The sequence below is a fragment of the Sphaerisporangium sp. NPDC088356 genome (assembly GCF_040685555.1).
GTDB lineage: Bacteria > Actinomycetota > Actinomycetes > Streptosporangiales > Streptosporangiaceae > Sphaerisporangium.
In genome coordinates, this window is sequence record NZ_JBFBIK010000037.1 from 1 (window position 1) to 55,533 (window position 55,533).

At 71.0% G+C, this 55,533-nt stretch carries 56 protein-coding genes (1 of these 56 only partly in view); 26 read left to right on the forward strand and 30 right to left on the reverse strand.

Features of this window, described 5'->3' with window-relative positions:
- Positions 1-230: 230 nt before the first annotated feature.
- Positions 231-1,157, reverse strand: a complete 927-nt coding sequence (locus tag AB0O34_RS16200) for a Ku protein (RefSeq protein ID WP_363916184.1) — start codon at positions 1,155-1,157, stop codon at positions 231-233.
- Between the two features lie 205 nt (positions 1,158-1,362).
- Between AB0O34_RS16200 and ligD the strand changes: the two genes are divergently transcribed.
- The 4 genes from ligD (at position 1,363) to AB0O34_RS16220 (ending at position 3,703) form a co-directional block, all read left to right on the forward strand.
- A complete protein-coding gene (ligD, locus tag AB0O34_RS16205; protein WP_363916185.1) occupies positions 1,363-2,271 on the forward strand; it encodes a non-homologous end-joining DNA ligase in 909 nt (302 codons plus the stop codon).
- A gap of 64 nt (positions 2,272-2,335) precedes the next feature.
- Positions 2,336-2,569, forward strand: coding sequence for a hypothetical protein (locus AB0O34_RS16210; RefSeq protein ID WP_363916186.1), 234 nt, complete (start codon positions 2,336-2,338; stop codon positions 2,567-2,569).
- Positions 2,570-2,729: 160 nt separating this feature from the next.
- On the forward strand, positions 2,730-3,350 hold the full coding sequence (locus tag AB0O34_RS16215) for a TetR/AcrR family transcriptional regulator (RefSeq protein ID WP_363916187.1): 621 nt from the start codon (positions 2,730-2,732) through the stop codon (positions 3,348-3,350).
- A gap of 122 nt (positions 3,351-3,472) precedes the next feature.
- Positions 3,473-3,703, forward strand: a complete 231-nt coding sequence (locus AB0O34_RS16220; protein WP_363916188.1) for a DUF3107 domain-containing protein — start codon at positions 3,473-3,475, stop codon at positions 3,701-3,703.
- 362 nt (positions 3,704-4,065) lie between these two features.
- On the opposite strand, the gene AB0O34_RS16225 is transcribed toward AB0O34_RS16220, so the two are convergent.
- Positions 4,066-4,767, reverse strand: coding sequence for a ferritin-like fold-containing protein (locus AB0O34_RS16225; protein WP_363916189.1), 702 nt, complete (start codon positions 4,765-4,767; stop codon positions 4,066-4,068).
- A 407-nt stretch (positions 4,768-5,174) separates the two neighbouring features.
- Here AB0O34_RS16225 and AB0O34_RS16230 point away from each other — a divergent pair, with 407 nt between their 5' ends.
- The 3 genes from AB0O34_RS16230 to AB0O34_RS16240 all read left to right on the forward strand — a co-directional run bounded on the left by AB0O34_RS16230 (position 5,175) and on the right by AB0O34_RS16240 (position 9,141).
- Positions 5,175-7,016: a DEAD/DEAH box helicase gene (locus AB0O34_RS16230; protein ID WP_363916190.1), complete on the forward strand. Its 1,842-nt coding sequence runs from the start codon at positions 5,175-5,177 to the stop codon at positions 7,014-7,016.
- A 205-nt stretch (positions 7,017-7,221) separates the two neighbouring features.
- Positions 7,222-8,100, forward strand: coding sequence for an alpha/beta hydrolase (locus tag AB0O34_RS16235; RefSeq protein WP_363916191.1), 879 nt, complete (start codon positions 7,222-7,224; stop codon positions 8,098-8,100).
- 117 nt (positions 8,101-8,217) lie between these two features.
- Positions 8,218-9,141: an oxygenase MpaB family protein gene (locus AB0O34_RS16240; RefSeq protein ID WP_363916192.1), complete on the forward strand. Its 924-nt coding sequence runs from the start codon at positions 8,218-8,220 to the stop codon at positions 9,139-9,141.
- 131 nt (positions 9,142-9,272) lie between these two features.
- On the opposite strand, the gene AB0O34_RS16245 is transcribed toward AB0O34_RS16240, so the two are convergent.
- The 3 genes from AB0O34_RS16245 to AB0O34_RS16255 form a co-directional block, all read right to left on the reverse strand.
- Positions 9,273-10,226, reverse strand: coding sequence for a PD-(D/E)XK nuclease family protein (locus tag AB0O34_RS16245; protein ID WP_363916194.1), 954 nt, complete (start codon positions 10,224-10,226; stop codon positions 9,273-9,275).
- 154 nt (positions 10,227-10,380) lie between these two features.
- On the reverse strand, positions 10,381-11,094 hold the full coding sequence (locus tag AB0O34_RS16250; RefSeq protein ID WP_363916195.1) for an MBL fold metallo-hydrolase: 714 nt from the start codon (positions 11,092-11,094) through the stop codon (positions 10,381-10,383).
- Between the two features lie 122 nt (positions 11,095-11,216).
- Positions 11,217-11,852, reverse strand: a complete 636-nt coding sequence (locus AB0O34_RS16255; RefSeq protein ID WP_363916196.1) for a DUF6758 family protein — start codon at positions 11,850-11,852, stop codon at positions 11,217-11,219.
- A 72-nt stretch (positions 11,853-11,924) separates the two neighbouring features.
- Between AB0O34_RS16255 and AB0O34_RS16260 the strand changes: the two genes are divergently transcribed.
- Positions 11,925-12,332, forward strand: a complete 408-nt coding sequence (locus AB0O34_RS16260; RefSeq protein WP_363916197.1) for an NUDIX domain-containing protein — start codon at positions 11,925-11,927, stop codon at positions 12,330-12,332.
- On the opposite strand, the gene AB0O34_RS16265 is transcribed toward AB0O34_RS16260, so the two are convergent.
- Together AB0O34_RS16265 and AB0O34_RS16270 are read right to left on the reverse strand one after the other, a co-directional pair.
- Positions 12,322-15,348 (reverse strand): hypothetical protein, encoded by a 3,027-nt coding sequence (locus tag AB0O34_RS16265; RefSeq protein WP_363916198.1) that lies wholly within the window; start codon positions 15,346-15,348, stop codon positions 12,322-12,324. The genes AB0O34_RS16260 and AB0O34_RS16265 overlap by 11 nt on opposite strands.
- 373 nt (positions 15,349-15,721) lie before the next feature.
- Positions 15,722-16,798: a CPBP family glutamic-type intramembrane protease gene (locus tag AB0O34_RS16270; RefSeq protein WP_363916199.1), complete on the reverse strand. Its 1,077-nt coding sequence runs from the start codon at positions 16,796-16,798 to the stop codon at positions 15,722-15,724.
- Positions 16,799-16,861: 63 nt separating this feature from the next.
- Here AB0O34_RS16270 and AB0O34_RS16275 point away from each other — a divergent pair, with 63 nt between their 5' ends.
- Entirely contained in the window at positions 16,862-16,993 is a 132-nt protein-coding gene (locus AB0O34_RS16275; RefSeq protein ID WP_363916200.1) for a DUF6529 family protein, read from the forward strand.
- Here AB0O34_RS16275 and AB0O34_RS16280 read toward each other — a convergent pair.
- Complete coding sequence (locus tag AB0O34_RS16280) at positions 16,990-17,928, reverse strand: CoA ester lyase (RefSeq protein ID WP_363916201.1); 939 nt, start codon at positions 17,926-17,928, stop codon at positions 16,990-16,992. The genes AB0O34_RS16275 and AB0O34_RS16280 overlap by 4 nt on opposite strands.
- Positions 17,929-18,087: 159 nt before the next feature.
- Here AB0O34_RS16280 and AB0O34_RS16285 point away from each other — a divergent pair, with 159 nt between their 5' ends.
- On the forward strand, positions 18,088-18,654 hold the full coding sequence (locus tag AB0O34_RS16285) for a biotin transporter BioY (protein ID WP_363916202.1): 567 nt from the start codon (positions 18,088-18,090) through the stop codon (positions 18,652-18,654).
- A gap of 353 nt (positions 18,655-19,007) precedes the next feature.
- On the opposite strand, the gene AB0O34_RS16290 is transcribed toward AB0O34_RS16285, so the two are convergent.
- Complete coding sequence (locus AB0O34_RS16290; RefSeq protein WP_363916203.1) at positions 19,008-20,027, reverse strand: EamA family transporter; 1,020 nt, start codon at positions 20,025-20,027, stop codon at positions 19,008-19,010.
- A gap of 122 nt (positions 20,028-20,149) precedes the next feature.
- On the opposite strand from AB0O34_RS16290, the gene AB0O34_RS16295 reads away from it, so the two are divergent.
- Both AB0O34_RS16295 and AB0O34_RS16300 read left to right on the forward strand, forming a co-directional pair.
- On the forward strand, positions 20,150-21,466 hold the full coding sequence (locus AB0O34_RS16295; protein ID WP_363916204.1) for a CBS domain-containing protein: 1,317 nt from the start codon (positions 20,150-20,152) through the stop codon (positions 21,464-21,466).
- Entirely contained in the window at positions 21,456-21,986 is a 531-nt protein-coding gene (locus tag AB0O34_RS16300) for a DUF1003 domain-containing protein (RefSeq protein ID WP_363916205.1), read from the forward strand. Before AB0O34_RS16295 ends, AB0O34_RS16300 begins: the two co-directional genes overlap by 11 nt.
- 2 nt (positions 21,987-21,988) lie before the next feature.
- Here AB0O34_RS16300 and AB0O34_RS16305 read toward each other — a convergent pair whose 3' ends face one another.
- Positions 21,989-22,438, reverse strand: coding sequence for a MarR family transcriptional regulator (locus AB0O34_RS16305; protein ID WP_363916246.1), 450 nt, complete (start codon positions 22,436-22,438; stop codon positions 21,989-21,991).
- Positions 22,439-22,560: 122 nt separating this feature from the next.
- On the opposite strand from AB0O34_RS16305, the gene AB0O34_RS16310 reads away from it, so the two are divergent.
- Positions 22,561-23,700 carry an Mrp/NBP35 family ATP-binding protein gene (locus AB0O34_RS16310; protein ID WP_363916206.1) on the forward strand — a complete coding sequence of 380 codons (1,140 nt, stop codon included), beginning with the start codon at positions 22,561-22,563 and terminating at the stop codon, positions 23,698-23,700.
- 72 nt (positions 23,701-23,772) lie between these two features.
- On the opposite strand, the gene AB0O34_RS16315 is transcribed toward AB0O34_RS16310, so the two are convergent.
- From AB0O34_RS16315 to sigE, 4 genes are all read right to left on the reverse strand, one after another.
- On the reverse strand, positions 23,773-24,147 hold the full coding sequence (locus AB0O34_RS16315) for a sec-independent translocase (protein WP_363916207.1): 375 nt from the start codon (positions 24,145-24,147) through the stop codon (positions 23,773-23,775).
- A gap of 120 nt (positions 24,148-24,267) precedes the next feature.
- A complete protein-coding gene (locus AB0O34_RS16320) occupies positions 24,268-25,878 on the reverse strand; it encodes a trypsin-like peptidase domain-containing protein (RefSeq protein WP_363916208.1) in 1,611 nt (536 codons plus the stop codon).
- Between the two features lie 161 nt (positions 25,879-26,039).
- Positions 26,040-26,564: an anti-sigma factor gene (locus tag AB0O34_RS16325; protein WP_363916209.1), complete on the reverse strand. Its 525-nt coding sequence runs from the start codon at positions 26,562-26,564 to the stop codon at positions 26,040-26,042.
- Positions 26,561-27,220: an RNA polymerase sigma factor SigE gene (sigE, locus tag AB0O34_RS16330; RefSeq protein WP_363916210.1), complete on the reverse strand. Its 660-nt coding sequence runs from the start codon at positions 27,218-27,220 to the stop codon at positions 26,561-26,563. The genes AB0O34_RS16325 and sigE overlap by 4 nt, the downstream gene beginning before the upstream one ends.
- A gap of 189 nt (positions 27,221-27,409) precedes the next feature.
- Here sigE and AB0O34_RS16335 point away from each other — a divergent pair, with 189 nt between their 5' ends.
- Positions 27,410-28,060, forward strand: a complete 651-nt coding sequence (locus tag AB0O34_RS16335) for an O-methyltransferase (protein ID WP_363916211.1) — start codon at positions 27,410-27,412, stop codon at positions 28,058-28,060.
- A gap of 3 nt (positions 28,061-28,063) precedes the next feature.
- Here AB0O34_RS16335 and AB0O34_RS16340 read toward each other — a convergent pair whose 3' ends face one another.
- Entirely contained in the window at positions 28,064-29,503 is a 1,440-nt protein-coding gene (locus AB0O34_RS16340) for a leucyl aminopeptidase (RefSeq protein ID WP_363916212.1), read from the reverse strand.
- A 107-nt stretch (positions 29,504-29,610) separates the two neighbouring features.
- Positions 29,611-29,778 carry a DUF3117 domain-containing protein gene (locus AB0O34_RS16345; protein ID WP_114033903.1) on the reverse strand — a complete coding sequence of 56 codons (168 nt, stop codon included), beginning with the start codon at positions 29,776-29,778 and terminating at the stop codon, positions 29,611-29,613.
- A 144-nt stretch (positions 29,779-29,922) separates the two neighbouring features.
- Here AB0O34_RS16345 and AB0O34_RS16350 point away from each other — a divergent pair, with 144 nt between their 5' ends.
- Complete coding sequence (locus tag AB0O34_RS16350) at positions 29,923-30,453, forward strand: hypothetical protein (protein ID WP_363916213.1); 531 nt, start codon at positions 29,923-29,925, stop codon at positions 30,451-30,453.
- A complete protein-coding gene (locus AB0O34_RS16355; protein ID WP_363916214.1) occupies positions 30,453-31,259 on the forward strand; it encodes an enoyl-CoA hydratase-related protein in 807 nt (268 codons plus the stop codon). The genes AB0O34_RS16350 and AB0O34_RS16355 overlap by 1 nt, the downstream gene beginning before the upstream one ends.
- Positions 31,260-31,275: 16 nt before the next feature.
- Here the strand turns inward: AB0O34_RS16355 and AB0O34_RS16360 are convergent, their stop codons facing one another.
- Positions 31,276-31,833, reverse strand: a complete 558-nt coding sequence (locus AB0O34_RS16360) for a DNA-3-methyladenine glycosylase I (RefSeq protein WP_363916215.1) — start codon at positions 31,831-31,833, stop codon at positions 31,276-31,278.
- Between the two features lie 57 nt (positions 31,834-31,890).
- Entirely contained in the window at positions 31,891-32,685 is a 795-nt protein-coding gene (locus tag AB0O34_RS16365) for a hypothetical protein (protein WP_363916216.1), read from the reverse strand.
- Between the two features lie 118 nt (positions 32,686-32,803).
- Between AB0O34_RS16365 and AB0O34_RS16370 the strand changes: the two genes are divergently transcribed.
- The gene (locus tag AB0O34_RS16370; RefSeq protein ID WP_363916217.1) at positions 32,804-33,088 is read left to right on the forward strand and encodes a hypothetical protein; all 285 of its coding nucleotides are present in this window, start codon (positions 32,804-32,806) and stop codon (positions 33,086-33,088) included.
- Here the strand turns inward: AB0O34_RS16370 and AB0O34_RS16375 are convergent.
- From AB0O34_RS16375 to AB0O34_RS16390, 4 genes are all read right to left on the reverse strand, one after another.
- The gene (locus tag AB0O34_RS16375; RefSeq protein WP_363916247.1) at positions 33,065-33,652 is read right to left on the reverse strand and encodes a TIGR00730 family Rossman fold protein; all 588 of its coding nucleotides are present in this window, start codon (positions 33,650-33,652) and stop codon (positions 33,065-33,067) included. The two genes, AB0O34_RS16370 and AB0O34_RS16375, sit on opposite strands and share 24 nt — an antisense overlap.
- A 54-nt stretch (positions 33,653-33,706) precedes the next feature.
- Positions 33,707-34,468: a TIGR00730 family Rossman fold protein gene (locus AB0O34_RS16380; protein WP_363916218.1), complete on the reverse strand. Its 762-nt coding sequence runs from the start codon at positions 34,466-34,468 to the stop codon at positions 33,707-33,709.
- A gap of 258 nt (positions 34,469-34,726) precedes the next feature.
- Complete coding sequence (dapE, locus tag AB0O34_RS16385; protein WP_363916219.1) at positions 34,727-35,806, reverse strand: succinyl-diaminopimelate desuccinylase; 1,080 nt, start codon at positions 35,804-35,806, stop codon at positions 34,727-34,729.
- Positions 35,799-36,635, reverse strand: coding sequence for a 2,3,4,5-tetrahydropyridine-2,6-dicarboxylate N-succinyltransferase (locus AB0O34_RS16390; protein WP_363916220.1), 837 nt, complete (start codon positions 36,633-36,635; stop codon positions 35,799-35,801). The genes dapE and AB0O34_RS16390 overlap by 8 nt, the downstream gene beginning before the upstream one ends.
- Before the next feature lie 143 nt (positions 36,636-36,778).
- Here AB0O34_RS16390 and AB0O34_RS16395 point away from each other — a divergent pair, with 143 nt between their 5' ends.
- On the forward strand, positions 36,779-37,522 hold the full coding sequence (locus AB0O34_RS16395) for a hypothetical protein (RefSeq protein WP_363916221.1): 744 nt from the start codon (positions 36,779-36,781) through the stop codon (positions 37,520-37,522).
- Between the two features lie 11 nt (positions 37,523-37,533).
- On the opposite strand, the gene AB0O34_RS16400 is transcribed toward AB0O34_RS16395, so the two are convergent.
- From AB0O34_RS16400 to fdxA, 3 genes are all read right to left on the reverse strand, one after another.
- Positions 37,534-38,193 carry a DUF4178 domain-containing protein gene (locus AB0O34_RS16400; RefSeq protein WP_363916223.1) on the reverse strand — a complete coding sequence of 220 codons (660 nt, stop codon included), beginning with the start codon at positions 38,191-38,193 and terminating at the stop codon, positions 37,534-37,536.
- Positions 38,194-38,204: 11 nt separating this feature from the next.
- Complete coding sequence (dapC, locus tag AB0O34_RS16405) at positions 38,205-39,284, reverse strand: succinyldiaminopimelate transaminase (protein ID WP_363916224.1); 1,080 nt, start codon at positions 39,282-39,284, stop codon at positions 38,205-38,207.
- A gap of 122 nt (positions 39,285-39,406) precedes the next feature.
- The gene (gene fdxA, locus AB0O34_RS16410) at positions 39,407-39,733 is read right to left on the reverse strand and encodes a ferredoxin (protein WP_363916225.1); all 327 of its coding nucleotides are present in this window, start codon (positions 39,731-39,733) and stop codon (positions 39,407-39,409) included.
- Positions 39,734-39,907: 174 nt separating this feature from the next.
- On the opposite strand from fdxA, the gene AB0O34_RS16415 reads away from it, so the two are divergent.
- The 7 genes from AB0O34_RS16415 (at position 39,908) to cysS (ending at position 50,205) form a co-directional block, all read left to right on the forward strand.
- The gene (locus AB0O34_RS16415; protein ID WP_363916226.1) at positions 39,908-40,060 is read left to right on the forward strand and encodes a hypothetical protein; all 153 of its coding nucleotides are present in this window, start codon (positions 39,908-39,910) and stop codon (positions 40,058-40,060) included.
- 84 nt (positions 40,061-40,144) lie between these two features.
- Complete coding sequence (locus tag AB0O34_RS16420; protein WP_363916227.1) at positions 40,145-41,248, forward strand: extracellular solute-binding protein; 1,104 nt, start codon at positions 40,145-40,147, stop codon at positions 41,246-41,248.
- A gap of 142 nt (positions 41,249-41,390) precedes the next feature.
- Entirely contained in the window at positions 41,391-42,173 is a 783-nt protein-coding gene (locus AB0O34_RS16425) for a class I SAM-dependent methyltransferase (RefSeq protein WP_363916228.1), read from the forward strand.
- 69 nt (positions 42,174-42,242) lie between these two features.
- Positions 42,243-44,735 (forward strand): hypothetical protein, encoded by a 2,493-nt coding sequence (locus AB0O34_RS16430; protein WP_363916229.1) that lies wholly within the window; start codon positions 42,243-42,245, stop codon positions 44,733-44,735.
- An 11-nt stretch (positions 44,736-44,746) separates the two neighbouring features.
- On the forward strand, positions 44,747-46,816 hold the full coding sequence (locus tag AB0O34_RS16435; protein WP_363916230.1) for a UvrD-helicase domain-containing protein: 2,070 nt from the start codon (positions 44,747-44,749) through the stop codon (positions 46,814-46,816).
- A 70-nt stretch (positions 46,817-46,886) separates the two neighbouring features.
- Entirely contained in the window at positions 46,887-48,746 is a 1,860-nt protein-coding gene (locus tag AB0O34_RS16440) for a sigma factor-like helix-turn-helix DNA-binding protein (RefSeq protein WP_363916231.1), read from the forward strand.
- A 70-nt stretch (positions 48,747-48,816) separates the two neighbouring features.
- Positions 48,817-50,205 (forward strand): cysteine--tRNA ligase, encoded by a 1,389-nt coding sequence (gene cysS / locus AB0O34_RS16445; protein ID WP_363916232.1) that lies wholly within the window; start codon positions 48,817-48,819, stop codon positions 50,203-50,205.
- Between the two features lie 66 nt (positions 50,206-50,271).
- On the opposite strand, the gene AB0O34_RS16450 is transcribed toward cysS, so the two are convergent.
- From AB0O34_RS16450 to mshB, 5 genes are all read right to left on the reverse strand, one after another.
- Positions 50,272-51,246, reverse strand: a complete 975-nt coding sequence (locus tag AB0O34_RS16450) for an MBL fold metallo-hydrolase (protein WP_363916233.1) — start codon at positions 51,244-51,246, stop codon at positions 50,272-50,274.
- A 97-nt stretch (positions 51,247-51,343) separates the two neighbouring features.
- Complete coding sequence (locus tag AB0O34_RS16455; protein ID WP_363916234.1) at positions 51,344-51,835, reverse strand: hypothetical protein; 492 nt, start codon at positions 51,833-51,835, stop codon at positions 51,344-51,346.
- Between the two features lie 52 nt (positions 51,836-51,887).
- Complete coding sequence (locus AB0O34_RS16460) at positions 51,888-52,403, reverse strand: flavin reductase family protein (RefSeq protein ID WP_363916235.1); 516 nt, start codon at positions 52,401-52,403, stop codon at positions 51,888-51,890.
- 10 nt (positions 52,404-52,413) lie between these two features.
- A complete protein-coding gene (locus AB0O34_RS16465) occupies positions 52,414-52,881 on the reverse strand; it encodes a DUF6113 family protein (protein WP_363916236.1) in 468 nt (155 codons plus the stop codon).
- Positions 52,882-52,891: 10 nt separating this feature from the next.
- Positions 52,892-53,800: an N-acetyl-1-D-myo-inositol-2-amino-2-deoxy-alpha-D-glucopyranoside deacetylase gene (gene mshB / locus AB0O34_RS16470; RefSeq protein WP_363916237.1), complete on the reverse strand. Its 909-nt coding sequence runs from the start codon at positions 53,798-53,800 to the stop codon at positions 52,892-52,894.
- Between the two features lie 70 nt (positions 53,801-53,870).
- Between mshB and AB0O34_RS16475 the strand changes: the two genes are divergently transcribed.
- Positions 53,871-55,533 carry the 5' portion of an LpqB family beta-propeller domain-containing protein gene (locus AB0O34_RS16475; RefSeq protein WP_363916238.1) on the forward strand. Its footprint extends 401 nt past the window's final position, so the window shows 1,663 of its 2,064 coding nt (coding positions 1-1,663); the start codon lies at positions 53,871-53,873; its stop codon lies beyond the right edge, outside the window.

The window sequence follows — 55,533 nt, forward strand, 5'->3', positions numbered from 1 at the left end:
CGGAAACCACGTGGATTTTAAAACAACATTACCTCGGGGTAATTTCCCGGCTAAAACCCGCCCGTAACACCGAGCCGCTTCCCCCACATTTTCGGGGCGCCCCGGCAGCGATTCCGCTCCGGGGCCTCCCTCTGCTCGGACGCTTTATTCTCACTCCGGAATTTCCGCCGCCGCCCGGCAATTCCGGCTTTTGCCATTATCCCGGATCAGTGGACCAGCGGCTGTTTCAGTCAGGCGGTCTTGCGGGGGCGGCGCTTGGTGGCCTGCTTCTTGGTGTCCTTCTCGTCCTTCTCGTCGGCCTGGGCCTCCGCGGCCTTGGCCGGCTTCGCGGCCGGCTTCTTCTTCGCGCCACCCGAGGCCGGAGCCTTCTCGCGGGTGCCCTCGCGCTCACGCTTGGCCGCGTCGACGCTCGCCCGCAGCGCCGCCATCAGGTCGACGGCGGGCCCCGCCTGCTCCGGCGCCTCGGGCCGCACGAGCTCCTTGCCCGCGACCTTGGCCTCGATGACCTGCTGGAGCGCCTCGCGGTAGGCGTCGTGGTACTCCGTGGGGTCGAACTCCCCTGCCATGGTCTCGATGAGCGACTCGGCCATCTGCAGCTCCTGCGGGCGAACCTCGACGTCCTCGTCCTGGAAGGCGAACCCCGGATCGCGGACCTCGTCGGGCCAGAGCATGGTCTCAAGCACGAACACCCCGTCGCGTATGCGCAGGGCGGCCAGCGACTCGCGCTGCCGCAGCGCGACCTTCACGATCGCCACCTGACCCGTGCGCTCCAGCGCGTCGCGGAGCAGGACGTACGGCTTCACGCCCGTGGACTCGGGCTCCAGGTAGTACGACTTGTTGAACAGGATCGGGTCGAGCTGGTCGGCCGGGGTGAACTGCAGCACGTCGATGCGGCGCGAGGTGCTCAGCGGCAGGTCGGCGAAGTCCTCGTCGGTGAGCACGACCACCTCGCCGCCGGGGAGCTCGTACCCCTTGGCGATCTCGGAGTACGGCACCTCCTCGCCGTCGACGGTGCAGACCCGCTTGTACTTGATGCGGCCGGCGTCCTCGCGGTGCACCTGGTGGAACGTCACGTCCTTCTGCTCGGTGGCCGAGTAGAGCTTCACAGGGATGGTGACAAGCCCGAACGAGATGGCACCCTTCCAGATGCTACGCATGACTTCTCCTCACCTCGCCCCTACTATCGAACAGATGTTCGTTAGCGGCAAGGGCGCAAAGCATTTCTAGATGGGCAGATACCCAGTGTTGAATGCCGTATCCGGTCAAGCCACCGCCTGGTTTGATCGGGGCCCGAGTGAGCACGGGAAGAGAAGACGGGCGGGGGCACAAGGGGAACAAGGGGAACAAAGGGAAGGGGTGCGCGTGGCGGAGAAGGTCCGGGTCAGGGTCGACGGCCGGGAGCTGACGCTGACCAACCTCGACAAGGTGCTGTATCCCGAGGCGGGGTTCACCAAGGCCGAGGTGATCGACTACTACAGCCGCGTCGCGCCCGTCATGCTTCCGCACCTCAGGGGCCGCCCGGTCACCGTCAAGCGCTATCCCAACGGGGTGGGCGAGCAGTTCTTCTTCGAGAAGAACCGGCCGGCGCACACGCCCGCGTGGGTGCGTACGGCCCGCCTGCCCGCTCCGGGCAGCACCAAAGATCGCGACACCATCGACTACACCATCGTCGACGACCTGCCCACGCTGGTCTATCTCGCGAACCTCGCCGCCCTTGAGTTCCACACCCCGATGTGGCGGGTCGACGACCAGGGCCGGCCCCTGCCGCCCGACACCATGGTGTTCGACCTGGACCCCGGCGCGCCGGCGACGATCGTCGAGTGCTGCCGCGTGGCGCTGAGGCTTGAGGAGGTCCTGCGCGAGGACGACCTGGTGGGCTGCCCGAAGACCAGCGGCAACAAGGGGATGCAGGTCTACGTCCCGTGGTCCCACAGGTCCGAGAGCCCCTCCGACTACGCCAAGGCGATCGCCCAGCGGCTGGAGAAGGAGCGGCCGGACGAGATCGTGAGCCAGATGGCCAGGAAGCTGCGCCCCGGCAAGGTCTTCATCGACTGGAGCCAGAACAACCCGGCCAAGACCACCGTCTCCCCGTACTCGCTGCGCGCCAACCGGCTGCCCACGGTGTCCACACCGATCACCTGGGAGGAGGTCGGGAGTTGCACCCGGCCGGAGGATCTCGTGTTCACCGCCGAGGATGTTCTCCGCCGTGTCGAGGAATTCGGTGATCTCATGGCGCCGCCGGAGCGGAGCGGCACCGGAGACGGGCCTTAGGCTGGACGCGACGGGGTATGGAGCGGGCAAGTCCGAGCTCGCCCGCCAACGGAGGGGACTGAACATGTCGGAGATGGATGTGGGCGGGAACGAGGCCTCGCTGGACTCGCTGGAGCCCCTTGACGACGTGGCCGACGCGCTGGAGACCGAGGTCCCCGAGGCGGATGCCATCGAGCAGCACCTGACCATCCGCGCCGGCCAGCGCGAATGGCCCCTGGAGATCCCCTATGACGTCGACCCTGCCGACGCCGCCGACCAGGAGCGCACGGTCGATCTCGGCGACGACGACTATCGCTGACGTGGTTACCCGCGCGTAGGATGTGAACCCGAACCGGATCCACGGGAGCGAGGGGCAGGCGGATGCCTGACCGGCTGAGATCCGAATTTAACTCGATCAGCAGGAAGCCGAGCGCGATCACCGATCGCGCGACGTGTGAACCGTCCCCAAGGAGAGTCCCGTGACCGCTACCCCGGACGCCAAGCCCCGGGGCACCCGGCTACCCCGGATGGCCCGTCGCCGACAGTTGCTCAACGCGGCGCAGGAGGTCTTCGTGGAGAACGGCTACCACGCGGCCGCGATGGACGAGATCGCCGAGCGGGCCGGGGTCAGCAAGCCGGTGCTCTACCAGCACTTTCCCGGGAAGCTGGAGCTCTACCTGGCGTTGCTGGACCTCCACGTCGACGACATGGCCAACCGCTGCCGCGAGGCCCTGGCCTCCACGACCGACAACAAGCAGCGCGTCCAGGCCGCCATCGGAGCCTTCTTCGACTTCGTGTCCAGCCAGGGCGAGGCCTTCCGCCTGGTCTTCGAGTCCGATCTTCGCAACGTCGCCCCGGTGCGCCAGCGCATGGAGCGCTCGCTCCGCGAGAGCGCCGAGATGATCAGCCAGGTGATCCAGGAGGACACCGGCTGCTCCAGTGACGAGGCCCATCTGCTCGGCGTCGGCCTGGTGGGCATGGCCGAGGTCAGCGCGCGTTACTGGCTCGCCAGCCACGGCACCATCCCCAAGGACGTGGCCACCCAGCTCATGGCCCGCCTCGCCTGGAGAGGCATCGGCGGCTTCCCCCGCACCACGTAGCGCGCCCCCCCGCACCACATGGTTGTTCGCTTGACGCGATCAACAGGGGTCACGGGACACTCGAAGAGTAACGATGAGGGTTACAGCCTCATCGGAGCTCATCGAAATCGAAAGGTTCGCCGATGGAAGTCAAGATCGCCGTACGTTCCGTGCACCGCGAGATCGTCATCGAGACCGACCTGTCCGCCGACGAGGTGGAGCAGGAGTTGCGCAACTCGCTCGCAGCCGACCGCGGGGTCTTCTCGCTCACCGACACCAAGGGCATGCGCGTGGTGGTCCCGGTCTCCTCGCTCGGTTTCGTCGAGATCGGCGAGGACGCCTCACGCGTCGTCGGCTTCGGCGGCACGATCTGAGCCTGGCGCTTTGGGGGGCCTGAGCTCCCCAAAGCGCCGGGGTGACCACGGGGGCCGGCTCCGGGCCCCTGAAGATCGGACTGGCGCGGGCTCAAAGGCCCGTGCATTCCTCGCGTGAGCCGAGCGAGCAGCCACATGGGCGATGGAAGCGCCTGATGACGTCTCGCTTGTGGCTGACGGCCGGGCAGCCCGCGCTCCCCCTTCGTAACACAGGCCGCGAGGTCCAGCGATTGGGTCCACATCTCATCAAGGAACTGCCGTAGCGGCGCGAGGCCCTCATGTCTCGAACGCTACAACCGCTCGGGGCTTTCGCGCCGCTCGATCACGGCACCTAATTGGCCAGGAGTCCGAAACCTTCTCGCCTAGGGCCCCGGCACCAGGCCCAGAGCCGCCATGCGCTTGCCGTGCTCCTCGGTGAGACGGGCGAACAGCCGGCCGATCTCGACCAGATCGGTGTCCAGCCCGGCATCCCTCGTCGATCGGCCCCCGGGCCCCTCCTCAGAGGCGGAGACGAGCAGCAGCGCCAGGTGCGGCCTGGAGACGGCGAGCCGGTGGCCCTGGCTCAGCGCCTCGCCCACCATGCGCCGCGCCCACAGGGCGAGACGGCCGGCGAGCCCGGGGTTCTCGGCCAGCGCCGCCCGCACCCGCTCGACCACGAACTCCGACCTGACCTCCTCGGCCAGCACCTCGTCGACGAGCTTCCGCGTCTCGGGGTCCACGTGCCGCGCGGCCTCGCGGTAGAAGTCCCCCGCGATGCCCGTGCCGACGTAGGCCTTGACCAGGGCCTCCAGCCAGTCTCCAGGCCGGGTCTGGGCGTGCCAGTCGTCGAGGGACGACACGAACGGCGCCATGGCCTCCTCGGGGTCCGCGCCGAGCCAGGACAGCCGGTCGCGCAGGAGCACGAAGTGGGCGTACTCGGCGGCGGCCAGGCCGCTGAGCGCGGCCCGGTCGGTCAGCGAGGGAGCGAGAGTGGCGGCATCCTCGGCGAGCCTGAGGAACGCGGTCAGCTCCGCGTAGGCGAGGACGCCGAGCAACTCGACGACGCCGGCAGGGGAATCACTCATGCATGCAGCGTACGAGCTTCGCCCACGGTCTCCGACCCGGCCGCGGAGGACTCAGCGCCCCCTAAGGACACGGCGACCCACCATGCGGAACACGAAGAAATCGGCTGGCTCTTGTGGTATCGAGTACACTGCCCTGTAAGAGTGCGACCGCAGTCATGTTTTCAGGGAGATCATCGCCTGATAGCCCCCACGCGAGCTACGCCGCGGCGGTCGCCGAGACGAGATGAGGGTTGGCTTTTCCGCGCGGACCCGGCACGAGACCAACTCGGCCAGCGGTCCCGGAAGCCCGCCTTCGCAGGAGACTTAGGCAGGCCGAGCTGACCACGTTCCGAGACCTTGGAGTCATACCCGAGATCGCTGATGCCCTGGAGACCGAGGGCATCATCTCACCGTTTCCCATCCAAGAGATGGCCCTTCCGCTCGCGATCAGCGGACAGGATGTCATCGGCCAGGCGCGCACAGGCACCGGCAAGACCTACGCCTTCGGCGTGGCGATGCTGCAGCGCGTCGGCAAGCCGCGCAAGAACCGCAAGAAGCCCCGCGGGCTCGTCGTCGTCCCGACGCGCGAGCTGGCCCTCCAGGTGACCGAGGACCTCGTCGTCGCCGGTGGCAAGCTGGGCTCGCGCATCCTGACCGTCTACGGCGGGCGCGCGTACGAGCCCCAGATCGAGGCGCTCAAGCAGGGCGTCGACGTCATCGTCGGCACGCCCGGCCGCCTCCTCGACCTGGTGAACCAGAAGCACCTCGACCTCAGCCAGGTGTCCATGCTGGTCCTGGACGAGGCCGACCGCATGCTCGACCTCGGGTTCCTTCCCGACATCGAGCGCATCATCAAGCTCATCCCGGCCGAGCGGCAGACCATGCTGTTCTCCGCCACGATGCCGGGCGAGATCGTCACCCTGTCCCGCCGTTACCTGTCCCGGCCGACGCACGTGCGCGCCGAGAACGCCGACGCCGGCGACACGGACCTGTCGAAGACGATCCAGTTCGTCTGGCGCACCCACCGCATGGACAAGATCGAGATCGTCGGCCGCATGCTGCAGAGCGAGGGCCACGGGCTCACGATGGTCTTCTGCGAGACCAAGCGCGCCTGCGACATGGTCTCCGAGCAGCTCAAGGAGCGCGGTTTCGCCGCGGCGGCCGTGCACGGCGACCTCGGGCAGGGCCAGCGCGAGCAGGCCCTCCGCGCGTTCCGGAGCGGCAAGATCGACGTTCTGGTCGCCACCGACGTGGCTGCGCGCGGCATCGACATCGACGACGTCACCCACGTCGTCAACTACGACTGCCCGCAGGACGAGAAGACCTACGTCCACCGCACGGGCCGCACCGGCCGGGCGGGACGCACGGGCGTCGCGGTGACCTTCGTCGAGTGGGAGGAGCTCACTCGCTGGAAGGTCATCAACAACGCTCTCGGCCTCGACTTCGCCGAGCCGGTCGAGACCTATTCGACCTCTCCGCACGTCTACACCGACCTCAAGATCCCCCCGGGCACCAAGGGCGTGCTCCCCCGCGCGCAGCGGTCCCGGGCGGGCCTGGAGGCCGAGCAGATCGAGGACATCGGCGAGACCGGGCGTCACCGCTCCCGCAAGGAGCGTGACGACCGCTCCGAGCGGTCCGAGCGCCAGGAGCACCGCGAGCGCCCGGCGCGCAACCGCCAGCGCCGCCGCACCCGTGGCGGCCAGGCGGCCGAGGACGTCGTGACGTCCGAGACCGCGGGCGTCGCCGAGCCGGCGGAGCTCGTGTCCGCCGACGCGGTCATCGAGGGCGACATCCTCGCTCCCGAGCGGCCCGCCGTCGTGTCACAGCCGGTCGTGCCACAGGCGGCTGTGAAGACCCCGGAGGCCGTCACCACGGCGTCGCCGGAGCCCGTCGCCGCCGAGGTTCCCGCCCCGCGGCGCGCCCGCAGGGGCGCGAGCAAGGCCGCACTGTCCGAGGCGCTCGCCGAGGTGACCCCCTCGGCGGCCGCAGATCGCGGCCCGACCACGCCAGTCGCCCAGGAGGCGCTCATCAGGACCGAAGAGTTCGAAGCGACCGCACGGCGTACGCCGGCGCCCGCCCTGCCCGACGGGTTCGGAGTCGCGCCCGTCGAGCGCACCGAGCCGGAGCGGATCATCCCGCCGACTCCGTTCTCGATCATCTTCCAGTCGCCTGACCTGGCGACGGATGACGATGTGGCACCCTCCGCGGCCTCCGAGCGCGTCCAGCAGCGCCGCCGGCCGACGTACCCGCGTCCCACCAGGAGGAGCTGAACGGGCCGGCGCATATGAACGACCGCGGCCCGAGCGGCAAGAGCGGTGAGAACGGCGGGAAGCCCTCGCGGGCGGCCCGCCGTTCGAACGACGCGCTCCGGCCGCGGTGAAGCGGATCAGGTGAGAAAGTGGAAAGTCAACCACGCGACCGACGTAGAGCGTTTGACGGTGTTGCCGGGATGAATCCTCAGTATCGTGGTGCCGCGTGAGTACGCCGCGCTTCCTAACGCTGCCTCCTGGTGTCCGTGCGCAGCAGATCGAGACCTCCGTGGGCACGTTCGCGGCCCTGGAGGCCCTGCCCGTCCGCGGCGTCCCCGAGCGATGGCCGGCGCTCCTGGTCCCGGGGTACACCGGCAGCAAGGAAGACTTCATCGCGATCTTCCAGACGCTCGCCCAGGCGGGGCGCCGGGTCGTCGCGGTCGACATGCGCGGCCAGTACGAGACCAAGGGGCCCGACGACCCCTCGGCCTACACCTGCGAGGCCCTCGGCGAGGACATCGACCACGTGGCCTCCATGGTGGGGGGCGGCGAGCCCGTCCACCTGGTCGGCCACTCCTTCGGCGGCCTGGTCACGCGCGAGGCCGTGATCGGCGGTGCCACCAAGCTCGCGTCGTACACGCTGATGAGCTCCGGCCCGTCCGGGATCACCGGTCCCCGCGAGAAGGCGTGCCGCGTCATGCTGCGCGAGCTTCCCGAGGTGGGGCTCGAACACCTCTGGACCCACCGCCTGGAGCCGGAGGCCATCGTCGCAGGGGTTCCCGACGACATCCTGGCCTTCCTGCGCAGGCGGCTGCTCTCGAACTCGGCGACCGGTCTGATGACCATGGCCGAGCAGGTCCTGGGCGCCCCCGACCGGCTCGAAGACCTGAGTGAGGTCGACGTGGCCACCCTGGTCCTCTACGGCGAGCACGACGACGGCTGGCCGCCCGCGATCCAGGCCGAGATGGCCCACCGCCTCGACGCCGACTGCGTCGTGGTGCCGGGAGCGCTCCACTCCCCGGCGGTGGAGGCCCCCGAGACGACGGCGCACGCGCTCACCCGCTTCTGGAACCAGGCCGAGCACCGCCTGCTCCACACCGGCTGATCCACCAGCGCCGACCGGCCGCCTACCGGCCCACCCCGAGGCCGCAGGCCCTCCACCGGCAGCTCCGCCGACCCCTCCCTGGTGGCCGGTTCAATGCCATGTAATCCTTTACTTACTATGTCGAGCATCGGCGAGATCGTCGTCCAGCCGCCGCACAGGGTGACCTGGCTGGTCCACATCGACCGCTCCATGTGGGTGGGAGGGGTCAGGGGCCTCATGCTCCAAGCCCTGCATCCTGTGGCGATGCGCGGCATCTGGCAGAACTCCGGCTTCCAGGATGATCCGTTCGGGCGCCTGCGCCGCACCGCCGACTTCGTCGGCCGGGTGACCTTCGGCAGCCCCGAGGAGGCCGACGCGATCGGCCGGCGCGTCCGCGACATCCACCGGCGGCTGCGCGTCAGGGATCCCGGCACCGGCAGGACGCACCGCGTCGACGACCCCGAGTTGCTGCTGTGGGTCCACTGCGCCGAGGTGTCGTCCTACCTGGAGACGGCCAGGCGCGGCGGGCTGCGGCTCACCGGCGCCCAGGCCGACCGCTACCTCAGGGAGCAGCGCCGCAGCGCCACCTACGTCGGCCTGCACGAGGAGGACGTTCCCGGCTCTATGGCCGAGATGCGCGACTACTTCGCCGGCGTGCGGCCGGCGCTGGAGGTGACCCCCGAGTCGGTGTCGGCGGTCCGCTTCCTGATCTGGCCGAAGATGCCACGGCATCTTCGGTTCCTGACGCCCGGCAAGCCGGCGTACCTCCCCTTCGGGGCGCTCTGCTACTACACGCTCCCCGCGTGGGCCAGGCGGATGTACGGCCTGCTGCCCGAGGTGCCGCAGGCGGCCGTGACGGCGGCGCTGCGGGCGTTCAGGCTCGGCATGAACTCCCTGCCGGAGACCGTGCACGACCACGCGTTCATGCCCGGCACCCGCGAGATGCTCACCGGGGCCCGCGAGCGTCTCGGCGCCGCCGGCTACGACGTGAGCAAGGGGCTCAAGGGACTGTCCGACCCCCGCCGATGGCCCTCCCGTCGCCCTCCCCCCGCGACGCGTTGATCGCCTGACTGCGCGAGCTCGCGACCGGCTCGACGGCCCTCGCGGGGGGCGTCGCCTGGGCGAGCCGGCACTCCTTCCAGGAGGGCACCGCCGACCGCCTCCTGACCCTGGCCACCACCGGCCTGTGAGTGTCAGCCGGGCTCCGCGAGGCCGTCCCAGGGCTGGTGGCCGGTGCCGGCGGCCTGGCCCTCCGGGCAGTGCCTGCGGTAGTCGCACCAGGAGCAGATCGGGCCGGTGTTCGGGGGGAAGCTCGCGTCGATCTCCGGCGGCACGGGCGCCGGCCCGGCACCCGCCGCGACCGTACGAGACGCCGTGCCCGTACGCGAGCCCGCGCCGGAGGTGGTCGTACGGGAGCCGTTGCCCGCCGGGGCGGAGTCGGCGCGCCAGGCACGGTAGCGCTCGTCGGCCTCCGAGGCCTCCAGCGCGATGTCCTCGGCGCGGCCGATGTGGCGGCGGAGGGACTCTTCGGTGTGCTCCCACTCGACGATCGACCCCGTCGGGACGTGGTGCAGCTCCACCTTGCGGCACTCCCGGTGCATCACGCGTGAGGACGCCACTGCGTAAATCGCCAGCGCGAGCGAGGAGCGGGCGTCCTCCTCGGTGAGAGGGCGCCTGCCGGTCTTGTAGTCGACGACCACCAGCTCGTCGCCGCGCCGGTCGAGCCGGTCGATGCGCCCGGAGACCGCGATCACGGAGGTGCGGGTGGCGACGGTGCGCTCGACGCCGACCGGCTCGTCAGAGGGGTCGAGGGTGCTGGTGTAGCCCGAGACCATGGCCCGCGCGCGGTCGCGCCACACCGTGGACTGCTCCTGGTCGCGGAAGCCCTCGGTGATCCATCCCTTGGTGAGCAGGATGCCCGCCATCGCCGGGGTTCTGCGCTCGTACGGCTCGCGCCACCATTGGGCGAGCGCGTTGTGGACGGAGGCGCCCACGCTGTTGTGCCCCCACGGCGGCCCCTTGGGCGGGGCGGGACGGTCGAGATAGGTGAAGCGGTAGCGCCGAGGGCAGTCGAGCCAGGCGTTCAGCCGCGACGGCGTGCACGAATAGAGCCGCCTGGGCATGCCTTCGAGACCGAGTTGCCCCACGGTGAGCCTCTCCCTTCGCCCCGGAAGGCACAGGCCGCCCCACAAGGCAGCAGATCACTGGACACCGGCGCCGGGCGAACCCGGCGTCGGACAACGGCGGCCTCGATCTCGGATCGATCATCTTCGCGGCCGAACCCGGGGGCTCGGCCTCGGATCACTGGTCGTCGAGGTCGAGCTTGATGCCGGAGGCACGCGTGCCGTCGGAGAGCGGGCCCTCGGCGGCGGCCGCGCCGGCACCGGTGAGCGACCCCGCGAGCCAGTCGTCGAAGTGCGGCTCCTGCTCGCCGACCGTGGTCTCCTCGCCGTGGGCCGGAAGCACCCTGGTGTCGGCAGGAAGGGTGAAGAGCCGCTCGCCGATCGCCGTGAGCTGGTCGGCCAGGGCGGGATACTCCCCGCCGAGCTTGCCCGGCCCGTCGGCCAGGAGCGTCTTGCCGGTGAAGACCGCGCCCAGCGCCTCGACGTAGAGCGAGACGCCGCCCGGGGTGATGCCGGGAGTGGCGATGACCTCGAGCTCGACGTCGGCGACGCCGAAGATGCCCTCGTCCTCCATGTCGATGTCGGGGTAGGTCTCCTGCCAGGTGTCACGCCAGAGCTGGCGGTCCTTGCGGTTGAGGGCGACGACCGCCTCGTCACGCGCCGCCACCTCGATGGCCCCGCCGACGTGGTCGGGCAGGCCGTGGGTGCAGATGACCGCGAGCACCTCGCGCTCACCCACGCTGGAAAGGATCGCCTCCGCGTCGCGCGCGGGGTCGATGACGATGACCTCATCGTCGTCGCCCACGATCCACGTGTTGTTCTCGACCTTGTATTCGGCGCCGTCGATCTCCACGACGCCCTCGGTCACCACTCGCTCGATACGCGCTGTCACGGCCACGACCTTACCGAACACTTGAACCCGTCTCGATAAGCAAACGGATGACTTTGACGAAGAACCTCACGCCCTGTCCCGGTTTCCCGGTCATGATCGGCCGGAACGACCGTACGCGGAGCCTACGACTCGGCTGCGAGACGCGGCGAGAAGGCGCCGTAGGGCAGGTCGAACTCCTGGTCCTGCTCTCTCAGGTCGCGCAGGACCAGCTGGGCGAGCTCGACCAGGCACCCGGCCTCGGCCGGCCAGCCGATGACCCACAGCCAGTTCCCCATGGCCTCGCCGACGTAGACGACGCGGTCGGACGGGCCCTCCACCAACCAGAGCGCCGTCGGATGCCCAAGGGTGTCGACCTTGGCGTTGGGCGGGCCGAGGTCGAACCCCGGCCCGGGATCGGGGCCGTCGAGCCCCGCGAAGGCCGCCCCGAGCCCGATGCCCGGCTCCTCCGCCACGATGACGAGGTCGGCGGGCCCGTGGGTGACCGATGGCCCGGACAGGGCCACCACTCCCGCGTGAGTGCCGGTGAGCTCGTCGCCGGCGTCCCCGAACCCGGTCACCAGCCAGCCCGTCGGCAACGGCCACGGCAGCCAGAAGGGGACACGCGAACTCTTGCGGACCACATCCAGCGCCTCGTCGGACGGACGCCTCGGATGGAAGGGCAGGACGGTGCCGTGCACGCCGCAACGCCAAGCGCTGGACCATGCGCTGGGTGGACGTAGCGTGCCGAAACACCGAGGGCAGGTAGGCGCGGCTCTCACAGTTATCCACGGTGCTTCCGTCTACGCGCGAAAGTCAAGGGGCATCTCGTTATCCCGGCGTAATCTTGGCCTATGCGCGTGAGATGCGTGGGGGCGATCGTCGTCGACCTCGCCGGGCGGCTGCTCCTGATCAGGCGCGGCCACCCGCCGGGCGAGGGCCTGTGGTCGCTCCCGGGCGGCCGGGTCGAGCCCGGCGAGCCCGACGCCGTCGCCCTGGCGCGCGAGCTCATGGAGGAGACCGGCCTGCCGGTGTCGGTCGGCGCCCTGGCGGGCACCGTGGAGCGGCCTGGCCCCGGCGGCGTCGTGTACGAGATCCACGACTACTTCGCGACCGCCGGCGCCGGCACGCCACGGCCGGGCGACGACGCGGCCGCCGTGGGCTGGTTCGCCCCCGGCGAGCTCGCGCGGCTGCCGCTCACTTCCGGGCTCCTGGACACGCTCATCGCGTGGCAGGTGCTGGACTCCGGCGTCAGCGGCTGAACGTCGTCCGCCACAGGGTGAGGTGATCGGAGGTGTAGGTCGTCGAGCGGCCGAGCGCGACCACCCTGTCCTCGATCACGGCGATCGCGCCGAGCCACTGGGCGCCGTCGCCCGCCATGCCGTCCCCCGTCAGGGTGTGGCGCTGCCAGTCGTGGCCGTCCGGCGACGTCCAGACCGCGCTGTCCCCGGTCGCGGGCGGGCCGTACGATCCCACGGCGACCAGGCCTGAGTCCGAGGTGGTCATGTCCAGCACGGTGGCCGCGGCGTCGGCGGGGAGCCAGGAGTACTGCCAGGTGACCCCGTCGTCCCCGGAGACGGCCGCGAACGGCTGCTCGACTCCCTTGTCGTTCATCGCGCTGCCCACGGCCACGACGTCGCGGTCGTTGAGAAGCACCCTGCGCAGGCTCGCCGAGCGCGCCCCTTCGGGGATCACGCGCTTGCGAGCGGTCCAGGTCAGCCCGTCGCGCGAGACCCAGACCACCCCCGACGTACGGCCCGCCGTACCTGACCCGCCGACCGCGAGGAACCCGTCCGGGGTCGCGACGACGTCCTCGATGCGCACGTCGGCGCCGCCGGCCGGGAGGCTCTGCGGCGCGGCGCGGGAGTAGCGGCGCAGGTCGGCGGAGAACCACAGCGCGGCCACCACGCCGTCGGGGCCGCTGTCGTCGCCCGCCAGCACGTATCCCTTGGGTCCGGCGGCCACCACGCGCGGGACCACGGCGTACCGCCCGGACGACCCGAGCGCGGGGGACTCCGGCGCGTGGCGCCAGGAGCGCCCGTCGGCCGAGGTGGCGAGCAGCGGCCTGACGAACGCCGAATCGGCCGTGGTGCTGCCCACCGCCAGCCATCCCTGGGGACCGTGGGCCACGTCGTTGAGCGTCTGCCTGCCCGATCCGCCGAGTGCCGGAGAGGTCACGGCCTTCCAGTTCTGGCCGGTGGCGCTGGTCCAGATGCCGGCGTCGCCCTTGACCGAGCCGACCGCGACGAAGGAGTTCCCCGCCGCGACCAGGGCGGTGGTCTCGCGGGCCGAGCGGGTCAGCCCGCTGATCTCGGCGAGCGGCACCGGCGCGGCCGGCTTGCCCTTGGCGGCCGTCATCAGCACCGGCAGGTTGTCCAGGCCTCCGGCCCGCTGGTCACCCGCGGCGACGAGCGTGCCGGCGTCGGTGATGGCGAGGCCGCGCAGCGTGCCGGGGATCTGCCCGAGGTCGGTGCTCTCGGTCCAGTTCTTGCCATCGGTGCTGGTGAAGACGCCGTAGCGCTCCCAGCCCGACTCGGCGACCGCCGCGACCCCTGCGGCGGAGGTCGCGAGGCCGCGCACGCCGGTCGCCTCACGTCCGAGCCCGCCGATCACCCCGCACTGGCGCCACTCGTCTCCGAGGTCGGAGCAGTAGACGCGGACCTCTCCGGCGTTCGACTTCTGCAGGGTCGGCACCATCAGGAACCCCTTGGCGGCCACCGCGAGCGCGCCGGGCTCGGGCCGCACGCCGGGCAGCGCGGCGGCCGTACGGAGCCAGGTCCTGCCGCCGTCCGGGGAGCGCAGGATGACCGAGGTCGTGTCGCCCTTGCCCGGGTCGGCCAGCGCGACGACGGCGTCTCCCTTGGCGACCACCGCGCGGATGGCCCGCACCTTGTCGGTGGCGCCGATCTGGCCGGTGTCGACGCGGCTCCAGCTCTGCCCGTCCGGCGACACCCAGGCCACCGGGCCGTACCCGCCGTCCTGGAGGGTGGTGGAGCCGACGGCCACGAAACCACCGGCCGTCCGCGCCAGGTCGGTGATCCGGTCGCCGTTCCAGAAGACCGAGAGCCGCGAGGGGTCGACCGCCGTCCACGAACGCCCGTCGGTGCTGGTCCACATGCCCCGGGCGGAGGCGCCGGCAGAGCCCGGCGCCTCGGTCCCGGCCGCGAGCCAACGACCCGCGCCGCCGGTGACGCGGCCCGCCGACCCCGCGGGCAGGTACCCGGCGGGCCCGGATACCCTGCCGAGCTCCCAGGACTTGCCGCCGTCGGGTGAGACCAGGAAGAGCGGCCGGGGCACCGGGCTGGTCGTGTCGCTGCCGACCGCGACCACGGTCGATCCGACGGAGGTGACCGCGTTGAGCACCTGGCTGGAGCCGTTGCCGCTGATGCCGGGCGGGGCCACGAAGGCCTGGTCGCCGGAGCCGCCGTCGCCCGCCGCCAGCCGGAGCCCCGAGCTGGTCGGGGAGTTCACCCAGTTGACGATCACCAGTCCGAGGCCGGCCGTCGCGAGCAGCACGACGACCACGAAGATCGGGGTCAGCAGGCCGCGCCCGGGCCCGCGACGGGGCGGGCGGGGCTCTCGCGGTGGTCTCGGAGCCGCCTGGTCGCGGTGGTGACGGCCGCGCCCGCCGCCGCGCGGGCGCGCCGGGCCGGACGCCACGAGGATGTCGGGACGGGAAGGGCGGGCGGGACGTCCTCCGGGGGGCCTGCCGATCCGCTCCTCGGCCGGGACGTCGCGGGTGTACGGGCCGGAAGGCTCGGACGAGATGCCGGTGCCGGGCACGATCTCGGGTTCCGGGGCCTCCTCGGGCTCGGCGGGGATGCTGGGCTCCACCCTGATCCCCTGCCTGTCCCACTCGGGCGCCGGGGGCGTGTGGGCCCGCGACGGCGTGCGCGGCGGCGTACGGGGCGGGCCTGAGGCGACGAGCTTGTCGGGACGGTTCACCAGCCGGCGCGGGGGCCACGCCGGCTCGTCCGGCTCCTCCGGAGGCGCCTCGGGCACCCATCCAGGGGGCGCATCGTCCGAGGCCTCGGGGGACGCGCGGCCGGCGCTGTGGCGGGGCTCGGCGCTCGCGCCGCCGTATGGCCGCGCGTAGGGGTGGCGCCCGGCCGAGGACTGCCTCGGCGGCTCCGCAACGGGGTCCTCAGGCGTGGAGGAGCCGTCGTCGGGAGTGGGCGCCCCGAAGGGCGGAAGAGCCCACGGTGAGTCCAGTGGGAGGCTCCGGGAACGGGTGTCCGAGGGGTCGGGCGGGGAGTGGTGCAGGGTCGGAGGTGGCATGTGGGCCTGGTGGGACCCGTTTGGGCGTGACGTGCTTCCGTGGTCGGCGCCATCGCCTGCCGACCACCATGACGAGCGCGGGTCGTGGGGGCCCGAGGCCACGCTCAGCACCTCCTCGTAGGCAGCCTAACCCAGTCTGAAGGCCGTGATTCGGGACCGTTCCACCGAACTCCAGCTCATCCATTGCATCGACAACAGATCACCTGCGATCGTACCGATACCCAACCCATGCCCAGTGATCACATGTCTGGGTGAAATGGTGGTCGCTCTCGCCCTCGCCGCCAGTGCGCACCTCCCTGGGACCGACTGCCGGCCCGCACACTTCCAGGGCAACATGCCGAGGCCCCTTCTGGCGAGACCTCTCTAGTCAGATTTATCTAGAGACGGTCTGAATTGCCCGCTTCTGGGCGATTATCACGACCGCAATGGCGAAGAAGCCCAACTGCACGACGGTTCCGGAGAGCGCCTGCCACGGCACGGCGCCCTGCTTCAGGGCGTCCCCGAGATCGCCGGAGGCGGCGGCGGGCAGGAAGCTCACCACGTTGTTGATCACATGCAGCGCGATCGGCGCCTCCAGGCCGCCCGTACGGATGGCGAGCCATCCCATGAGGGCGCCGAAGCCGAAGACGTCGATGATGCCCCAGTCGGTGTAGGCGTGCAGCGAGGTGAACGCCGCGGCGCCCAGCAGGATGCCGGGCCACGGGGTCGTGAAGTAGGCGCCGAACGCCTGGAGCAGCCATCCGCGGAAGATGTACTCCTCCGCCGCGGCCTGGAACGGCACCAGCAACAGGATGACCACCAGGCCCGGCAGGAACCTGTCCCATCCGACCCAGCCGAAGAGGTTCCCGAGGTCCTCCCCCGTCACGATGTACGTCACGACCATGGCGGCCTGGCCGAGGAAGAGAGCCACGAGGGCCACGCCCAGGCAGATCAGCAACCACCCCCAGCGCAGGCGCCCAAGCACGGACGAGAGAGTGCCCGGCGGGCGGCGCTGGACCAGCCACGCGGTGCCGAACACGACCGGGAGGACCAGCGCGATCGACAGCAGCAGCACCGCCAGCTCGAACACCTGATTGCCGAACAGCCGGTCCCCCCGCATGATCACCGGGATGCCCAGGAACCCCGCGACGATCACACCGGCGAAGATCACGAGGAGCCCGATGCCCACGAACGCCGCGGCGATGATGACGGTCCCCACGATGGGACGCCACCAGCGGTGCAGAGGAGTGCGCGCCAGGTGGTCGTACCGCGTGCCGGGCGGAGGCGGCACGAGCCAGGGCCTCGGCGCCGGCGGGGCCTGCCAGGGCTGGGCCCCCGGGTAGTACGGGCGGGCCGCCGGCGGCTGCCCGAATCCCGGGGATGGCGGCGGCTGGTGCGCCTGCGACGGATGCCCGAATCCCGATGGCCCCGGCTCCGGCTGTGGCTGGTGCGCCTGCGACGGATCGTGCATACCGCCATTCTCCTCACCCCGCAGGGGCGTCCCACGCCTGGATGCCGTTGTGCGTCTTTCTCCATGGACACCCGCCGGCGCGACCTGCCCGGCTGGACGCCGCCGATCCTCGGCGGGCCGGCCTTCACAGCGATCACCGGCCTCTGGCTGACGTCGTCCTACTGGTTGTTCACGACGTTCGGCGTCACGTTCTAGGCGGGCGGGGCGAAGGTCTTCGTGCGCCTGAGCCCGGCCGCCCGTCCCTTGGCGGCGACGACCAGCGCCATCTTGCGCGAGGCCTCGTCGATCATCTCGTCGCCCAGCATGACCGCGCCCCGCCTGTCGACCGTCGTGGCGTGCTCGTACGCGTCCAGGATCAGCTCGGCGTGCTCGTAGTCCTCCTGCGACGGGGAGAACACCTCGTTGGCCGACTCGATCTGCGTCGGGTGAAGCACCCACTTGCCGTCAAAGCCGAGCGCCGCCGACCTGCGAGCGACCTTGTCGAACCCGTCGAGATCCTTGATCTGCAGGTACGGCCCGTCTATCGCCTGCAGGTCGCATGTCCTGGCGGCCATGAGGATCCGCATGAGCACGTAGTGGTAGGCGTCGCCCTCGGTGTACCCGGGGGGCTGCTGCCCGACGACCAGCGTCCTCATGTTGGTCGAGGCCATGAAGTCGGCCGGGCCGAACACCAGCGTCTCCAGCCGCGGCGACGCGGCGGCGATGGCATCGACGTTGACCAGGCCCCGGGCGTTCTCGATCTGCGCCTCGATGCCGATGCGGCCGACCGGCAGCCCGTTCGCCTTCTCGATCTGCGTGAGCAGCAGGTCGAGCCAGACCACGTGGACGGCGTCCTCGACCTTGGGCAGCAGCAGGCAGTCGAGCACGTCGCCGGCTCCCTCGACGACCTCGATCACGTCGCGGTAGGTCCACTCGGTGGACAGGTCGTTCACCCGCACGCCCCGGATCTTGCCCGTCCAGTCGCCTGTGCGCAGCGCCGTGACGATGTTCTTCCTGGCCTGCTCCTTGGCCTGCGGGGCGACCGAGTCCTCAAGATCGAAGAAGACCTCGTCGGCGGGGAGCCCCTGCGCCTTGTCGAGGAAACGGAGATTGCTGCCGGGGACGGCGAGACAGGAACGACGGGAGCGCATAGGCCCACGGTAGTGGCGTGCCTCCGCCACACGCCTGTGGGGGCGTCACAAAGGCCACCCCTGGTTCTTGGCACGGATCCGGTAGGGATTCAACGGCCTCTGGCCCGACAATGGACCTCAAGCCTCGGTAAAGGGGATTCCGCAAGGGGGAGATGGCCAATGACTGACGCGTCCATAGCGGTTCGGCCCGCCGTACTGTCCGACCTCATTCCTGGAAAGCTCGTCCGTGACATCGCGCTGGTCGTGGGCGCGGCGGGTCTGACCGGGCTGGCCGCGCAGGTCAGCATCCCGCTCCCCGGCACGCCCGTGCCGTTCACGCTGCAGACCTTCGCCGTCCTGCTCGCCGGTGCCGCGCTGGGCCTGCCGAGGGCCTTCCTCGGCATGGCGCTCTATCTCGCGATCGGGCAACTCGGCGTGCCGTGGTTCGCTCCGTCGGGCGGCAACGCCACCCTCGGGTACGTCGTCGGCTTCGTCCTCGCCGCCTCGGTCGTGGGGGCGCTCGCGAGCAGGGGCGGCGACCGCACCCCGCTGCGCACCATCGCGACGATGACCCTCGGCACCCTGCTCATCTACGCCATCGGCGTGCCATGGCTGATGGTGGCGACGGGCCTCGACCTGCCGGCCGCCCTGTCCGCGGGTGTCGTGCCGTTCCTCATCGGGGACGGCCTGAAGGTGCTGGCCGCCGCCGGCCTGCTCCCCGCCGCCTGGAAGCTCACCGGCCACTGAGGCCGCTTGTGCCCTCGGGCGCCCGTGGCCGGATGTCCACCGATCTGACCGATTCGTGGGCGACCGCCGCTGCTTTGGTACCCGATGAGACGCGGGCGTCGTAGATTGCTGGGTGTGAGTTCGTCGCTGATCGAAGAAGGTGCCAAGAAGTCGAGCGTCCTGTGGGTCTCGCTGTCGGGGCGTGATCGGCTGGCGTGGCACACCTGGCACGACGGCGCGATCTACATCGTCACCGGCGGCGGGGAGCAGTCGCTCCCCGGCCTGGTGGAGGCGTCACGCGTCAGGGTGACGCTGCGCAGCAAGGACAACGGCGCCGAGCTGGTCTCCTTCGACGCCCACGTTCACGTCGTCGATCAGGCGTCCTTGTCGGAGGCCGAGGCCGGCGCCGTGGCGGCGCTGGCCAAGGAGCGGCTCAACGCGGTCGACGCGGCGGGGCTCCCGGCCCGCTGGGCCTCCGCCTCCTCGATCGTACGGCTGACGCCCGAAGTGGCCGTCTGAGCCAGCAGGGCCCCGGCCAGCACGATGGCGCCGCCCGTGATCTGGGCCGTGCCGAGGTGCTCGCCGAGCAGGACCCACGCGATCACCGCGCCCGTGACGACCTCCAGGGACGCCACGGTGGCCCCGACCGCCGCCGAGAGCCGCCGGACCGCGATGACCCCCGTGACGTACGCCAGCACGGTGGCGATCGCGATGAGCCACAGGGCGGCGGCGATCACAGGGAGGGTGTGCCCGCCGAGCGTCACGCTCGTCCCGAAGGCCGCCCAGGGGATGTCCCAGGCCCGGGAGATCGGCGCGAGGACCACGGCGGCGCCCGCGAGGCCCCAGGCGATGAGGCCGAGCGGGTCGATGTCGTCGCCGAAGCCGTCGCTCATGAGGAAGTAGCCCGCGCAGCAGGCGGCGGCGACGAGGCACAGGAGCAGCCCGACGCCGTCCAGGCTCATCCCGCGCCACACCTCGACGACGACGGCGAGCCCGACCAGCACGATCACCGCCCCCGCGTACGCCGAGCGCGGCAGCCGTACGTGCCTGACGAACCGCACCCAGAACACGACGAGCACCGGCGAGGTGTACTCCAGCAGGAGCACCACCCCGACTGGGAGCCGGGTGAGGGCCAGGAAGAACAGCGCCTGGACCCCTGCCACGGCGATCAGCGCGTACGCGGCGAAGAACCCTCGCCTGCCTGGCGGGACGCGCAGGGCCTTCGGCCGGAACGCGGCGACGATCAAGAAGAGCAGGACGGCCGCGCCCGCCATCCTCACCCATACCGCCTGCAGAGGGGTCAGGCCTCCGGCTCCGACGAACTTCGCCATGGGCCCGGAGAAACCAAAGCTCCAGGCCGACACGACCGCCACCGCCAGCGCCGCGCCCCTCATATGCCACCATCCCCGTAATGACCGTTAGATGGTTTTGATGCTGTCATACGGAGATTGGCGAGATCAAGGAGCGACCGTACGCTGAGACGGCTTTTACTGGAGGCAGACACGGGGCACCCCCCATGACCTCGTACGCTGCGATAGTGAGGATCTTCGTCGCTCGGCTGGCCGGAACCCCGGTCTTCGACCCCGCCGGCGACCAGATCGGGCGGATCCGGGACGTCGTGGTGGCCATACGCGCCCACGACCCGCCCCGCGTGCACGGCCTGGTCGTCGAGGTCCAACCGCGACGGCGCGTGTTCCTCCCCATCACCCGGCTGCAGAACATCGAGGCCGACGCCGTCGTCTTCACGGGCAGCATCAACCTGCGGCGCTTCGAGAAGCACGCGACCGAGTCCCTGGCCATCGGAGAGCTGCTCGACCTGACCGTGGAGACCGGCGGCGAGAAGGTCACCGTGCTCGACCTCGCCATGGAGCGCAGCAGGAGCGGCGAGTGGCTGATCACCAAGGTCGCGGTGATGCGCGGAGGCGCCGGACGGGGGCTGCGCCGCAGGCGCGGTGAGACGCTGGTCGTGGACTGGTCGGACGTCACCGGGTTCGGCGTCGTGCAGAAGGATCAGGGCGCCGCCAACCTCCTGGCCGCCTTCGAGGAGACGCGCCCCGCCGACCTGGCCAACGCCCTGCGCCACCTGCCCGACAAGCGGCGGGCCGAGGTGGCCGCCGCGCTGGACGACGACCGGCTCGCCGACGTGCTGGAGGAGCTGCCGGAACGCGACCAGATCGGCATCCTGAGCCGCCTGGACGCCGAGCGCGCGGCCGACGTGCTGGCGGCCATGGACCCGGACGACGCCGCCGACCTGCTCCAGGACCTGCCGCCCAGGCAGGCCGAGGCGCTGCTGGCGCGCATGGAGCCCCGCGAGGCCGCGCCCGTGCGGCGCCTGCTGACGTACGCCGAGAACACCGCGGGCGGCATGATGACCAGCGAGCCGATCGTGCTGCCACCCCACGCGACGATCGCCGAGGCCCTCGCCGAGATCCGCCGCCAGGACATCACCCCCGCGGTCGCCGCACAGGTGTACGTCACCCGGCCCCCGGTCCAGACGCCCACCGGCAGGTACCTGGGCGTGGCCCACTTCCAGCGACTGCTGCGCGAGCCGCCCTCCACGCTGGTGGGGGGCGCGATCGACAACACCATCGACCCGATCCGCCCGGAGCTGTCCCTGCACGGCGTCACGTCGTACCTGGCCACCTACAACCTCGTGGCGGCCCCGGTGGTGGACGAGCTCGGGCGGCTCGTCGGGGCGGTCACGGTGGACGACGTACTCGATCACCTGCTGCCCCCCGACTGGCGCGAGCGGGATGAGCAGGCGCCCGGCGCCAACGGATCGGACGACGGCACGCCCGGGTCCGGGCCGCCGGAGGTGACCGGTGGCGGTTAACCGGCTCGACCAACCCCGGGAGCTCCGCCGCTCCATCCGCCCGCACTACGACCCCGAAGCCTTCGGACGCCTGTCCGAGCAGATCGCGCGCTTCCTGGGCACGGCTCGCTTCCTGGTCTACATGACCGGGTTCATCGCGGTCTGGGTGACCTGGAACACGCTGGCGCCCAGGAGCCTGGCCTGGGACCCGTATCCGTTCATCTTCCTCACGTTGATCCTGTCCCTTCAGGCCTCGTACGCCGCTCCGCTGATCCTGCTCGCGCAGAACCGCCAGGCCGACCGCGACCGTGTGCAGAGCGAGCAGGACCGGATGACCACCGAGCGCAACCAGACCGAGGTCGAGTACCTCACGCGGGAGATCGCCGGGCTGCGCCTGGCCCTCGGCGACCTGGCCACCCGCGACTACATCAGGGGCGAACTGGAGCGCCTGCTGGACGAGATACGCGAGTCACCCGCCCGGCAGGACGGATCACGCCGGGACGCGGCTCCCGGCGGCAGGGACTTCAACAGCCCCGAGTGAGATCAGACGGAGACCTGCGGGAAGAGCTTCGTGAGCATGTCGGCGCACTGCCGCAGCTCCTCCTCGTCGAGCAGGTCAAGGAACTGCCCCCGGATGGCGCGAAGGTAGGTGGGGGTGGCCTCGGAGAGACGTTGGTCACCCGCCTGGGTCAGCACGGCGAACAGGCCGCGGGCGTCGCTGGGGCAGGCCTCGCGCTCGACCAGCCCGTCACGCTGCAGGCGGTCGATGAGCCGCGTCAGCCCGCTGCGCGACAGCAGCACCCGCTCGGCCAGGTCGTTCATGCGCAGCCGGCGGTCGGCGTTCTCGGAGAGCTGGAGCAGCACGTCGTAGGCGGCGGGCGCCAGATGGTGCCGGCTCAGCAGCTCGCCCTCAAGGCTCCGGGTTATGTGCGCCTGGGCCCGCTGCAGCATGCGCCAGACGATGAGCTGCTGCGGGGTGATCTCCGCCGTCATGGACGTCACGCGGTCATCCTAGAAGGTTGCATAAACACATACACCTCCCTCTTGGCCTCTCTTGGCCCCTACGAGAGGGTGCGGAGTTCGTCGGATCGGCCCTGGGTTCGTAGCATGGATCCATGGCACCAACCCCAGAATTGGTGACGGCTGCGTTGGCAACGGTCAACGACCCGGAAATCCGCCGGCCGATCACCGACCTTGACATGGTCAAGAGCGTCGATATCTCCCCCGATGGGGTGGTGCGAGTCGGGGTCTACTTGACCGTCGCGGGCTGCCCCATGCGCGACACCATCACCCGCGAGGTGACCGCCGCCGTCTCCAAGGTGGACGGCGTCACCGGCGTCCACGTCGACCTCGACGTCATGAGCACCGAGCAGCGCAAGACCCTGCAGACCAAGCTGCGCGGCAACCGAGGTCCCGAGAAGGAGATCCCGTTCGCCAAGCCGGGCTCGCTGACCCGGGTCTTCGCCGTCGCGAGCGGCAAGGGCGGGGTCGGCAAGTCGTCGGTCACCGTCAACCTCGCCGCGTCGATGGCGGCGTCGGGTCTCAAGGTCGGCGTCCTGGACGCGGACATCTACGGGCACTCCATCCCCCGCATGCTCGGGGTCAGCGATCGTCCGACCAAGGTCGAGGACATGATCATGCCGCCGGTGGCGCATGACATCAAGGTGATCTCGGTCGGCATGTTCAAGCCGCCGGGCAACACCCCGGTGGTGTGGCGCGGGCCGATGCTCGACCGCGCGCTGCACCAGTTCCTCGCCGACGTCTACTGGGGAGACCTCGACGTCCTTCTCATGGACCTGCCCCCGGGCACCGGCGACATCGCCATCTCCGTCGCGCAGCGCATGCCGGGCGCGGAGATCCTGGTCGTGACCACCCCGCAGCAGGCCGCGGCGGAGGTCGCGGAGCGGGCCGGGTCCATCGCCACGCAGACCCACCAGCAGATCGCCGGCGTCATCGAGAACATGGCCTGGCTCCCCTGCCCCCACTGCGACGAGCGCATCGCGGTCTTCGGGGAGGGCGGTGGCCAGGCCGTCGCCGACGGGCTGACCCGCACCCTCGGATCCCGGGTGCCGCTGCTCGGCCAGGTCCCGATCGACCTGCGCCTGCGCGAGGGGGGCGACAACGGCAAGCCGCTCGTGCTCACCGACCCCGACTCGCCCGCCGCGATGGAGCTCCGGCGCATCGCCGAGGGCCTGAGCAAGAAGTCGGGCAGCATCAAGGGCCTCCAGCTCGGACTGTCCCCATCCGGCCGCTGAAGCCCCGCCACAACGCAGCGGAGGGGCCATCCCTGTGACGGGATGGCCCCTCTTTCGCGTGTAGCCGAAGGCTCAGGTGGCCTCGGAGTCGTACGGCGGGATCTCGCCGTATCCCAGCTCGCCGGCGCCCGCCGTGGCGAAGGAGCCGACGGGGGAATCGGAGTAGTCCGGGGTGTTCTCGGCGGCGGGCCGGTTCCAGTCGTCCTCGAGATCCTGCAGGAGGTGCTTCCTGACGAAGTTCTTCGGATGCAGGTCGGTGGGGTCGAAGTTGGCGAACTCGGGGCCGAGGTTGTCCTGCAGGTCGGTCTTGGCGTTGTTGGCCATCTGCCTGACCTGGCGCAGCATGCCGCCCGCCTGCTTGGCGGCCTGCGGAAGCTTCTCAGGCCCGAAGACGAGCAGGGCGATGACCACGAGTGCCAGAACCTCAGGCCAGCCGAGTCCGAACACGGTGATCTCCTACGCTCTCCTGTGCCCACGCCTGCCGTTGACCGGGACCGTCCAACGGCGACCTGGCTACATCCAGACTAATACCCCGGTCCGGCAATGGGCACCAAACAGGACACCCGATCATGAAGGCTGCGGCGTCGGGACCGGAACGGCGTCGATGATCACGGTGGCGGTCTTCTCCTGGCCACCGCGCTGGTACTTGACGGTCACCTTGTCGCCGGGCGCCTTGCTCCTGATCGTGACGATCAGCTCGGACGGCTGGGTCATGGGCGTGCCGTCGATCTCCAGGATGACGTCGCCCGGCTTCAGGCCCGCCTTGTCGGCCGGGCCGCCGGCGATCACCGGCTCCTGCCCCTGCTCCGTGGCGGTGGCGATGCGGACCCCGTCGCCCTGGTAGTTCTCGTCGAGCTGGACGCCGATGCGCGACTTCTTCGCCGAGCCGGTGGTGACCAGCTCCTCGGCGATCCGCCGCACGTGGTTGACCGGGATGGAGAAGCCCAGCCCGATGCTGCCGCTCTGTGAGCCGAACGAGCTGTTGCCGAGCGTCGCGATCGCGGAGTTGACGCCGATCACCTCGCCGGCGGCGTTCACCAGCGGGCCACCGGAGTTGCCCGGGTTGATCGCCGCGTCGGTCTGGATGGCGTTGATGAACGACGACTCGGACCCGCTCTCGCCGCCCGCGGTGACGGGACGGTTGAGCGAGCTCACGATGCCCGTCGTCACGGTGCCGGTGAGCCCGAGGGGCGAGCCGATCGCGATGACGGGGTCGCCCACGACGACCCGGTCGGAGTTGCCCAGAGTGATCTCGGGGGCGCCGAAGGTCTGGTCGGGCTTGACGACGGCGATGTCGGAGCTCGGGTCGCGTCCGACGATCTTGCCGGTGGTCGACTTCTTGGTGCTGAACGTCACCTTGATGTTGCCGGTCTGCGCCGCCGCGGCCACCACGTGGTTGTTGGTGACGATGTAGCCGCCCTTGATCAGGAAGCCGGAGCCGGTGCCCGCCTCGTTGTTGCCCTTCACGTCGAGCGAGACCACGCTCGGGAGGACCCTTGAGGCGACGCCCGCCACCGAGTCGGGCGCGCGGTTGACGATCGCGCCGGTCGGCGTGCCGAGGCTGTAGGAGGGGTCGACGCCCGAGCCGTGGCGGGTGAGCAGGTAGGTGCCGACGCTCCCGGCCGTCGAGGCCACCAGGGCGATCACGACGGCGAGGGCCGTGAGCGTCCCGGTCTTCGGCCCGCGTGCGGCAGCGGCTTCCGCGCGGGGGGCGCCGGGAGGCGGAGCCCAGCCGGGACCCATGCCGAAGGGGTTGAGCGGAGGAGGCGGCGGGGTCGGCCCGAAGGGGCCGCCGGGCGAGGGCGGCAGAGGCCCGCCGGACGGGTTGCCCCAGCCGGACTCCTCGCCACCGTGACGCGGCGCGTCGGCCGCGAACGGGATCGGCCCGGTGTTGTCGTTGCCGAAGGGGTCGCGCCCCGCGTCGGCGGGGGCGAAGGGATCACGGCCCGCACCGCTCGCGGGGGCGAAGGGATCGCGGCCTCCGCCGCTCGCCGCGAAGGGGTTGGGCCCGGTGAACGCGTCGGGGCCGCTCGTGGGCCACCCCTCGGAGGCGGGCAGGAACTCGGGCCTGACGCGCATCCCGCTGGAGCCGGTGGACCCCGACGCCGAGCCTTCCCAGGAATGCTGGGAGGGAGTGGCCACGTCCCCTGAATCGAAGGTACGTGTCTCGTCGGTCATCGAACGCTCACTCCCGAGGCCAGTCAACGTGGGCTACGCCAGATTCTCGCTCGGACCCCATACGAGCGCCGTAAGCCCGCGCCCGGAAGGGTCCATCCGATCGTATGCCCGCGTCGGCGTGAACGGCACGGACGGGGGGAGTGGTGACCCGTGTCCCCGGGTCAGGGTTGCCGGGAAGTCGTGCCGGTGCGCCCCGGCATGACCTGACCTGCCGGAGTGGTGGCGCGGTGCTGGTTGGCGAACATCTCGACCGGCGGGGCCGACGGCCTGCTCTCGGCGCCTCCGACCATGAACAGCGTGCCGAGCGCGACGGCCGCCGACGCGACGCCGACCGCCACATAACCCGCGCGCCGGCCGCCCGAGCGGCCGGGCCCCGCGAAACCGCCGCTGCGCCGCGGCCTGTTGTCGATCGGAGCGCTGGTCAGAGAGTAGGACGGGTTCGGAAACGGACGCACCCGCGGCGGGAGCGGCCCGCCGGGCTCGGACATCCGCAGAAGGGACATCGTGAGGTCCGCCGGGACGGCGGGCGGGTCGAGTGATCGAAGACGGCTCTTGAGCGCCCTGATCGCATCGAGCTCTGCGCGGCAGTCCGCGCAGAACGTCAGATGCGCCAGAGCACGCTCTCGCTCGGCGTGACCAAGCTCACCGTCAAGGAGCGCGGAAGCGCGCTCTCCGAGATGGCTCATGCTCCCTCCCTGCTAACGGTCGGGGGGAGTTCGTCGCGACGGGGTGCCCGGTGCTCGAGTGCCTCCCGCAACTGGCTGCGACCGCGATGGATGCGGCTGCGAACGGTGCCCAGCTTGACGCCGAGCGTCGCCGCGATCTCCTCGTAGGACAGGCCCTCGATGTCGCACAGCACCACGGCCGCACGGAACTCGGGCTGGAGCGCGTCGAGAGCCGCCTGGATGTCGGGCTCCAGCTGGGAGTCGTCGAACACCTGGGCCGGAGACGGCTCACGCCCGCGCAGACGCTCGGCGGCGTCGTCGCCGAGCCCCTCGAACCGGATGCGCTGCCTGCGCCGCGCCATGTCCAGGAAGAGGTTCGTGGTGATGCGGTGCAGCCATCCCTCGAAGGTGCCCGGGGTGTAGCTGGACAGCGAACGGAACACCCGGACGAAGACCTCCTGCGTGAGGTCCTCGGCGTCGTGGATGTTGCCGGTGAGCCTGTAGGCCAGCCGGTAGACGCGCGCCGAATGGTCGCGGACGACCTCCTCCCATGTCGGAGGTGTCCAGCCTCCATCGGGCAGCCGGGGGTCTCCCCCCGGAAACGCGCTGTCGGGAGTATCAGCCTGGTGGTTGTCGTCCACCAGCACTCCTCTCTCCGGGACCACCGCTACAGCCATAGTGCCTGCTTTCGTCCCTTCCTGCGTACCCACGAACCAACGAGGCCGGACTGTGTTCTTTGACGCCCTTGAACAAAGGTCGTTCAAAGCGTGCAACGTACCCGTTGTGGCGTGAGTTCCCGTTCGGCCCCGACTCCCCTAGGCTGCGACCAATACGTGCGTACGGCGAAAGCGGGGAGGGAGAGGCCGATGGCCCCGACGCCGACTGATCCGGTGGAGGCCACGCTGGCCTACGCGGAGGAGTTCCATCCCGAAGACGAGGTGCTGCTGGCCGCCAGGCGGCGCGGCACCGAGGTGGGGGCCGTTCCCATCCTGCCCGGTGGCGGCGCGGCGCTGTGCTTCATGGCGACGGCGATCAGCGCGAGATCCGTGGTCGAGGTCGGCACCGGCTGCGGTGTCTCGGGACTGTGGCTGCTGCGCGGCATGCGGCCGGACGGCACGCTGACCAGCGTCGACGTCGAGCCCGACCACCAGCGGCTGGCCCGCCAGGCCTTCGCCGAGGCGGGGTTCTCCGGCAGCAAGATCCGCCTGATCGGCGGGCGCGCCCTGGATGTGCTCCCCCGTCTGGCCGACGGCGGCTACGACCTGGTGTTCTGCGACGCCGCCAAGCAGGAGTACGGCGACTACCTCGCCGAGGCGGTACGCCTGCTACGGCTTGGCGGCATCGTCGCCTTCGACAACGCGCTGTGGCACAACCGGGTGGCCGACCCGGCACAGCGCGATCCCGACACCGTCGCGATCCGCGAGCTGGGCAAGCTGATCAAGACGGACGAACGGCTGCGGGCCCTGATGATGCCCCTGGGTGACGGGCTCCTCGCAGCCATCAAGATCGCGAACTAGGAGCTACGACAGACCCCGGCCCAGCCACTCCAGCATCAGACGGGTGCCGAACCCGGTCGCGCCCTTGGTCATGACGCCGTCGTCGGTGGTGCTGCGGGACACCCCCGCGATGTCGAGGTGGGCCCAGCGCCGCCCGCCGGTGAACTCCCGCAGGAACAGCGCCGCGGTGACCGCGCCCGCGCCGAACTTGCCCTCGGCGTCGACGTTGGACAGGTCGGCCACCGGGGAGTCGAGGGCCGGCCGGTAGTCCTCGATCAGCGGCATGCGCCACAGGGGGTCGCCGGACGCCTTGCCGGCCTCCAGCAGTTCCTTGGCCAGATCGTCGCTGGAGGAGAAGACCGCCCCGATGTCGCGCCCGAGGGCGATGCCGATGGCTCCGGTGAGCGTGGCGAGGTCGACCACGGTGTCCGGGTCGAGGACGTCGTCCGCGTACGCGAGGGCGTCCGCGAGCACCAGCCTGCCCTCGGCGTCGGTGTTGAGCACCTCGACCGTGCGGCCTCCGTAGTGCGTGATCACGTCGCCGGGCCGCTGGGCCGTGCCTGACGGCATGTTCTCGGCGGCGGCCACCAGACCGGTCACCCGGGTGCGCACGCCGAGATCACGCAACGCGCCGAGGACGGCGATCACCACCGCGCCGCCCGCCATGTCGGTCTTCATGAACTTCATGCCGTCGGTGGGCTTGAGTGACAGGCCGCCGCTGTCGAAGGTGATGCCCTTGCCCACCAGCACGACGTGGGTGCCGTCGGTGTCCTCGGGCTGGTAGGACAGCTGGATGAGCCGCGGCGGGCTCGCCGAGCCCTGCCCGACCGCGAGGATGCCCCCGAAGCCGCCCGCGGCGAGCTCGTCCTCCGCCCACACCTTGGAGGTCAGGCCTGAGCGCTCGGCGACCTCGACGGCGCGGTCGGCCAGCCAGGCCGGGGTCTTCTCCGAGGACGGCATGTTGGACAGGTCGCGCGTGAGAGCCGTGGCACGGGCCACCACCTCGGCCCGGAGGACGGCCTGCCGGGCCTCCTCGGGCCCGGAGAAGCGGATCTCCTCGACCGCCTTGGTGCGGCTCGCGCCGATCCGCATGGTGTAGGAGGCGAGCAGGGCGCCTTCGGCCAGGGCCGACCACCCCTGCTCTCCGGCGTCGCGCGGGAGGGTGACGTCGATCGAGGGCCGTCCCTTGGCCCGGCGCGCGACGGCGGCGCCGGCCTTGCGCAGCGCGCGAGGCGTGCCGTCGCCGATGCCGTAGAGCAGCACCCGTCGCACGGTGTCCCCGCGCGCCACGGGCACCTCCACGACCTCGCCTGGCTCACCCTTGGACTCGTGCTCGGCCAGCAGTGCCGGGACCGGCACGGGAAGCTTCACGTCCGCGGAGAGGTCGCTACGGAATGGGACGGCGAGCAGGTCGGCGTCCTGCGCCGGGGGGTCGATGAATCGCAGCGCGGTCTCAATGGGCATGGTGGTCCTCCCCTGCCTGGATGTGCGACAGCCCCGGCATGGGGGCGCGCGGCCCGGCCGCCGGGGCCGTCAAGTCGCCTGTGTCGATGAGTTGTGTCAGGGGTATGTCAGCCGACGACGTTCTTCAGAGCGTCGCCAAGGGCTCTGGCCTCGTCTGGTGAGAGCTCGACGACGAGTCGCCCGCCACCCTCGAGAGGGACCCGCATGACAATGCCCCGTCCTTCCTTGGTGACCTCCAGCGGACCGTCGCCGGTCCGCGGCTTCATCGCCGCCATGCGTATATCCCTTCCTGCCTCGGCCTGCGCGATGCCGGAACGCGCCTGTCCGCGCCCGGCCGCCCGCCGCTTTCACGTCTTCTGTGACGTCCCATTATCCCGCCTCGCGAGCGCGCATGGGTAACGATCTCCTCCCAGAATGCGTTGTCCGGGGCCCTTGCGCCGATCAAACTGGTCTATGTGAACGCCCGCGCCGCGCTTTTCGACCTCTACGGAGACCACCTGCGAATCCGTGCCGGAAAGGCGTCCGTGGCCGCGCTGGTCCGGCTTCTCGCCCCGCTGGACATCGCCGCACCCGCCGTCCGCACCGCGATCTCCCGCATGGTGCGGCAGGACTGGCTCGCGCCTGTGCGGCTCCCTCAGGGGCCCGGGTACGCGCTGACGCCCAAGAGCGTCCGGCGCCTTGACGAGACCGCCGTGCGCGTTTACCGCACCGGCTCGGCCCCGTGGCCGGGGCGCTGGCACGTGCTCGTCTTCCAACCCGTACGCGAGCGGGCGACGCGCGAGCGGCTGCGCGCCGACCTGTCCTTCCTCGGCTACGCCCCCTCACCGGAGCTCCTGCCCCCGGCCTGGCCAGGAGACGAGGCCCGCGCCTACTTCGAGCAGGAGGCCGCCCGGCTGCTGCCGGCGGCGGCCGCCTTCGTCGACCACAACCTGGACAAGGGAGTCCACTGATGGATCAGCGACCTGACCTCACCTCCGAGCACGTCCTGTACTCCGTCGAGGACGGCGTCGCCACGATCACGCTGAACCGCCCGGACGCCATGAACGCGCTGACCATCCAAATGAAGGCCGCCCTGCTGGAGGCGCTGGAGCGGGCCCGCGACGACGCGGGCGCGAGGGCGGTGCTGCTCACGGGCGCGGGGCGCGGCTTCTGCGCCGGGCAGGACCTGCGGGAGCACGCGAGCAACCTGGACGCGGGCGTGGGCCTCGACAACACCGTCCGCGCCCACTACAACCCGATCATCTTGACGATCACCGGGATGGGCAAGCCGGTGGTCGCCGCCGTCAACGGCATCGCCGCCGGCGCGGGCGCCTCGCTGGCCTTCGCCTGCGACTTCCGGATCGCGGCCGACGGCGCCAAGTTCGCCATGGCCTTCAGCGGCATCGGCCTCGCCCCCGACTCGGGGGCCTCCTGGACGCTTCCGAGGCTCGTCGGCCCGGCCAGGGCGCGCGAGCTGCTGGTGCTGGGCGAGCCCGTGGGGGCCGCGAAGGCGCTGGAGCTGGGCATGGTGACCTCCGTCGTCCCCGCCGGGGAGCTGGCCGCGCGTGCCCGGGAGCTGGCCGTACGGCTCGCACAGGGGCCGACGGTGGCCTACGGGGCGATCAAGCAGGCGCTCGACTTCTCGGCCGCGCACTCCCTGGAGGACTCCCTGGAGGTGGAGGCCGACCTCCAGGACACGTGCGCCAAGTCGGAGGACCACCACAACGCCACCCGGGCCTTCCTGGCCAAGGAGCGTCCCGTCTTCGAGGGCCGCTGACCCCCCCGCGGCGGCGTCAGGCGATGCGGTCGCGCACCCAGCACTCGGCGACGTGGTCGTTGACCAGGCCGATCGCCTGCATGAGGGCGTAGGCCGTCGTCGGGCCGACGAAGCGGAAGCCGTGGTGCTTCAGCTCCTTGGCCAGGGCCTTGGACGCCGCCGACGTCGCCGGGACGTCGGCGAGCGTCTTCGGGCCGGGCGCGGCCGGGTCGGCGTACCGCCAGACCAGCTCGGAGACGCCTCCGGGCAGCTCGACGGCGGCGCGGGCGTTGGCGATCGTCGCCTCGATCTTGGCCCGGTTGCGGATGATCCCGGCGTCGGCCAGCAGGCGGTCGACGTCGGGCTCGCCGAACGCGGCGACGGCGGGGATGGAGAACCCGGCGAAGGCCTTACGGAAGTTCTCGCGCTTGCGCAGGATCGTCAGCCAGGAAAGGCCCGACTGGAACGCCTCCAGGGTCAGCCGCTCGAACACCAGGTCGTCGCCGCGAACGGGCCGCCCCCACTCTTCGTCGTGGTAGCGGATGTAGTCGGGCGCGGTGGTCACCCAGCCGCATCGAACAAGCTCAGGAGTCACAGCCCCCGAGGTTACAAGCTCGCGGGCAAAGGCTCACAGGGCGAGGGCGGGCGAGGGTCAGCGGGCCTCTTCGGCCTCTGAGCGGTGGCCGGTCGCGAGACCGCCGCCGTTGGACGCCGAGTGCTTCCCGGGCGGGCTCTTGGGCTCCCCGAAGGATTCGCTTCCGGGCTCCTCGGAAGGGCTCTCGGCCTTGCCGGAGGAGTGCGCTTCGTGCGAAGGCTCCGGCTTCTTCTCCGAGTCGGTGTCCCCGGGGCCCTCAAGGTCCTCTGGCTTGCCCTTGCTGCCGAGCGGGTCGGTGTTCTCGGGGGCCTCCGGCTCGCCCTTGGTGCCGAACGGGTCGGTGTCCTCACCGGGAACCTGGCGCAGGCCGGGGGCCGGGGTGATGGCGTCGAAGAGGTTCTGGTGCCCGCCCGAGGCCATGCCCTCCTCGCCGTCGAGGCCGAGCGGGTGCTCCGCCGTCGCGAAGGCGCCTGTGGCGAGCTCCTGCTCCGTCGCCGGCTCTGACGGGTCCGGCGCCCATGACGGCCGCGCGTACGACTCCTGGCGAGCCTGGAGGCGGCCCGCGAGCAGCTCGGCGACGCGCTGCTCCAGCACGGCGATGTGGGTGTCACGCTCGCCGAGGGCCGTCGCGGCCCGTTGCAACGTCTCGTCGACGCTCTGGGTGTGGTAGCCCACGAGGCTCACCGGCAGCTGCAGTGCCATGAAGTCGACGGCGGTCAGCTGCCCGGGCTCGGGAAGGTCCAGGGGCGGCACGTCGGGGGCGAACTCCGTCAGCTCGCCACCGCGCCCCTGCGAGACCAGCACCACGCAGAACAGCACGGCGAGCGCGGCGACGGCGAGTAGGACCAGCACATACGAATCGTGCCACATCGGTGCCTTTGCGCGCGCCTAGTTGCCAGGGTGCCTTGACCCGCCCCGCGCGTGTGAATGCCGTAGGAGCCCCGGGCCTGGCATGTGACACCATCGGCGCATGACGCCCGTGCTCGTGACCGGACCCGACCGGCCCCTCGACGCCTCCTGGGTCGAGGCCCGCTCGGCCTCCGAGGTCGAGCGGCACGCCCGCGCGGGCCGCACGGTCGCGGTGACCCTGTCGGGGGACGAGACCACGCAGCTCGCGACGGCGGCGGTGTTCGCCTGGCTCGGAGCACGCGTCTTCCGCACCGACCACCAGGAGCAGGTGCGGCTGGCGATCGACATGACCGAGTCGCTGGCCGGGAGGCGCCCCCCGGCGCTAGCCCGCCGCGGCCTCGCCTAGCTCCTCGGCGTTGGGGGTCAGGGTACGGCCCGGCTTTTCCAGGTGCTGCAGCGCCTCCTCGACCGTGGTGGTCCAAAAGATCGCGTCGAAGACGTCGGGACGGGTGAACCCCTCTTCGTACATGCCGTCGACGAGCCGGCGGAGCGGGGCGTACAGGCCCCACGGGTCCAGGATGACCAGCGGCTTGTCGTGCAGGCCCAGCGTGCGCGAGGTCCAGATCTCGAAGAGCTCCTCCAGCGTGCCGATGCCGCCGGGCAGGACGAGGAACGCGTCGGACCTGGCGTCCATGACGCCCTTGCGCTCGCGCATGTCGGCCGTGATGATCAGCTCGTCGGAGTCGGTGTCCGCGATCTCCAGATCGACCAGCGCCTGGGGCATCACGCCGACCGTGCGCCCCCCGGCCTTCCGCGCGGCGCGGGTCACCGCGCCCATGCAGGACACCACGGCGCCGCCGCTGACGAGCGTGTGCCCGCGCCGTCCCAGCTCCGTGCCGACCTCGGTGGCGAGGTCGAGGTACTTGCCGTCGATCTTCTGGCTGGAGGCGCAGAACACGCAGATCGCCATATTCACCCCGGTAACCCTACACAGGACGTCTCGTCGGGAACCGGCGGCGGCCGGTCACATGCCTTGCCGGCCCGCCAGGCGATCTTGGTCGGCCTGCACGATGAGGCTTACCGCCTCGTCGACGTCGTCGGTCACATGGAGCAGGTCGAGGTCCGACGGGGAGATCTTGCCGGTGGCCACGAGGGTTTCGCGGACCCAGTCGAGCAGGCCGCTCCAGAACCGCGTGCCCAGCAGGATGACGGGGAACGAGGTCACCTTGCGGGTCTGGACCAGCGTGAGGGCCTCGAAGAGCTCGTCGAGGGTGCCGAAGCCGCCGGGCAGCGCGATGAACCCGCAGGAGTACTTCACGAACATCGTCTTGCGGACGAAGAAGTAGCGGAACTCTATGCCGAGGTCGACGTAGTCGTTCAGCTTCTGCTCGAAGGGCAGCTCGATGCCGAGCCCCACCGAGACGCCGCCGGCCTGGCGCGCGCCCTTGTTGGCCGCCTCCATGCACCCGGGTCCGCCACCGGTGATGACGGCGTACCCTGCCTCGGCCAGGGCCCTGCCGACCTGCTCGCCGAGCGCGTAGTCGGGGCTGTCCGCGGGAGTGCGCGCGGACCCGAACACGGTGACGGCGGGCGGCAGCTCGGCGAGCTGCCCGAAGCCCTCCACGAACTCGGCCTGGATGCGCAGCACCCGCCAGGGGTCCATGTGCAGCCACTCGGTGGATCCGCGCTGGTCGAGGAGTCTCTCGTCATAGGTGGTGTCGGGGAGGAACTTCCCCCGGACCAGAGATGGTCCCTGACGGCGTTCCTCGCGAGGTGCTTTGTTCATGAGAATCACGCTAACCGTCCGCGCGAGCGCGCAAGCCGGACCGGATGGGGAGGTTTCACAGGGGTCCCAAAGAATCTTGAAAAATCTGCTCGGAGCAGCGGAACCGTTTCTTTGCGAGGCTGCGTCTAAGAGCCGAGGGTGCTGCTCGGGACTGAAAGTGGCTTTCCCCGCCAAATGGCCGGCGAGGAAAGCCACTTTCTTTTGTCCGGACACCCGTACGGCCCCGCTCGGCGAGGCCAGGGCCGGGAACCCGCGCGGTCAGGACGCCGGGGCGCCGAGCCAGGCGAGCATCCTGCGCTCGCACTCGGCGATCGCGGTGAGCGACACGTACTCCCCCTGCTGGTGCGCGACGTTCGGGTCGCCGGGACCGTAGTTCACCGCCGGGACGCCGAGGCCGGAGAAGAGCGAGACGTCGGTCCAGCCCAGCTTGGCCCGGGGAGTCCCGCCGATGGCGCGGGCGAACGCGGCGGCCACGGGATGGGTCAGCCCGGGGCGCGCGCCGGACGCGCCGTCGGTGAACCGAACCTCGTACCCCTCGAAAACCTCGCGCACGTGGGCCTGGGCCTCTTCGAGCGAGAGGTCGGGGGCGAAGCGGTAGTTGACCGTCACCACGCACTCGTCGGGGATGACGTTGCCCGCCACCCCTCCGGCGATGCCGACGGCGTTCAGCCCCTCGTGGTAGGCGAGGCCGTCCACGACCGGCTCGCGCGCCTCGTAGGCGTTCAGCCGGGCGAGGATGGGCGCCACGGCGTGGACGGCGTTGACGCCGTGCCACGACCGGGCGCTGTGGGCCCGCCTGCCCTCGGTGACGACCTGCGCCCGCAGGGTGCCCTGGCAGCCGCCCTCGATCTCGCCTTCTGTGGGCTCCATGAGCACGGCGAAGTCGCCCGCGAGGAGCTCGGGACGGGTGCGGGCGAGCCGCGCCAGCCCGTTGCGGGTGGCCTCGATCTCCTCGCAGTCGTAGAAGACGTACGTGACGTCCCTGCCGGGGCTCGGCACCCCGGCGGCCAGCTTGAGCGCCACGGCGACGCCGCTCTTCATGTCGGAGGTGCCGCAGCCGTACAGCAGGTCGCCCACGACGCGCGAGGGGAGGTTTCCGGCGAGCGGCACGGTGTCGAGGTGGCCCGCGATGACCACCCGCTCGGAAAGCCCGAGCCGCGTGCGGGCCACGACGGCCTCACCGTCGCGGACGACGGTGAGGTGCGGCAGCGGCGCCAGCGCCGCCTCGACGGCGTCCGCCAGGGCCTTCTCGCCGCCGCTGACCGACTCGATGTCGACCAGCGCCGCCGTCAGCGCCCGTACGTCACCGGCGAGGTCGAGCGGCGCCGTGTCAGGCATTGAGGCCGTGCTGGCGCAGGACGTCGTTCAGCTCGGCCTTGTCGTGGCGCTGACCGGCCGCAAGGCGCTTGAGCACCAGGACGCACGGGAGCCCGAAGGTGCCGCCGGGGAACTCCTTGGGGCGCGTGCCGCCGACCGCGACGCACCAGTCGGGGACGTGGCCGCGGCTGATCTCCTCGCCGGTCTGGACGTCGATGACGGGCATGGAGGACGTCAGGATGGTGCCGGCGCCCACCACGGCGCCCTTGCCGACCCGCGCGCCCTCGACGATCATCGAGCGGCTGCCGATCAGCGCCTCGTCCTCGACGACGACCGGGACGGCGTTAGGGGGCTCGAGGACGCCGCCGATGCCCACACCACCCGACAGGTGGACATTCCTGCCGATCTGGGCGCAGGACCCGACCGTGGCCCAGGTGTCCACCATCGTGCCGCTGTCGACATACGCCCCGATGTTGGTGAAGGACGGCATCAGCACGACGCCCGAGGCGAGGTAGGCGCCCCAGCGGGCGATGGCGCCCGGCACCACGCGGACGCCCTCAAGAGAGGTCTTCAGCGGGATGCGGTCGTTGTGGTGGAAGTCGCCGACCTGGCTTCTGACCATGCCGAGGACCCGGAAGCTCAGCAGGATGGCGCGCTTGGCCCGCTCGTCCACGATCACGTCACCGGAGGAGTGGTCGACGAAGGCGACCCGGGCCTTTCCGGTGTCGAGCATGTCCACGGCGCCGACGATCACGCCACGCGCTTCGGCGTCATCGGGGGACAGCTCGGCGCGGCGCTCCCACAACTCGTCCACGGTGGCCGGCAAGGGGCTTTCGAAGGTCTCGCTCATGCAAGGGGAGCTTAGTCCCGCACGGGGACTATGGCTGGGCCGGTAGGTTCTTGTGCGTGGCACGGCGATTCTCACGAGCGGTTCTGACGATTACGGCCATCGTCGTCGTGCTCGGCGTAGCCATATTTTTCGGGATTTATCACTTGCTGAACCAGGCGAAGCCGTTCGCTCTCGGCGAGCACTGCGAGGTGAAGACCACCCTCGGCACGCTCGACCTGGAGATCGAGCAGGCGCAGGTCGCGGCCACGATCGCCGCGGTCGCCACGCGCCGCAAGCTGCCCGAGCGGGCCGTGGAGATCGCCTACGTCACGGCGATCCAGGAGTCCAAGCTGCTGAACCTCCCGTTCGGCGACCGCGACTCGGTAGGAGTGTTCCAGCAGCGCCCCTCGCAGGGCTGGGGCACCGTCGAGCAGCTCCAGGACCCGGTGTACGCCACGCACAAGTTCTTCGCGGCCCTGGTCAAGGTCAAGCGCTACCAGAAGCTGCCGCTGCACGAGGCCGCGCAGGCCGTGCAGCGGTCCGCCGACGGCTCCGCGTACGCCCAGCACGAGGAGGACGCCAAGATCCTGGCGGGCGCCTTCACCGGGCGCGTCCCGAAGGCCGTCCACTGCTGGTACCCGCCCGCCGACAAGCCCGTGCCCTCGCAGACCGCCAAGGCGCGCAAGGAGCTGAGCAGGGCCCTCGGCGACACCTCCAGCACCGGCAACCAGATCAGCGCGGCGACGCAGCGCAGGGGCTGGCTGATCGCCGCCTGGTCCGTCGCCCACGCCCAGAAGTACGGCCTGCACCAAGTGCGCTACGCCGGCGTCGCGTGGAAGTCGGCGACCGGCCACGACGGCTGGCTGACCGACGGCAAGTCCTCGGCGGGGCAGGTCGAGATCGCCTAGCCCCCAAGGGGCTAGAGCATGCGCTCGACGTTGATCGAGCCCGGCGACAGGGGCTGCGCGTAGGCGGCGGTCCAGGCCTGGCCCTGCACCCGGTTGAAGCTCAGCAGCCGCCCGTCGGCGGCGCGGTAGTCGGCGAAGTCGACCAGGCCCCGCTCGGGATAGCCCGTCGTGCCCTCCGACCGGAAGGCCGCGGTCCCGCGGTCGATCGGGAAGAACTCGACGTTCTCCATGATCAGCATGCTCTTCGCGGGCACCATGCCCTGGGTCGGGACCGGCGTCCACAGGTAGACCTCGAGGTGCGGCGGGTCGTCCGGGGTCGCCCCCTCGCGCTCCTCGACCGACAGCCACTGGTAGTGGCGCACCCCCTCTTCGAGGAGGTACTCGATCCACTGGTCGCCCTGCCACGACAGGTGCAGGGCGCCGAGGACACGCGACCGCGATCCCTGGCGGTCGATGGTGTCCCCGACCTTGATCGTCCGTGGATCGAGGTAGTCGGAGTCCAGGACGACAGGGCGGGCCAGCGCCGGGTGCGACGAACTCGGCTCGGGTGCCGGCTCGGGGGGTCTGGGAGCCGGTCGAGCCGTCTTCTCGGGCCGTCGCGTGCCGAGAAAAGCGCCCAGCACCACGACGAAGATGGCTGCGCTCACTGCGAGCACGACCGCAACGGTCATGCCGCGGGATCCTACTGGAGGCGGAGCACCGCCGCATTGACCCGTTCGTCAGTTGCTGTCACGGCGATTCGGATATGTGATGAACCGGCATGTCCGTAAAAGTCGCCCGGCGCGACCAGAATGCCAATTTCGGCTAGCGCCTGGACCTGCTCCCAGCAGTTACGGTCGTCGGTCGCCCACAGATAAAGGCCCGCGGTCGAATGCTCGACACGCCATCCGGCCTTTTCGAGCGCCGGGCGCAGCAGGGCGCGCCGCGCGGCGTACAGATCGCGCTGCGCGTCGGCGTGCTCGTCGTCGTCGAGGACGGCGGCCATGGCCGCCTGGACCGGCGCGGGCACGATCATGCCGGCGTGCTTGCGCACCTCCAGCAGCCGCGCGACGAGCGCGGGATCTCCGGTGACGAACGCCGCGCGGTAGCCGGCGAGGTTGGACCTCTTGGACAGCGAGTGCACCGCGAGCAGGCCCTCATGGGAGCCGCCGCAGACGTCGGGATGCAGGATCGAGATCGGCCGTTCCTCCCAGCCCAGCTCGATGTAGCACTCGTCGGAGGCGACGATGGCCCCCCGCTCGCGCGCCCAGGCGACGACCTTGCGCAGGTGCTCGGCGGGCAGCACGCGGCCCGTGGGGTTCGACGGGGAGTTGACCCAGACCAGCGGCACCCGCTCGGGGCCGAGGCCCAGCAGGCCGTCGGTGGCGTACGGCGTCGCCCCGGCGATGCGGGCGCCGACGTCGTAGGTGGGATACGCCAGCGCGGGGATCACCACGCGGTCGCCCGAGCCCACACCGAGCAGGGTGGGCAACCAGGCGACGAGCTCCTTGGAGCCGATGGTCGGCAGGACGTCGGCGGGGTCGACCGTGACACCGTGGCGGCGTGCGAGCCAGCCGGCGGCGGCGCCGCGCAGCCGCTCGGTGCCGTGGGTGAGGGGATATCCGGGGCTGTCGGCCGCCCCCGCGAGCGCCTCCCGCGCGACGGCGGGCACCGAGTCGACGGGGGTGCCGACCGAGAGGTCGACGATGCCGCCGGGATGCGCGAGGGCCCGCTTCTTGTAAGGCACCAGACGGTCCCACGGAAAGTCAGGCAGCCCGATCACCGAAATAACCCCCAGAAGTCCAGCGTGATCATGGATGTCGGCGGCCGGCGATGTCACCGGCGGTACCGCGACCAGAGGTCACGGTACCCGGCGGCACCTCATGACCACGGACCGGCCGAAGGTCAGTGCTCCTCTGCCTGCGGCGGAAGCACCGCCACGATCGGGTGATCCTTGGCGATCTTCCCGACCTTGGACGCGCCGCCTGGCGAGCCCAGCTCGTCGAAGAACTCCACGTTCGCCTTGTAGAAGTCCTTCCACTGGTCGGGCGTGTCGTCCTCATAGAAGATCGCCTCGACCGGGCAGACGGGCTCGCACGCGCCGCAGTCCACACACTCGTCTGGGTGGATGTAGAGCATGCGGTTGCCCTCGTAGATGCAATCGACGGGGCATTCTTCGATGCACGCCTTGTCCAGGACATCCACGCAAGGCTGCGCGATGACGTAGGTCACCTCGGGCTCCTTCTTCTCCGCGCCTTCGCACGACTCGACCGCGGGTTGCTAGACCTAGTATTGCCGTGCGGGCCACATGTCTGAAACGGGAGGGGGGGAAAGCTGGTGACATCGCACTTTGGCGGAAGGCTGCGCGTCTCCCTTTCCCCATCCGATGTCGGCAGCAGGGTAACGGTGCGCCGCAGGGAGCCCGAGGGGTTCCGCGACACGGTGGGCGTCCTTGCGTCCTGGCACGAGGGGGTCCTCAAGGTCCGCAAGCGCGACGGCACGCTGGTCGACATCCCCGAGGAGAAGGTCGTGGCGGCGAAGGTCGTCCCCGAGCGCTGAGCCGGGCCGTTTCGGCGTAGTAAGTCCTGACCTGTACGCCAACGCTGGCCCAAGCGTCCGCGTGCCTCCTCGACGCGGGAGAGCGTGACGTCGAGTATTCACCTCGTGACCTCACGTGCCGCAGCCGCAGTAGCGCTCCTCGCCACAGCCGTGGCCGGGTGCTCCTCAGCGACCACCACCGACAAGAAGCTCCCTCCGGTCAACCCGAAGGCCGCCAGTCTCGCCGAAGGGTTCGGCTCGATGGAACGGCTGGTCGAGGCCGCGAGGAAAGAGGGCTCCCTGAACCTCATCGGGGTCCCCCGCGACTGGGTGAACTACGGCGCCATCATGGACCGCTTCTCCGGCGAGTACGGAGTGCGGATCAACGTGGCCGAGCCGGGCGCGAGCAGCCAGCGCGAGATCGACGTGGCGAAGAGCGCGGCCCCCGCCCAGGCCCCGGACGTCTTCGACCTCGGCATGGACGTCGCCATCGCCAACGCTCAGAAGTTCGCCCCGTACAAGGTGACCGCCTGGCAGGACATCCCCGACGGCCTCAAGGACCTCAAGGGGCACTGGTACGCCGGGTACGGCGGCTACATGTCGATCGGGTACGACCCGCGCAAGGTGGGCGCCCCGGCGAGCTTCTCCGACCTGCTCAAACCGGGGTACGCCGTGGCCCTGCCGGGCGACCCGCTGCAGACCGCGGCGGCGTTCAACGGCGTCATGGCGGCGTCCCTCCACGGGGGCAAGCCCGAGGCCGAGCGCGGCGTCGAATTCTTCACCAAGCTCAAGAAGTCGGGCGGCTTCAGCCTCCCCTCCCGGGCCAACACCCTGGTCGACTGGGACTACGTGAACGCCGCCAAGGCCGCCCAGACCGCCGGAGACGACAAGCCCGCGTGGAAGGTCGTGGTCCCGTCGAACGCGACGCTGGCGTCGTACTACGTCCAGGCGATCAGCAAGAAGGCCCCGCATCCCGCCGCCGCCCGGCTCTGGCAGGAGTTCCTCTACAGCGACGAGGTCCAGAACCTCTTCCTCAAGGGATTCGCCCGCCCGGCGCGCATGGAGGCCCTGGACATGAAGGGCAAGCTCGACAAGCAGGCCGCGGCCAAGCTGCCCGCCGTATCCGGCACCCCGGTCCTGCTCACGATCCCCCAGGCGGACGAGGCCAAGACGTACCTGAAGGCCAACTGGCCCAAGGCCATGAGCTGACCACGGCGATCGATCCCTCATCGCCATATCGGTGCCGGCGAGTGAGGAGGGAAGCACCCGGACAGATGTGTCGCGAGGACATCAAGGCTCTAAAGTGTCTGTACTTACGGACACGGGAAGCGATGTCTGAGAATGCGAGCTGATGGCCTTGCGATACGACACGCCGAGCTTGATGCGGTGGAACGCTCGCGCCTATGACAGCTCGTTCGGCTACGTCTCGGCGCACGGAGCACCGCTGATCGAGCTGCTGGATCCCCAGCCCGGCGAGCGCATCCTCGACCTGGGCTGTGGCACCGGGGTGCTCACCGCCGACATCGCGGCCAGGGGCACCTCCGTGGTCGGCATGGACGGCTCCGCCGCGATGATCGAGGTCGCGGTGGCCCAGCACCCGGGCCTCGATTTCATGATCGGCGACGGCGCCAACTTCGGCGTCGGCCAGCCGTACGACGCGGTGTTCTCCAACGCCGCGCTGCACTGGATGGGCCGCGACCCTGACGCGGTGATCCGGTGCGTGCGCACGGCGCTGACCCCCGGCGGCCGGTTCGTGGCGGAGCTGGGCGGCGCCGGCAACTGCGCCGCGCTCACCTCCGCGATGCTCACGGCCTGGCGGGAGTACGGGCTGCCGGAACCCGAGCTGCCCTGGTACTTCCCCACCCCGGCCGAGTACGCCGTCCGCCTGGAGAAGGGCGGGTTCACCGTGCGGCTGCTCGAATACTTCGACCGCCCGACGCCGCTCGACGAATGCCCGAACGGCGCCGCCGACTGGGTCCGCATGTTCGCGGGCTCCCTGCTCGACGGGGTCCCGCCCGCGACGGTGGAACCGTTGCTGAGAAGGGTCAACGAGCTCGCGGCACCCGCGCTACGCCGCGAATCGGGCTGGGTGGCCGACTACGTGAGGCTGCGATTCGCCGCTGTGCGGGCCTAACCGCCGCCTACGATCGAGCGATTTGCCAGACTATGGTCTGGTCAACGAAATCACCGGAGAGGAAACGGGATGAACTTCTGCCTGAGTGATCTCGTGCCTCCGCTTCGGTGGAGTGACGCGACCGCATTCTCGCAGCTCCGCGACGTACCGAGCCTGCCGGACGCCTGGTGGCGGGCCGTCCCCCTCAGCAGGGTCTTCGCCGTGCTCGGCCCCGAGGCGCTCGGTGAGCTGCTCACCGAGCTGGCGACGGAGCACTGGCCGGCCGCCGCCGTGGGCGACATCCTGCCCGCCCTGCACGTCATGGATCCCGAGGAGGCCGACGAGCCGCAGGTCTCCATCGCGCTCGACCGCGTGGGCTCGTGGTTCGGCCTGCTGTCGCTGACCGGCCGCGAGCTGGCCGACCAGCCGTTCATCCGCGCCAGGCCGGTGCTGACCGCCCTGTTCACCGCGGTCTTCGTACGGCTGACGCCCACCGGCGAGCAGGGCGCCCATCCGGACGACCACGCGGCACGGCCGTCCCTTCTGTCCGAGGAGACCCCGCAGGGCCCCGCGGCGGCCCAGGGAGCCTCCACAGGTCCGCAGGGGCCCTCCGCGGACCGCTCAACGGACCCCGCCGGGGCACCCCTCCGGCCCGAACCGCTTCCCGTACGGTCCGAACCGCTTCCCGTACGGTCCGCGCCCCCGCTTCCGAAGCGGCAGAAGGTTTCGATCGACCGCAGCGACCCCCTCGGCCTCGCCGCGGCCCGCCTGGCGGAGGCCGCCCTGGAGCAGCACGTCTCCAGGGAGCTCCCCAGCCGCTCCCGCGAGGGCGGATCCGGCCCGTCCCGGACCTCGATGTTCACCCCGCCGCCGCGCACCGAACGGCCCTTCACCACCCCGAGCGCACCCGCCTTCCCCCCCGACGGCCCGGCGTTCGGCACGGACGGCCCCACGTTCGGCAACGACGGCCCGGGATTCACGCCGGAAGGGCCCGGGTTCGGCGGGGACGAGCAGGGGTTCACCCCGGCTCCCCGCCCGTTCGTGCCCGAGCCCGAGCCGTTCAACGCCGATCCCGCCCCGTTCGCCCACAACGACCCGTTCGGCCCCGACTCCGGCCCGTTCGGCCCGGCCAGCGCCTCGCCGGACCCCGACCCCTTCGGCGCCAGGGGCCTCCGGGCCACGGACGCCCCGGAAGGCCTCGCGACCCCGGACGGTTTCGGGACCCCGGACGGTTTCGGGATCCCTGAAGGTCTCCGGATTTCCGAAGATCTCGCGATCCCGGAAGGCGACGGAGCCCTCGGAGCCCCCGAGGACACGCAGGACCGCGAGATCCCGGGCGACGGCGAACCGGCGCGCGAGCCGGAAGGCCCCGCCGCGCCCGAGGACACCGGCACCCCCGTCGGCACGAACACCGACGAGCTGGGCACCGGGCGCACCGAGAAGGACATTCCCGCGCTCATCGACGCGGCGTTCGCCGACCTGGACGACAAGACCTGGGCGGTCGCGCAGAACCACGTCTTCGCCGACTCCCCCGCCGCCCCCGAGGAGCTGGCCAAGCTGTTCGCCGTCACCCCGGAGGACATCGTGGCCCTGGAGGGCGAGCTCCGCGGCAGGCTGGCCGACTGGCTGGACAGCGCGGACGCCGCGCCGTACACCCAGCACCTGGAGAAGCTCCCCGGCACCCTCGGCGTGGCGGCGCCCAAGTCGCGCCTGATGACCGCCGCCGAGTGGCACACAAGGGAGCTGCGCTCCCTCGACGTCCCGGCCTGGCAGTTCGTGCTGGCCACCCTGCCCGGTTACACGGTCCAGGACGACTGGCTGGTGTCGGGGGACATCGCGGAGCTGCGCGACCAGACCTGCGGCCTGATCCTCAACGCCGACCGCCCGCCGACGGTCGCCCGCGCCCTCGAACTGGTGTCGACCCTGGGCATCCACCCCGAGGTCGCCAAGGAGTGGCTGGAGAACGTCCCCCAGCTGCGCATCCAGTCCACCAAGAAGCCCGGCAAGGCCGAAGAGGACAGGCCGGGCGACCCCGAGGGGCCCCACTCGACCCCGACCGGCCAGCTCAAGGACGTGTCGATGACCCGCAGGTGCTTCCGGCACCCGGACGGCCTCTGGTGGCTGCGGGTCGACGTCGCGCCCGAGCAGCTCACCGGCGGGGAGTGCCCGCTGCCGAGCGGGTTCGCCGCCTACCTGGGGCTCTCGCCCGGCGAGAGCCACACCGTGATGAGCGCGGCGGGAGAGGTCACGCTGAGCTGGCAGGCCCGTCCGGTCATCGAGTCGCTGGGACAGCTGCTCCACGACATGGGCGCCCAGCCCGGGGCCCACCTGTTCCTCACCGTCGCGGAGGAGGACAAGCTCCTGCGGGCCAGGCTGGTGCCCTCGTCGGCCGGCGACCTCGACAAGGGCGCGGTGGCGCTGCGGCTGGCCGGTCACACCGCCAAGGGCGGCCCCGAGTCGCTGGACGAGACCATCCGGGTGCTGGCGACCCGCATCGGCATGACCGGGCCCGTGGGGTTGCCCGACCTGATGAACCGGCTCCGAGAACGCGGGGACCGCGACCTGCTGTCCCTGATGGTCTGACGGGAGCGGCGGTGCCCCGGCTCGCGATCGCCCCCGAGGTCCCCCGGGATCTCGACGCGCTTCCCCCGCCCGTACGCCGGGACGCCGTGATCGCCATGCGCCGGTTCCTGCAGAACACCACGTCCGCCCCCCACCCCGAGCGGGTGCGCAACACCAGGGACTCGCGCGTCGCGACGCTGCGGCTCGCCGACCGCCACCGCGGGGTGGTCGTGCGGCAGCGCGACGTGTACTGGATGCTCACCGTGCTGCCGGACTCCGAGGCCTGGTCGTACGCCCAGCGGCACCGCTTCGCCGTCAACGCCGCCATCGGGGTCGCCGAGATCTGGAACGCCGAGGCCCTGGAACGGGTCGAGCCCGCGCTGCGCCGGTCCGCGGGCTCGACCGAGTGGCGGCTGTTCGCGCACGTCTGCGACAGCGACCTGCTCGGGCTCGGCATCGACGCCGAGGTGCTCCCCCTGGTGCGGCTGATCACCACGGGCGCCAACCTGGCCGCGCTCGAACCGCTGCTGCCCGAGAGCCAGTTCGCCCCGCTGTCCGTGCTCGGCGAGGGCGGCTCGGTGGCCGAGGCGTGGCGGGCGCTGGACACGCGTGTGGCCGTGCCCGCGACGGCGGTGGACGTCACGGACCTCACCACCGCCCTCGAACGCACGCCCGACCGGGCCGTCTTCGTCCCCGATCCGAGCGCGCTCGACCGGGTGCTCACCACCCCGCACTGGTGCACGTTCCTCTACCCGACCCAGTACCGCCTGGCCCACCAGGAAAGCTACGGCGTGCCGGTGCTCCTCACCGGCGGCGCGGGCACCGGCAAGACCCTGGTGGCGCTCCACCGCGCCGCCCACCTCGCCCGGGCAGGGGCCGGCCGGGTCCTGCTCGTGACCTTCTCGCAGGGAGTGGCCGCCGACGTGGCGGCGAAGCTCGACCTGCTGGTGGACGACCAGGAGATCCGCGAGCGCATCGAGGTCGGCAACGTCGAGCGCCTCGCCCACCGCATCGTCGCCGAGGCCGAGGGCCGTCCCCCGCTCCTGGTCGGCGCGCCAGACCTGGCCACCCTGTGGCAGGAGGCCTCCGAGATCTCGGGCGACCTGCACAGCCCCGCGTTCCTGTTACGCGAGTGGGAGCAGGTGATCCTGGCCCAGAATCTCTGCACCGTGCAGGAGTACCTCACCGCGCGACGTCCCGGCCGCAGTGTGGAGCTGGAGATCGATGAGCGCACCGCCGTCTGGAAGGCCATCGAGCACGTCACGGGACGGCTGCGCGCCTCCGGCAGGCGCACGTTGCTCCAGCTCGCCTCCGAGGCCTCCACGCTGCTCGGCCGGACCACGGGCGACCTGCTCGGCGACGACGCGCCGGGGCGCGAGCCGTACCGGCACGTCGTGGTGGACGAGGCGCAGGACCTGCACCCGGCGCAGTGGCGGCTCCTGCGCGCCGCCGTGCCGCCCGCGCCCAACGACCTGTTCATCGTCGGCGACCCCCACCAGCGCGTGTTCGACACCCGGGTGGCGCTCAGCACGCTCGGCATCAAGGCCGAGAGCCACCGCCTCACCATCTCCCACCGCCTGCCGCAGGAGATCCTCTCGTGGGGCGTACGGCTGCGCGGCGGGGGCCCGGCCGACGGCCTGGTCGACGGCATCACCGAACTGGTGGGCTTTCGCGCGACGCACATGGGCACCCGCCCGCTCGTACGGGAGTACACCTCGCGCGAGGCGGAGCTGGCCGGGCTGGTGACCATCGTCAAGGAGTGGATCTACGACGGGGTGCCCCCGGAGGAGATCGCCGTCGCGACCCGCCTGGGCGACCTCGTCAGGGACGCCAAGGCGGCGCTCGCGAACGCCGAGACGCCGGTGCGGGTCACCACGCTCCACGGCATGAAGGGCCTGGAATTCCGCCGGGTCGCCCTCATCGGGGTGGCCGACGGCATCGTTCCCTCGGCCGACGCGCTCACTCCCGCCGCCGAGGATCCGACGGCACGTGCCCACGACCTGCAACGGGAACGGGGGCTGCTCTACATGGCCTGCACGCGAGCCGCCGAGCGGCTTTACGTGTCCTACTCCGGCCGGGCAAGTCCCTTTCTGCCACCATGACCCAATAACCTGAACTGCGGATAAGACCCGAGTCTCATCCCGACCCAAGCCCCATGCCGGTTGGACCCCCATGAATTTGAGCCTTAGCGACATCGTGCCTCCCCTGCGCTGGACAGCACCCAGCCAGGTCGAGCCGATCGCGAGCGACGCCCGTCTCCCGGACGCGTGGTGGCAGGCACTCCCCCTGGACCGCGCCTGCCTGATCGTCGGAACCGCTCAGGTGGCCGCGCGACTGGCCGACCTCTCCATGGCCTGCTGGGGGCACCTACCGCTCGGCGACATCCTGCCCCTGATCCGGGTGACCGACCCGGATCAGAGCCTGCGCACGCCGGAAGCCCGGGAGGCCGTGCACGCGCTGTTCACGAGCGTCCTGGCGCGGCTGCTGGCCTCCGAGTCGCAGCCCGCCCGCGAGGCCCCGCCCGTGCCCGCCCAGCCGGCCACGCCCGACCGGCCGATCCCCGAGCTGATCGACGAGATCTTCGCCGCGCTCGACGACCGGCAGCGGGCCATCGCCAAGGACCGCGTCTACGCCGAGCGCCGGGTGACGCTCGACGAGCTGGCGCAGCGGTTCTCCGTGACCCGCGAGCGCATCCGGCAGATCGAGCGCGACCTGCGCGACCACGTCCAGACCCGGCTCGCCACCCCTGAGGCCACCCCGCTGGCCGCCCACCTGGCCTGGCTGCGGGGACGGCTCGGCTCGGCCGTGCCGGCGGACGACCTCGCCGCCGCGGTGCCCTGGCACCGCACGGAGCTGAGGACGCTGGGCGTGCCGACCTGGCGGTTCGTCCGCACCCTGCTCACCGGATACGACCAGGTGGACGGCTGGCTGGTGGCCGGGGGCGCCGACGAGCTCAAGGAGAAGACCCGTCAGCTGTTCACCGACGGGCCGGTGAAGCTGCCCGAGGCGGTCACGATGGTCGCCCAGCTCGGGGTGCGGGAGGACGTCGCCGAGCGCTGGCTCGCCTCCGTCCCGCACCTGCGCATCCTGGAGGGGCATGTCGTCCCCTGGCCGCGCAGCGTCAACGAGAAGGCCGAGGCCGTGCTGGCGGTCGCCGAGGGGCCGCTCAGCCCCGAGGAGATCCAGACCCGCATCGGCGAGGACTACAGCCTCGTCGGCATCCGCAACCAGCTCACCGCCGACGAGCGCTTCCTGCGGGTCGACAGGAACCGGTACGGGCTGTCGCGCTGGGGCGGCGAGGAGTACATCGGCATCCGCGAGATGATCGTCCGCGAGATCGAGAGGGCGGGCGGCGAGGCCTCGGTGAACACCATCGTCGCCAACCTGACCACCCGGTACGAGGTCAGCGAGAGCTCGGTGCGCGCGTACTCGGGCGGGCCGGGGTTCGAGCGCACCCAGCGCGGATGGATCCGCGTCGCCGCGCCCGAGCAGGCCGAGCCGTACCACCCGCGCCGCGACGTGTCGATGACCCGCAGGTCCTTCCGCAGCAGGGACGGGCGCTGGTGGCACCGCGTCGACGTCAACGCCGAGCACCTCAGGGGCTCGGGGTCCCCGCTTCCGACCGGCTTCGCCGCCCACCTGGGCATGGCCCCCGGCGGGCAGCTGACCACCTCCACGCCCTCGGGTGACGTGGTGATCAGCTGGCACAACCAGCCGACGATGGGCTCGATCAGGCCCGTGCTGGCCGACTACAACGCCAGCGAGGGCGACTCGATCTTCATGACGGTGTCGGACGGCGGCGAGTTGCTGACCCGCTACCTGCCGCAGGCCGCCCAGGGGCTGCCGCCCGTCAACATGGCGCTCCACCTCATCGGGTACACCGCCCCTGTGGCGTCGGAGGCCGAGGCGCTGCGCCTCATCGGGGCCCGCATCGGCCTGGCCGACGGCGCCTCGCGCGAGGAGGTCCTGACCCGCCTCCGCGAGCGCGGCGACCGCGACATCCTGGCCTTCCTCGACCCCGAGGCGGGGTGACCGCGGCGCCTGTCACGAGTGATCGCCATGGCCCTGACGGGGTGTGATCCCATGGCCTAAGCTCGGTGGCATGTTGCGGCTGTATGACACCAGGTCCAGGCAGCTCGAGGCGATCGTCCCCGCCAACGCGCGCGTCGTGCGCATGTACACCTGCGGACCGACCGTCTACCGGTACGCCCACGTGGGCAACCTCAGGTCGTACCTGCTGTCCGATCTGATCCGCCGGGTGCTGGAGCAGAGCCGGATTCGGTCGGTGGTCTGTCAGAACATCACCGACGTGGGCCACCTGGTCGACGACGAGGAGATCGACGCGTCGGGTGAGGACAAGGTCCTCCAGCAGGCCCGCCGCGAGGGGCGCTCGGCCATGGAGATCGCCCGGTTCTACGAGGACGCCTTCCGCCGCGACACCTCGGCGCTCAACATGCGCACCCCCGAGCACACTCCGCGCGCCACCGAGACGATCGACCTGATGATCGAGCTGATCGCCAAGCTCATCGAGAAGGGTCACGCCTACGCCGTGGACGACGGCTCGGTGTTCTTCGACGCGCAGAGCTTCCCGACTTACGGCGAGATTTCCGGAAACCGGCTGGATGCGCTGAAGCCCGGCCACCGGGTCGAGGGTGTGGACCCGCGCAAGCGCTTCCACGCCGACTGGGCCCTGTGGAAGGGCTCCGACCGCGACATGACCTGGGAGACCCCCTGGGGCCGGGGCTTCCCCGGCTGGCACATCGAGTGCTCGGCCATGTCCCTGCGCTTCCTCGGCGAGCACATCGACATCCACACCGGCGGCAAGGACCTGCGCTTCCCCCACCACGAGGACGAGCGCGCCCAGTCCAACGCCTCGGTCGGGCACGACGTCGTCAAGCACTGGGTCCACGGCGAGCACGTGCTGTTCGACGGCCGCAAGATGGCCAAGTCCACCGGCAACGTCGTGCTCCTGTCCGACGTCGTGGCCGCCGGCCTCGATCCCCTCGCCGTGCGGCTGGCGCTCCTCGAACACCGCTACCGCCAGCAGATGAACCTCACCTGGGACACCCTCCACGCGGCCGACCGCACCCTGCGCCGGTGGCGGCAACGCGTCGCCGAGTGGGCCGAGTCCCCCAGCAGGCCGATCGCCGCCGAGTACGCCGACCGCGCCCGGGCGGCGTTCGACGACGATCTCGACACCCCCGCCGCCCTGCGCGTCGTGCGCGAGCTGGAGCGCGACGAGACGGTGGCCCCCGGCTCCCGCCTCGAAACGTTCCTGCACCTCGACCAGGTGCTGGGGCTGGACCTCGCGGTCGACATCGGCAAGCCTCCCGTCGTCGCGGTGCTCCCGCCCGGCGCGGCCGAGCTGCTGGAGTCCCGGGCGAAGGCCCGTGAGACCAAGGACTGGCAGGCCTCCGACCGCCTCCGCGACGAGCTGGCCGCGCTGGGCGTCAAGGTCACCGACACCCCGCAGGGACAGACCTGGTCCTGACCCGGACCACCGCCGTGGCTCATCCCCGTGGGGACTACCCACCCTCGTCCAGCGGACTCCGCCGGCTCAGCCGGTGAGCGTACGGGTCTCGCCCACGGCGAGATCCCAGAGGTCCTCGCGGTCGCGGCCGGAGGCGATCCAGGCCGCGCGGGTCTCCTGCACGGGGGCCATCAGCGGCTCACCCGAGAGCACGAACGTCCCCCAGTGCATGGTCGCCATCCGCCGCGCGCCGACATCGGCGCACGCCCGCACGGCCTCGGCGGGATCCACGTGGGAGACGTGCATGAACCAGCGTGGCTCGTACGCGCCCACCGGCATCAGCGCCAGGTCGATGCCGGGGTAGCGATCCCCGATGAGCTTGAAACGGTCGCCGTAGGCGGTGTCACCGGCGAAGTAGATCCGCTGGTCGGGTGAGGTCAGCACCCAGCCGCCCCACAGCGACTTGCAGGTGTCGAAGAGCGACCTGCGGCTCCAGTGGTGGGCGGGCACGAAGTCGAAGCTCACCTCGCCGATCTTAGCGCTCTCCCACCAGTCGAGCTCCGTGACGTTCGTGAACCCCTTCTTGGTGAACCAGCTCGCCAGGTTGGCGGGGACGAAGACCGGAGTGTGCCTCGGCAGGCGGCGCATCGTCGGCGCGTCGAGATGGTCGTAGTGGTTGTGGCTGATCACGACGGCGTCCACCGGCGGCAGGTCGCTCCAGGCCACGCCGGGCGGTGTCAGCCGCTGCCGCACGCCGGGGATCTTGCGCGACCAGACGGGGTCCGTCAGCACCGTCAGGCCCCCGATGCGCAGCACGTACGTCGCGTGGCCCACCCACGTGATCGCGGCGTCCGTCGCGGTGACGGGGGACAGACCGGCCCGCAGGACCGGGATCTGGTCGGCGTCCCCGATGTCGGGACGGAACCCTCCGTGCCATGCGACGCTCATGACCTCGCGGAAGTCGGGAAGCGGGCAGGTCAGGCGGTCCTTGAAGTCGGTGGGAAAGGTCCGCTCACGTCGCGGCGTGACCGGGGAGATCTCAGGGCTGACGGTTTGCGACATGCGACCCTCCTGTTCGTCGCCGAGTGGGAGGCGGGCTGTTCCACGGGGATCAATCACCACTCTGCTCTGATGATCCCCCGTGAGCGAAAAACATGCCTCAGTCGTACGAGGTATCCGTCATGTCCTCCGTAATGTGGATTGGATGGCATTCACCCTGGGTCTTCCCCTCCAGGGTGCGCCTCCTCCATCGGGAGGGATGCCGCGGGTAGCCCCCCTCGTCCAGGTCGGCCATGCGTTCGAAGACGTTCCAGGAGGCGGGATGGCCGCAGACGGCCACCGATACCAGCAGGGCGAGGACATACAGCGGCAGCAGGGGCAGGCCGACGCAGAAGGCGTACTGGGTGGCGTGCCGGGCCTCGTGCCTCAGCAGGGCGCCGGTCAGGTAGCCCTCTCGCTGGGCCGTCAGGACCACGTTGCCGACCGTGAAGGCGCCGGCGACCGGGAATGGGATGCGGTATCCATGGGCGTACAGCAGGCCGTGCTCGCCGCGCCGCACCGTGGCCCGCCCGATCACCGCGATGAGCAGTCCCAGCGGCGTCGAGAGGTTGACGTAGTTGAGCACCTGCCTTGCCCGGTGCCGTCCGCGCATGTCTCGATTGTGACCCAGGGCCCCGGTGGCCGGTAGGGCGGCCCGTCGACTCCTATCGGCCCAGCGGGCGCAGGTGGCGGTAGCGGCCCTCGTAGTAGATCAGCGGAGGGGCGTCCCTCGGGGTGTCCGCCGACACCACGCTCCCGACGATGATCGAATGGTCGCCCCCGTCGTGCACGACGGTCGTACGGCACTCCAGCGTCGCGATGGCGGTGTCGAAGAGCGCGAGCCCCAGCCCGCCCCGGCGGTGCGACCAGCGGTCGAGCTGTCCTTCGAGCGTACGGCCGCGCGTGGCGAAGGCCCGGGAGGCCTCCTCGCCGTCCTCGCCGAGGACCGAGACCCCCCACACCCCGGCATCGAGCACGGCGTCGTGGAACCTGGCGATCTTCTCCACGCAGACCAGAACGAGGAGAGGATCAAGGGAGACCGAGGCGAAGGAGTTGACCGTCATCGCGTGGTCGATGCCGTCGGCGAGCGTGGTCACGATGGCGACGCCGGTGGCGAAGCGGCCTGTCACCTTGCGGAAGACCGCCTGATCTACCTGGCTTTCGACAGATCCCTGATGCACGCTGGCCAGCTTATGCGGACATTCCATCCGAAATATTCATTCGGCGCCCCTTGCCATACGAACCCTGGTGCATCAGCCACGAACCGGACGAAGGAACCAGCAGGACAGCGACCACCAGGGCCAGCGCCCCACAGCCGAGATACCAGTAGCCGGGGACGTTGGCGGCGATGACCAGATCGCCCTCGGGCCTCTTGGCCGAGAACAGCAGCGCGGCCAGCATCCACCCCATGCCGGGGACGAACGCGCCCAGCTTGCTGTCCATGAGCCGGCCCGCGCCGTACAGCAGGGCGAACAGCACGATGGACAGGATGATCGGAATGGGCGGGACCGCGCCGCCCACGTCCCAGGAATGCTCCAGCCCGGCCACGACGCCGAAGACGACGCCGAGCACGAAGAGCATGCCGTATGCCGCGCCCGTGATCACGGCGTGGGACCCCCGCCGCGTCGCGGTATCGCTCTCGACCTGCTCTTCCTCCATGGTTGAAAGGCTAGCCGATGCCCGCGAAGAGATCGTCTTCGCGGATGTAGGGCTCGCCGAGACCGCCGGCCTCCTGGGGCAGGCCCTTACCGGCGGGCCCGCGCGCACCGGCCTTGAGGATGAAGTGCTCGATGCCGAGCAAATCCTGGCCCATGCTGCTGGAGATCACGAACCAGGGCGCGCCGAGGTCGATCTGCGAGCGGTGGGCCCGCATGGCGTCGAACTTGGCGGCGGCGTACGACCGCGCGTCGATCTCGGCGGTGATCTCCTCGTCGGCGGAGCCGAACGGCAGGTCGTCGAGCGTCTCCTCGGTGAAGAAGTCGAAGTCGGTGTCGCGCATCGCCTCGGCGACCCGCCGCATCCCCGACTTCGGCATGGTCGTGAAGTAGAACTTGGCGATCTGCCAGGGCTCGCCCTCGCCGAAGGAGGGATCGGCGGCCAGCTCGAAGGCCCGCCAGGCGACCCGGTGCGCCTGGATGTGGTCGGGGTGGCCGTAGAAGCCGTTCGCGTCGTAGGTGACCAGCACCTGGGGCCTGACCTCGCGAATGATCTCGACCAGCTCGCCGGCGGCCTCGTCGAGATCGGCCCGCCAGAAGCATCGGGGGTTGTCGTTGGTGGCGACGCCCATCATGCCGGAGTCGCGCCAGCGGCCGGGCCCGCCGAGGAAGCGGTGGTCATCGACGCCAAGGGCCTTGCAGGCCGCCTCAAGCTCGCCGATGCGGTGCCCGCCGAGCCCGTCCTCCTGGTCGGCGGCGAGATGGGCCAGGTCGGGCACCACGATCTCGCCCTCCTCGCCGAGGGTGCAGGTGACGAGCGTGACGTGGGCGCCCTCCGCGGCGTATTTGGCCATCGTGGCCCCCGTGCCGCTCGTCTCGTCGTCGGGATGGGCGTGCACCAGCAGCAAACGGCGTTCAGTCATGCGGTCGAGGCTATCCCCAGCCACCGACAGGAAGCATCTCCCTGTGTGTTGGCCTGGCAATATGAACGACATGAGTGAGAGCTTCCCGCGCCTTTACGCCAGGACCCGCCGCTTCACCCTCGGGGTGCCCCGCGGCTTCGTGATCGCCCCCGGCGGCGACCGCGTCGTCTTCTTGCGCAGCCGGTCCGGCACCGATCCCGTGACCTGCCTGTGGGAGCTCGACCTGGCCTCGGGCGCCGAGCGCCTGGTGGTCGACCCCGCCGACCTCGGCGCGGCCGACGAAGATCTGCCCGCGGAGGAGAAGGCCCGTCGCGAGCGGGCCAGGGAGCAGGCCGGCGGCGTGGTCGCCTTCGGCGCCGACTCCGCGCTGACCTCCGCGGTCTTCGCGCTGTCCGGCGGGCTTTACCTGGCCGACCTGAGGTCGGGCGCCGTGCGGCGGCTCGACACCCCCGGCCCGGTGATCGACCCCCGCCTGTCCCCCGACGGCGCCCGCGTGGCGTACGTCACGGGCGGCGCCCTCCGCGTCCAGGAGGTCGCCACGGGCGACGACCGCGCGCTGGCGACCCCTGAGGCGGCCGGCGTGACGTACGGCCTGGCGGAGTTCATCGCGGCCGAGGAGCTCGACCGCATGCGCGGCTACTGGTGGTCACCGGACGGCACGGCGCTGCTCGCCGAGCGGGCCGACGAGTCGCCCGTCCAGACCTGGCACATCGCCGACCCGGCCAACCCCTCCCGCACGCCCGTGCCGGTGCGCTATCCCGCGGCAGGCACGGCCAACGCCACCGTTGAGCTGCTCGTCCTGGGGCTCGACGGCATCCGCACCGCGGTCCCGTTCGACGACGAATACCTGGTGACGGCCGCCTGGGACCATCACGGCCCGTCGATCGTCACGATGCCCCGCGACCAGAAGGCCGTCCGCGTCCTCACGGTCGACCCGTCGACCGGCGCGACCGAGCTCGTGCGCGAGGACACCGACGACGCGTGGATCGACGTCGTCGCCGGGGTCCCCTCGCGCCTTTCCGACGGCACGCTGGTGTGGGTGGCCGACGCCGACGGCGGCCGGCGCCTGATCATCGGTGACGCCCCGGTCACCCCGCCGACCCTTCAGGTCCGCGACGTGCTCGGCGTCTCGGGCGACACCGTCCTGTTCCGCGCGAGCGCCGAGCCCACCGAGATCCACCTGTGGACCTGGTCAGGCGGGGTCATCTCCCCGGTCACCAGCGAGCCGGGCGTGCACAGCGGCCGCCTGTCCGGCGACACCCTGCTCGTCGTCAGCCAGACCCTCGACAGCCCCGGCACCACCGTGCGGGTCGAGAACGGCCAGAAGCGCCTGCACATCGCCTCGCTCGCCGAGCGTCCGAAGCTGGAGCCCCGCGTCTCGCTTGTCCGCACGGGCGAGCGTGAGCTGGCCACGGCCGTGCTGCTGCCGAGCGGGCACGTGCCCGGTTCCAGGCGCCTCCCCGTCCTCATGGATCCCTACGGCGGGCCCCATGCCCAGCGGGTGATGGCCTCCGGCCGGGGCTTCCTCGAATCCCAGTGGTTCGCCGACCAGGGCTTCGCGGTGATCGTGGCCGACGGCCGGGGCACTCCTGGCCGGGGCCCCGCCTTCGAGCGCGAGGTGCTGCACGACCTGGCGACCCCCGCGCTCGAAGACCAGGTGGACGCCCTGAAGGGCGCCGCCCAGCTCTACCCCGACGACCTCGACCTCTCGCGGGTGGCCATCAAGGGCTGGT

Coding starts and splice junctions, on each gene's coding strand:
- AB0O34_RS16345 (WP_114033903.1), bottom strand. CDS start 29,778: ATGGCGGCGATGAAGCCGCGGACCGGCGACGGTCCGCTGGAGGTCACC.
- AB0O34_RS16400 (WP_363916223.1), bottom strand. CDS start 38,193: ATGACCGTTGCGGTCGTGCTCGCAGTGAGCGCAGCCATCTTCGTCGTG.
- AB0O34_RS16440 (WP_363916231.1), top strand. CDS start 46,887: ATGAATTTGAGCCTTAGCGACATCGTGCCTCCCCTGCGCTGGACAGCA.
- sigE (WP_363916210.1), bottom strand. CDS start 27,220: ATGGCTGTAGCGGTGGTCCCGGAGAGAGGAGTGCTGGTGGACGACAAC.
- AB0O34_RS16240 (WP_363916192.1), top strand. CDS start 8,218: ATGTCGAGCATCGGCGAGATCGTCGTCCAGCCGCCGCACAGGGTGACC.
- AB0O34_RS16310 (WP_363916206.1), top strand. CDS start 22,561: ATGGCACCAACCCCAGAATTGGTGACGGCTGCGTTGGCAACGGTCAAC.
- AB0O34_RS16320 (WP_363916208.1), bottom strand. CDS start 25,878: ATGACCGACGAGACACGTACCTTCGATTCAGGGGACGTGGCCACTCCC.
- AB0O34_RS16340 (WP_363916212.1), bottom strand. CDS start 29,503: ATGCCCATTGAGACCGCGCTGCGATTCATCGACCCCCCGGCGCAGGAC.
- AB0O34_RS16200 (WP_363916184.1), bottom strand. CDS start 1,157: ATGCGTAGCATCTGGAAGGGTGCCATCTCGTTCGGGCTTGTCACCATC.
- AB0O34_RS16275 (WP_363916200.1), top strand. CDS start 16,862: ATGGACACCCGCCGGCGCGACCTGCCCGGCTGGACGCCGCCGATCCTC.
- AB0O34_RS16465 (WP_363916236.1), bottom strand. CDS start 52,881: ATGGAGGAAGAGCAGGTCGAGAGCGATACCGCGACGCGGCGGGGGTCC.
- AB0O34_RS16325 (WP_363916209.1), bottom strand. CDS start 26,564: ATGAGCCATCTCGGAGAGCGCGCTTCCGCGCTCCTTGACGGTGAGCTT.
- mshB (WP_363916237.1), bottom strand. CDS start 53,800: ATGACTGAACGCCGTTTGCTGCTGGTGCACGCCCATCCCGACGACGAG.
- AB0O34_RS16355 (WP_363916214.1), top strand. CDS start 30,453: ATGGATCAGCGACCTGACCTCACCTCCGAGCACGTCCTGTACTCCGTC.
- AB0O34_RS16450 (WP_363916233.1), bottom strand. CDS start 51,246: ATGTCGCAAACCGTCAGCCCTGAGATCTCCCCGGTCACGCCGCGACGT.
- AB0O34_RS16455 (WP_363916234.1), bottom strand. CDS start 51,835: ATGCGCGGACGGCACCGGGCAAGGCAGGTGCTCAACTACGTCAACCTC.
- AB0O34_RS16425 (WP_363916228.1), top strand. CDS start 41,391: ATGGCCTTGCGATACGACACGCCGAGCTTGATGCGGTGGAACGCTCGC.
- cysS (WP_363916232.1), top strand. CDS start 48,817: ATGTTGCGGCTGTATGACACCAGGTCCAGGCAGCTCGAGGCGATCGTC.
- dapE (WP_363916219.1), bottom strand. CDS start 35,806: ATGCCTGACACGGCGCCGCTCGACCTCGCCGGTGACGTACGGGCGCTG.
- AB0O34_RS16260 (WP_363916197.1), top strand. CDS start 11,925: ATGCGCGTGAGATGCGTGGGGGCGATCGTCGTCGACCTCGCCGGGCGG.
- AB0O34_RS16210 (WP_363916186.1), top strand. CDS start 2,336: ATGTCGGAGATGGATGTGGGCGGGAACGAGGCCTCGCTGGACTCGCTG.
- AB0O34_RS16295 (WP_363916204.1), top strand. CDS start 20,150: ATGACCTCGTACGCTGCGATAGTGAGGATCTTCGTCGCTCGGCTGGCC.
- AB0O34_RS16220 (WP_363916188.1), top strand. CDS start 3,473: ATGGAAGTCAAGATCGCCGTACGTTCCGTGCACCGCGAGATCGTCATC.
- AB0O34_RS16290 (WP_363916203.1), bottom strand. CDS start 20,027: ATGAGGGGCGCGGCGCTGGCGGTGGCGGTCGTGTCGGCCTGGAGCTTT.
- AB0O34_RS16380 (WP_363916218.1), bottom strand. CDS start 34,468: ATGAACAAAGCACCTCGCGAGGAACGCCGTCAGGGACCATCTCTGGTC.
- AB0O34_RS16285 (WP_363916202.1), top strand. CDS start 18,088: ATGACTGACGCGTCCATAGCGGTTCGGCCCGCCGTACTGTCCGACCTC.
- AB0O34_RS16230 (WP_363916190.1), top strand. CDS start 5,175: ATGGCCCTTCCGCTCGCGATCAGCGGACAGGATGTCATCGGCCAGGCG.
- AB0O34_RS16265 (WP_363916198.1), bottom strand. CDS start 15,348: ATGCCACCTCCGACCCTGCACCACTCCCCGCCCGACCCCTCGGACACC.
- AB0O34_RS16390 (WP_363916220.1), bottom strand. CDS start 36,635: ATGAGCGAGACCTTCGAAAGCCCCTTGCCGGCCACCGTGGACGAGTTG.
- AB0O34_RS16335 (WP_363916211.1), top strand. CDS start 27,410: ATGGCCCCGACGCCGACTGATCCGGTGGAGGCCACGCTGGCCTACGCG.
- AB0O34_RS16305 (WP_363916246.1), bottom strand. CDS start 22,438: ATGACGGCGGAGATCACCCCGCAGCAGCTCATCGTCTGGCGCATGCTG.
- AB0O34_RS16430 (WP_363916229.1), top strand. CDS start 42,243: ATGAACTTCTGCCTGAGTGATCTCGTGCCTCCGCTTCGGTGGAGTGAC.
- AB0O34_RS16270 (WP_363916199.1), bottom strand. CDS start 16,798: ATGCACGATCCGTCGCAGGCGCACCAGCCACAGCCGGAGCCGGGGCCA.
- AB0O34_RS16225 (WP_363916189.1), bottom strand. CDS start 4,767: ATGAGTGATTCCCCTGCCGGCGTCGTCGAGTTGCTCGGCGTCCTCGCC.
- AB0O34_RS16370 (WP_363916217.1), top strand. CDS start 32,804: ATGACGCCCGTGCTCGTGACCGGACCCGACCGGCCCCTCGACGCCTCC.
- AB0O34_RS16375 (WP_363916247.1), bottom strand. CDS start 33,652: ATGGCGATCTGCGTGTTCTGCGCCTCCAGCCAGAAGATCGACGGCAAG.
- AB0O34_RS16280 (WP_363916201.1), bottom strand. CDS start 17,928: ATGCGCTCCCGTCGTTCCTGTCTCGCCGTCCCCGGCAGCAATCTCCGT.